Below are 57671 nucleotides of genomic sequence, written 5' to 3' on the forward strand. Positions count from 1 at the left end.
GGCAACACGCTGACGCGGCAGCAACCGCAGGTGAACATCATCCGCGCGAGCGTCGAGGCGATGGCCGCGGTGTTCGGCGGCGCGCAGTCGATCCACCTCTGTTCGTACGACGAGGCGCACGGCCTGCCGACCGAGGAGTCGTCGCGCATCGCGCTGCGCACGCAGCAGGTGATCGCGTACGAAAGCGGCATCACGAAGACGATCGATCCGCTCGGTGGCTCGTGGTACGTCGAGTCGCTGACGAACCGGATGGAAGCCGAGATCCGCGCGCGGCTCGACGACATCGACCGGCGCGGCGGCATGATCGACTGCATCCGCGAAGGCTGGCTGGAGCAGCAGATCAACGGCGTGCGCATCAAGAACCAGGCCGATCTCGACAGCGGATGTCGGACGCTGGTCGGGGTGAATCGCTTCACGATCGCGCCCGAGGACGAGACGCCGCTGCAGATCCACAAGATCAAGGCCGACGTCTGGGGCGCGCGGCGCGCCGAGTATCTGCGCGAGTACCGCGCCGGCCGCGACGCCGGCAAGTGGGCGGAGGCGATGGCCCGCATCGAGCTGGCGTGGAAGGACGGCGACAACATGGTGCCGGTCCTGATGAACGCGCTGAAGAACAAGGCGACGATGGGCGAATGCCATGAAGCGATGCGCAAAGCCCAGAACTGGGCGTTCCGCTAGGAGGGAGAGGTCATGAGCACGCAAAAGCGCATTCTGCTGGCGAAGATGGGACTCGACTGCCACGACACGGGGATCGTCACGGTCGCGCAGATCCTGCGCGATGCGGGCTACGAGGTCGTGTATCTCGGCCTGCACAACGACGCGCGCCAGGTGATCAAGGTCGCGACCGAGGAGGACGTCGACGCGATCGGCATCAGCTTCCTGTCCGGGCAGCACATGACCCAGGTGCGGCGGCTGCTCGACGAGATGCGCCGCTCGGGGCTCGCCGTCCCCGTTATTTGCGGCGGCATCATCCCCGACGAGGACGCGCGCGCGCTGCGGGAGATGGGCGTCGCCGAAGTCATTCCGGCCGGCACGCTGTCGGCCGAAGTGGCCCGTCGCGTCGCCGGCTCGCTCGCGGAGCCGGCATGAGCGCCGCCGTCGCGGAAAACACCTCCCGCCAGCTTCCTGATCTGGCGGTGACGGCGGCGGAACGCTGCGCCGCGGCGATCGAGAGCGGCGACAAGGCCGAAGCCTTGCGCCTTCTCGCCGCCGTCGGCGACGAATGGCGTCCGCTGCACGACCTCTACGTCGAGATGTCGGGGCTCTTCGCGACCTTCATCCGCGACCGCTTAGGCGAGCAGGCGGTCGAGGACGTCTGGCGCTTCATCGGCGAGCGGCTGTGGAAGCCGCTGCTGATGCAGATCCGGGAAACCGGCGACACGGCGCTGCTGGTGCAGGTCTATGCCGGCTTCCTGCGCGCGCACGGCCACCGCTTCGACGTGACCGAGGACGACGAGAAGACGACTTTCGTCCTCCATTACTGCGCGAGCGGCGGAATGCTGATGCGCGACGGCAAGAACGAAGACTCCCGCCGCCATCCGATCGACATTGCGGTGATCGAGCAGCGCGCGGACTGGACTTTCGAGCGGCCGCTGTCGGCGTACTGCGTGCACACGCCGCTGTGGATGGACATCCTGCCGCGCGAGTGGGGCTGGGACGTGTTCGAGTCGCGCTTCGGCCGGCAGTTCGACGCCGACGGGCGGCCGGTCGACGAGCCGTGCGTGACGATGATCTACAAGAAGCCGCGCATGCGGCAGGAGGCGCGGCCATGACGCTCGACCGCATCGTCCGGCGCAACGCGCTGCGCTACCCTGACAAGCCCGCGCTCGTGATCGACGACCGCAGCTGCAGCTGGCGCGAGCTCGACGGCCGCGTCGATCGCGTCGCCAACGCGCTGCGCGCGCGCGGGCTCGCTCGCGGCGACCGCGTCGCAGTGCTGCTCGGCAATTGCGCGGAATTCATCGAGCTGTATTTCGGCGTTGCGCGCGCCGGCCTGGTCGCGGTGCCGGTCAATTACCGTCTGACGCCCGGCGAGCTTGCGCAATTGCTCGGCCATGCGACGCCGGCGCTCTTCGTCGTCGGTTCCCTGTTCGCGGACAAGGCGAGCGACGTCGCCGGGCTGCTGCCGGAGCTGACGACGCGGCGCTGGATCGTCGGCGACGCGACGCTCCCCGGTGCCGAAGCCTATGCGGACGTCGTCGCCGCGGCGGCGCCCGAGCCGTTCGCGAGCGCGGGCGACGAAGACGACACCTTCGCGATCTTCTACACCAGCGGCACGACCGGGCTGCCGAAGGGCGCGATGGTTTCGCATCGCAACCTCAGCGCGAACGCGTTCAACCAGTTCGTCGCCGATAGCAGCCGCCACGACGACGTGAACCTCGTCGCGACGCCGCTGTACCACATGGGCGCGGTGTTCATGGCGGTCACCTACATGATGCTCGGCTGCACGCAGGTGATCCTGCCGTCGTTCGTGCCGGCGCGCTGGCTCGACGCGGTCGGCTGCCACCGCGCGAGCGTCGCGCTGCTGGTGCCGACGATGATCAACGCGATCCTCGAGAATCCGCGGCTCGCGGACGCCGACCTGTCGAGCCTGCGCTGCGTCTTCTATGGGGGGGGGCCGATGCCGCCGACGGTGCTGCGCCGCGCGCTCGAACACCTGCGCTGCGGCTTCACGCAGGGCTACGGGCTCACCGAAACGCTCGAAGCGACCTTCCTCGTCGCGTCAGACCACGTCGTCGACGGCGACGAGAAGCAGCGCAGGCGGCTCGCCTCCGCGGGGCGGGAGGCGGTCGACGCGGAGGTGCGCATCGTCGATGGCGACGGCCGCGACTGCGCGACCGGTGAAGTGGGCGAAGTGCTGGTGCGCAGCGCGTCGGTGATCCGCGGCTACTGGAACATGCCGCTGGAGACCGAAAAGGCGATCCGCGACGGCTGGTTCCACACCGGGGATCTCGGCTATCTCGACGAGGACCGCTATCTCTTCGTCGTCGACCGCGTCAAGGACATGGTCATCAGCGGCGGCGTCAACATCTACTCGAAGGAAGTCGAGAGCGTGCTGTACGAGCATCCCGCGGTGCTCGAAGCGGCGGTCATCGGCCTGCCCGACGAGGCCTGGGGCGAGGCGGTGAGCGCGGCGGTCGTGCTGCGCCCGGGCATGAGCGCGACGGCCGACGAACTCATCGCGCACTGCAAGGCGTCGCTCGCGGGCTACAAGAAGCCGCGGAACGTCGCCTTCCTCGACGAGCTGCCGAAGAACCCGAGCGGCAAGATCCTCAAACGCGAACTGCGCCGCATCCTCGCCGTCCCCGGCGAGATCGCGTAGATCCACTTCGATCCAGAGGAATTCCGATGAACGATTCCTACACCCCGCCGCTCGACGACCTGCGCTTCGTCCTCGACGACGTGCTCCACTACCGCCGGCTCTTCGCGCTGCCCGCGTTCGCGCACGCCGACAAGGAGCTTGCCGACGCGGTGCTCGCCGAGTCGGCGCGTTTTGCGGCCGGCGTCCTCGCGCCGGTCAACGCGTCCGGCGACGAGGAGGGCAGTCGCCTCGAGAACAGCCGCGTCGTCACGCCACGCGGCTTTCGCGATGCGTACTGGCGCTACGTAGAAGCTGGCTGGCCCGGCCTCGACATGCCGCAGGAATTCGGCGGCCAGTCCTTGCCGCTGACGCTGCAGGCCGCATGCGCCGAGATGGTCAACGGCGCGTGCGTCGCGTTCGGCATGCTCCCGCTGATGGAGCGCGCGGCGACGCGGCTGCTGCTCGCGCATGCGCCCAAGACGCTCGTCGACGCGATCGCGCCGTCGCTCGCCGCCGGCAAGTGGGGGGCGACGATCTGCATCTCCGAGGCGCAGGCGGGCTCCGACGTCGGCCGCATCGCGACGCGCGCCGAGCGGCAGGCCGATGGCAGCTACCGGCTGACCGGCACGAAGATCTTCATCACGTACGGCGATCAGGACTTCACCGAGCAGATCATCCACATGGTGCTCGCGCGCATCCCGTGTGCACCGGCCGGGACGCGCGGGCTGAGCCTCTTCGTCGTGCCGCGCTGCGAGCTGCGGGAGGACGGGACGCTCGGCGCGGACAACAACGTCGAGGTCACGCGCGTCGAGCACAAGATGGGCCTGCGCGCTTCACCGACCTGCGTCGTGAACTTCGACGGCGCGCGCGGCGAACTCGTCGGGCAGGAGAACGCCGGGTTGAAGGCGATGTTCACGATGGTGAACACGATGCGGCTCGAAGTCGCGATGCAGGGCGTCGCGGTCGCCGGCGCGGCGACGGCGAAGGCGCTCCGCTATGCGCTCGAGCGACCGCAGGGCGGGCGCGCGGACGCGCCGCCTGTCGCGCTCGTCGAGCACGCCGACGTGCGGCGGATGCTGCACGTGATGCGCGCGCGCACCGAGGCGATGCGCGCGCTCGTGCTCGAAGCCGCGCTGCAGCTCGACCTCGCGCATGCCGGGCCCGAGGCGCAGCGCGCGGATGCGCTCGCGCTCGCCGAGTGGCTGTTGCCCGTGTGCAAGGCCTGCGGGTCGGACGCCGGCTTCGAAGTCGCGAACCTCGCGGTGCAGGTGTTCGGCGGCCTCGGCTACGTCGCCGACGCCGGCGTCGAGCAGTACGTGCGCGACAGCCGCGTGATGTCGATCTACGAGGGCGCGAACGGCATCCAGGCGCTCGACCTCGTGACGCGCAAGCTGCCGCAGGACAGCGGCAAGCGTTATCGCCTTTTCGCCGCGCGCATCCGCGCCGACCTCGACCGTTTCGCGAGCCGCCCCGAACTTCGGGAAATCCGCGACGCGGTCGCGGACGGCCTGTCGCGGCTCGACGCCTGCACCGACGCCATCGCGCCGTCAGCCGCGAGCCGCGATGCGGAGGCCGGCGCGAGCGCCTATCTCGCGCTGGTCGGCCTCGTCGCCGGGGGCTGGATGTGGCTGCGGATGGCGGCGGTGGCGACGGACGATAGGCCCGCACACGAGGCGAAGCGCGGGCTTGCCCGGTTTTACGCCGACTACCTGCTGCCCGAAGCGCTCACGCTGCAGCGCCGTGCGCTCGTCGGCGCGGCCTGCCTCGACACGCTTGCCGCCGAGACGCTCGCCGGCGCCAGATGAAACGACCCGCGCCCCGCGCGAGCGGCGCGCCCCGAACCACGCGATCACAAAGACAAAGACCAGACGCGTCACCACGAGGAGGTTCACGGAGATGAGATATCCGAAGCTGTTTGCCCCGGGCCGGATCGGTAACCTCGACCTGCCCAATCGCATCATCAAGGCGCCGACGTCGACCGGCATGAGCAACATCGACGGCTCGGTGTCGGAGCGGCTGATCCGCCACTACCGCGAGGTCGCGAAAGGCGGCACCGGGCTGATCATCGCGGAATACGCGTACGTCGACGACATTGCAGCCAAGTCGGCGCACTGCCAGCTCGGCATCAGCAGCGACGAGCACATCTCGGGCCTGACGCTGCTCGCGGAGACGATCAAGGACCAGGGCGCGCGTGCCGGCATCCAGATCGAGCATTGCGGGCGGCAGAAATTCCTCGGCACGCCGCCGATCAAGTCCGCGTCCGCCGTGCCGTGGCTCGCGCTGAAGGCGCGCAGCGGCGACAAGGCGATTCCCGAGCAACTGTCGATCGACGAGATCGCGCAGATCGTCGAGGCGTTCGGCGACGCGGCGCGCCGCGCGGTCGCGGCCGGCTTCGACCTCGTCGAGATCCACGGTGCACACGGCTACCTGATCACGAACTTCCTGTCCCCGCACACGAACAAGCGCACCGACCGCTACGGCGGCTCGTTCGAGAACCGCACGCGCCTGCTCGTCGAGATCATCCGTAACGCGCGCGCGAAGATCGGCCGCGACTTCCCGCTGACATTGCGGCTGAGCGGCACCGACTACGAGCCCGATGGCTTCGGTGTCGACGAGACGATCGAGGTCGCGAAGATCGCCGAATCGCTCGGCATCGACGCGATCCACGTCTCGGGCGGCGACCACCACCAGATGATCCACCAGGTCAGCCCGATGTCGGTGCCGCGGCTGCACAACGTCTGGGCGGCCGAGGCCGTGCGCGGCGCGGTCGGCGTCCCGGTCATCGCGTCGGGCTCGATCACGCTGCCGGACTTCGCCGAGGAGATCCTCGCGACGGGCAAGGGCGACTTCATCTCGCTCGGCCGCCCGCTGTGGGCGGACCCGGAATGGTCGAACAAGGCGCGCGAAGGCCGGCAGGAGGACATCCGGCCGTGCATCCGCTGCAACGACGGCTGCCTCGACCGCACTTTTTTCCGCTTCCGTGCGGTCGGCTGTTCGGTCAATCCGGAAATCGGGCGCGAGGGCGACCTGAAAGTGACGCCGGCGCCGCAAGCGAAAAAGGTCGCCGTCGTCGGCGGCGGCGCCGCCGGGATGGAGGCGGCGCGCGTCGCCGCGCTGCGCGGCCATCGCGTGACGTTGTTCGAGCAGCGCAGCCTCGGCGGGGTGCTGTTCGAAGGCTCGGTCGCCGAGTTCAAGTCCGATCTGCGTTTCCTCAACGACTATCTCGCGACGCAGATGACGAAGCTCGGCGTCGAAGTCGTGCCGCGCCGCGCCGAGGCCGCGGACATCGCCGGGAAGTTCGACGCCGCGGTCGTCGCGACCGGCGGGCAGGCGTCGGCGCCGCCGATCCCGGGCATCGACGGGCCGTGCGTGATGGACGCGATCGACGTCTTCAACGGCGGCGCGACGCCCGGGCAGCGCGTGATCGTGCTCGGCGGCGGCGAGACGGCGGTCGAGGTCGCGCTGCATCTGCGGCAGGGCGGCCGCGACGTGACGATCCTGCACCGGCGCGACGAGCTGATGGCGCGCGACTGCACGAGCACCGACAAGATCTCGTACAGCGAGATGCTCGCCGCGGCCGGCGTCGAGATCGTCACCGGCCTCCAGGTCACCGAGATCACCGGCGGGCGCGTCACCGCCGCGGACCGCCACGGCAAGCCGCGCCATTTCAACGCCGATTCGGTCGTCACCGCGCTCGGCTACGGTCCGAATCGCGACGGTCTCGCGGAGGCGTTACGGGCCGCCGGCGGAATCGACGTGTACGAGGCCGGCGACTGCGTGCGGACCGCGAAGGTCTATGACGCGATCCACGCCGGCTACCGGGTGGGCTGCCGGATTTGAGCGGGTATCGCGCCGGAGCGTTGTCCGGACGGGCTGGCGCGCCGTCCGGACAACGCCCGCGCCGCACCCTGGTGCCGGCCTCCCCGTCGAGGGGGGCCCGGGTGCGGATGTGTTTCGAGAGAATGGCGCACGCTCCGCTTGGAAGCCATTTCGTCCTCCCCGGAGGGGAAGGAACCCGGCGAATTGCTTGCTGCATAGTGTGCTCGCGTCGCCGTGCCGCACCCCCTGGCGGCGTTGCCCGAGGAGGAGAAATGTCCAAGCTGCCCACGGTGTATCCGAGCGTCGTGCATATGCTGGTCCACGCGGCCGAGCGCGTCCCCCACCAGGACGCGATCGTCTGCGGTGACGAACGGCTGACCTACCGGGAATACCTTCGCTGCGTCGCGGGGCTCGCGCACGAACTCGTCGCGCTCGGCGCCGCGCGGCAACGCGTCGGCATCGTCCTCGGCAACTCGGCGGACATCTGCGTCGCGATGTTCGGCGCGCATGCCGCACTCGCGCAGGCGGCGCCGTTCAACCCGGCGTACACCGCACGCGAGCTGCGCGCGCTTTTCGAGGACGCCGACCTGCATGTCGTGATCTACGACCAGGACAGGCGCGACGTCGTCGAGCCGATCCTCGACGCGCTGCGCATTCCGCACCGCATCTGCATCGGACCGGGCGCTCGGCGACTGACCGCGTGGCGCGACGCCGCCGACCGCGAGCTGCCGCAGCCGCTACCGGGCGGCGACGACCTCGCGACGCTGCAGTACACCGGCGGCACGACCGGCCGCGCGAAGGGCGTGAACCTGAGCCACCGCGCGATCGCGACCAACGTCAGCCAGCGCGAGGCGCTGCTGCCGACGCGAAAGGACTGCGAGCGGCTGCTGTGCGTGATGCCGCTATTCCACATCTACGCGGTCGCGATGTGCCTGCACAACATGGCCTACGCCGGCGGCACACTCGTGATCGTGCCGCGCTACACGCCGGACGCGGTGTTCGACCTCCTCGCGCGCGAGCGGGTCACGATCATCGCCGGCAGTCCGACGCTGTTCACGAGCCTGCTCGCGCACCCGCGCTTCGGCAGTGCCGACTTCTCCGACCTGTACCTGTCGTATTCCGGCTCCGCCGCGCTGCCCGAGGAACTGCTGCGGCGCTGGGAAAGCGCGACCGGCGCCCCGGTGCTCGAAGGGTACGGCCAGTCGGAAACCGGACCGGTGCTGACGTTCAATCCGCTCGACGGCGTGCGCAAGTCGGGGTCGGTCGGGCGCCCGCTGCCATACACCGAGATCGAGATCGTCGACCTCGAACGCGGCGCGCGCCCGCTCGAAGTCGGCGAAAAAGGCGAAATCCGCGTCCGCGGTCCGCAGATCATGTCGGGCTACCGCAACCTGCCCGACGAGACCGCCGCGACGATCCGCGACGGCTGGCTCTATACCGGCGACGTCGGCGAGTTCGACGCGGACGGCTACCTCTACATCCGCGACCGCAAGAAGGAGATGGCGAAAGTCTCCGGCTTCAACGTGTTCCCGCGCGAGATCGAGGAAGTGCTGTACCTGCACCCTGCGGTGCGCGAAGCGGCGGTCGTCGCGGTGCCCGACGCGTACCGCGGCGAACTCGTCCGCGCCTTCGTCGCGCTGCGGCCGGGCGACGCGGCGAGCGCGGATGAGCTGACCGAGCACTGTCGCGCGAATCTCGCGAAATACAAGATTCCGGCGCAGATTTCGATCGTCGAGGAGCTGCCGAAGACCGCGGTCGGGAAGATCGACAAGAACCGGCTGCGCGACGGCGTCCGGCAAGGCGAGGCGGTTCGAAGCTGAGCCGGAACGTGACTGTGTCTCCGATTCCTCAGGCCGCGATCGTCCGGCGGATGAAGTGGGCCATCGCGCGGGCCGCGCGACGCCGGGTGAGCCTCGCTCGGTCGCCGTGCCGGCTCGTCCCGTATGTTCGCCCCTGCGATTTCGCGACGGGGCCGCTATACGCCGGTCCCCGTATTCCCGCCGCTTTTTTCCCGTGCTCGGCCGGGGCGACGGCGCCGGGCTCGCGGGAGCGCGAGGTAGCGGCAGATGAAACCGGCGATCGCCTCGTAATCGTCGAGACCGAAGGTGCGCAAGTGCGTGTCCTCGTCACGATCGCTCGCGACCGCGACGACCCACGGATCGGTCAGGTGCTGCGCCGGCCCGGGACGCGCGGACCGCCGCACTTCCATCTTGGGGAGCGGCGCGTGCCGGTAGCCTTCGACGAGCACCAGGTCGCACGGCGCGAGCATTCCGACGAGGCCGTCGAGGTCGGGTTCGCGCGTGTCGCGCAGCTCGCGCATCAGCGCCACGCGCTTGCGCGACGAAACGAGCACCTCGCCGCATCCGGCCCTGCCGCCGCCCCAAGAATCGTTCTCCGGTTGGGCAAGGTGGACGTCGTGTTCGGTGTGTCGAATGAGCGACACGCGCAGGCCGCCATCGACGAGGCGTGGAATGACCCGCTCGATCAGCGTCGCCTGTTCCGCGCTGCCCGACCCGGCAAATCCGAACACTTTCATTTGCTTTCCCCGTCGTACGCCGGTGGGAGCAGAGTAGAGGCCGCAGCGCGGATCGCCTATCCACGTAATGAAGCGCCTATCCGTGCGCTGCACGTTCCTGCTGGATTCCCAATGGGGCGCATGGCGAGGGCAAGTCCCGCGGGCGTGTCGAGCGGTGGGCGAGCAGTGCGTGAGGCGCTGCGAGAAAAAAAGTTTGCAAGAGGGTGACAAGCACGGTGTTTTAAGCATAATTTGTTTAGACATAAAAAACCTGCTTCGAGGCAGGATATCCCGGAGGAGCGTCGTGGAGACACAACATCGTTTCGGAGCCGGTGCGTCTGGCCCCGTACTCGCCAATTCCCTTTTATTTCGGACTTCGGATCTCGACGAGGCGCGCGATCGTGTCTCGCGCGTGTTCTGTTCGCACCGGCTGCAGGTCGTCGGCGAGCGCCGCCAGATCGGTGCCGAGATGTATTACCGCAAGATCCGCGGCATTGGCGTCGGCCGTATGCGGTACGGCGCGAGCGTCGCGATCGAGCCGGGCCGGCTGGAGAGCTTTGCGCTGATCCAGATGCCGATCTGCGGCTCGGAAGTCATCGAGCATGGGGGACAGACGGTCAACTCCACGCCCGACGTCGCGTCGGTGCTGAGCCCGACGCTGCCCCTGAGCATGCGGCACGGGGTCGACACCGAGAAACTGTTCATCCGGATCGATCGCGATACGCTTGAGCGGCACTGCCGCCAGCACCTCGGCGGTGACCTGCGCCAGCCGGTCGAATTCCGCCCGCAGATGTCGCTGACCGACCCGCGCAGCCTGTCCTGGGTGCGGCTGATGAACTGGCTCTGCGACGAAGTCGGCCACGAGCGCGCCGACGAAGACACGATCCTCGACTCGCCGCTGTTCTCCGCGCAGATCGAACAGATGGTCATCGCGACCTTGCTGCTCGCGCAGCCGCACAATTACTCGGCGCGCCTCGAGGACGAGGGCCCGTCGGTCGCGCCGCACTTCGTCAAGCGCGTCGAAAGGCTGATCGACGAGAAGGCGCACGAGCCGCTGACCATCGGCGATCTGTCGGAGCACGCCGGCGTCAGCACGCGCTCGCTGTTCTCCGGCTTCCGCAAGTACCGCAACACGACGCCGATGCAGTACCTCAAGGACGTGCGGCTGAAGCGGGTGCGCGACGAGCTGCTGAAGGCCGCGCCCGACGCCGCGACCGTGACCAACATCGCGATGCGGTGGGGGTTCAGCCATCTCGGCCATTTCACCGTCGACTACAAGCGCGCTTTCGGCGAGAGCCCTTCCACGACGCTTCACCGCTGACCATGGAGCAGATCGTCGGCGGAGCGCGACCGATGTCGGACGGCGAGGCGCACGCCGACGGGGTGCCGGAGCCTCATCGTTTCATCGACGGCTATCTCGCGTATCTGCTCGCGCAGGCGAGCAGCGGGATCTCCCGCGAGTTCCATCGCGAGGTGACCGCGGCGGGCCTATCGGTGACGGAGTGGCGCGTGCTCGCGAGTCTCGCCGGCAGCGACGGAGAAAGCATCAGTGCGCTGAGCCTGCTCGCGCTGACGAAGCAGCCGACGCTGAGCAAGGTCGTGCAGCGCATGGAAACCGACGGGCTGGTCGAACGGACGCGGGTGCGCTCGGACCGGCGCCAGACGGTCGTCCGCACGACGCCGAAGGGGCGCCGCCTCGCCTCGATGCTGTGCGAGCGTGCGCTGCGGCATCAGCAAGCGGTGCTCGGACCCTTCGGTGCCGACAACGCACGGATGCTGCTCGCGATGCTGCGCGAATTGCTCGCGCTGCACCCGCCGTCGGCACCCGGTGACCGCGAGTAGTGCCGGCGGGCCGTCGAGAGGCCCGCCGGACGCCGCTTTCAGCGGCCGTTGCCGAACAGCTCGCGCAGCTTCGCGACGTGCTGCGGGCTTGCCTGCTCGATGCCTTTCCAGCCGGCGTCGTACGCGCGGGCGCGAAACGCGTCGGCCTGGGCTGTCGGCACCGCGATGCTTTCGATTTTCGCGCCGGCCTGGCGCGCTTTCTCGGCCTCGGCCGCTTTCAGGTCCTTGACGTTCTCGGACTCGATCCACGCGATCTGCTTGTCGAGGAACGCGCGCTGCGCGTCGTCGAGCTTCTTCCAGGTGTTCTGGTTCATGTAGAAGCCGACTTCGACGTTGTAGAAACCCGGCTCGACGCGGTACTTCGTCTTCTCCTGCCAGCCGAGGTCGAAGATGCCGACCGAAGGCCAGCCGTAGCCGTCGACGACGCCGCGTTCGAGCGCGGTGAACACTTCACCGGGCGGCACTTGCAGCGGGGTCGCGCCGAGCGACTGGAAGAACGCGCGGTACACCGGCACGCTGCGCAGCTTCATGCCGGCGAAGTTGCCGCCGTCGACCTTCTTGTTCGTGTAGATGTGGTACTGCAGTCCGTCGGACACGCGCGCGAGCCACACCATGTTCGCCTTGTCGCGATGGATGCGGTCGAGCAGCGCATGACCGCCGTTTGCGCGCAGCTCGGCCATCGGCTTCTCGGCGAGCGAACCGGCGATCGCTTCGGGGACCAGGTTCGCGTGGAACACACCGGTCGTGTTCGCGAAATCGACGACGCCGGTGCGCAGCGCGTTGCCGACTTCGAGCGGCGGGATCGCTTCGGGTCCGCCGACGACCTGGATCTTCATGATCCCTTTGCCTTCGGCATTGACCTTGTCGACGAAGGTCTTGAAGCGCTGGTTGAAGAAAGTGTCGTGGCCGAACGCGCTGACGGCCTTCAGCGTGATTTCGGCCGCGTTCGCGCCGGAGCCGATCAGCGCGATCAGCGCCGCGACGGCGAGCTTGCGGGGGCGGATCTTCATCTCCTCGTTCTCCATCTCGTTATGTGCTGCGGGGGTGAAACGCGAAACTATTCCATCAGCCGCGGCAGGCCGACGGCGAGCCACGGCAGCGCGACGATCAGGCCAAGTACGGCGATCTCGATCAGCACGAACGGCGCGGCCGCGGCGTAGATCTGCCGCAGCTGGATCGGCGGCGGCGCGACCGACTGCATGACCATCAAGAGCAGTCCGAACGGCGGCGTCAGCAGGCCGAGCTCCATCGCGACGAGCATCAGCACGCCGAGCCACACGGGGTCGATGCCGGCGGCGTTCGCGAGCGGCATGAAGAACGGCAGCGTGATCATCATCATGCTGATCTGGTCGATGACGCAGCCGAGCACGAGCAGGATCGCGAGCATGCCGAGGACGAGCATCAGCGGCGACAGCTCGAGCGCGTTGATCAGGCCGAGCGCGCCGCTCGTCGCACCCGAGAAACTCAGGATCTGCGCGAAGGTCGTCGACGCGACGAGCACGAACAGGATCACGACCGAGACGCGCGCGGTCTCGACGAGCGACTTCTTCAGCGCGGCGAAAGTCAGCGCGCGATAGCACGCGGTCGCGATCACCGACGCGACGGCGCCGATCGCCGCCGATTCGGTCGGCGACGCCCAACCTGCGAGCATGCTGCCAACGACCGCGGCGAAGATCGAGAACAGCGGCACGACGTCGCGCAGGAACGGCTTCCAGCGCGTCCACGCGTCGGGCTCGTGCGGCGCGTCGTCGATCGGGGCGAGTTGCGGGTCGATGCGGCAGCGGATCATCACGTACGCGAGGAAGCAGCCCGCCATCACGAGGCCGGGCAGGATGCCGCCGATCAGCAGCTGCGCGATCGAGATGCCGGCGAGGCTGCCGAGCATCACCGCGAGCGCCGACGGCGGGATCAGCATCGCGATGCCGCCGACCGCCATGATCGGTCCCATCGCGAGCGTCGGGTGATAGCCGCGTTTGAGCATCTCCGGCAGCATCACGCCGCCCATCATCGCGGTGTTCGCGATCGTCGAGCCCGAGAGCGCCGCGAACGTCGTGCCGCCGAGCACCGACACGACCGACAGCCGCCCGGGAAGCCGCGCGATCAGCCGCTCGATCGCCTCGATCGCGCGGAACGCGAGCCCGGTGTGGAACAGCACTTCGCCCATCAGCACGAACAGCGGGATCGGCGTCAGCGAGAAGCTCGTCACCGAGCCGACCGAGTTGCGCACGAGCTGCGCGAGGCCCGCTTCGCCGCCGAGGAACACCCAGGCGCCGACGAGATTGACGCCGAGGAACGTGAACGCGACCGGGAGGCCGAGCGCCATCAGCCCGAACATCAGCCCGAGCATCAGCGCGAGTGCGGAATACCATTCCATCTCAGCACTCCTTCCGCGACGACGCGGTCGTGGCGCGGCGCGCGAATTCGACCGCGAGCAGCGCGCACGAGAACGCCATCGGCAGGTTCAGCCACCATTCGGGGAATATGAGCACTTTGAAGACGAGGCTGCCTTGCTCGGCGGCGTCCACCGCGACGGCCACCGACTGCCACGCGAGTACCGCGCAGACTGCGAAGCACGCGAGGTCGGATGCGAGTCCGACGCGCCGCCGCAGCAGCGCCGGCAGTGCGCGGACGACGACGTCGACGCGGATGTGGTCGCCGAGGTACAGCAGCCACGGCGCCGCGACGAACGTGGCGATCATCAGGATGTACTCGGTCGCTTCCACGCTCCACGCGATGGAGCCGAGGCCGAGGTTGCGCATCAGCACGTCGGCGCAAACCAGTAGCGCCATGCCCCCGAATAGTGCTGCGGCTGCTCCGCCGCACGCGCTCATCAGCCAGTGATAGCCGCGCCGGGTGGGCGACCGGAATGGAACCGCCGGATCGAGCGTCGCCTGCTGCAAAGCCATGTGAGGTCTCCAGAAGTGGTCGCTCGGAAAAATATATCAAGCCTAAAATATCTGGTCACGGATTTTCTTTCTGCCCGCACGTCGGGCAGGAAAGCAGCCGCGGTTCGATCGCCTGCGTTCCGCCGAGACTCCCGCCTCCCCCGGATGGGGGGGTTAAAGTGCCCGCCCGAGTGAGTTAATACACCCGTCACCACGAGTCGCCCTCCACCGCAGCAGCGGTGTCCCGCGGTCGACGTTTGACTTAATAGTTTAAGTGTGAAATATTCGACGCTAAAGAAGAACGCCGCTCCGGCCACGCGTCGGAGCGCTCACCCAGAGGAGACCTGAAATGCGCATCGTATGTATCGGCGGCGGCCCCGCGGGCCTGTATTTCGCGATCCTGATGAAGAAACTGAACCCGGCGCACGAGGTCCGGGTGATCGAGCGCAACCGCCCGTACGACACGTTCGGCTGGGGCGTCGTGTTCTCGGATGCGACGATGGACAACATGCGCGAATGGGACCCGGAGACCGCGGATGCGATCCAGGTCGCGTTCAACCATTGGGACGACATCGAGCTGCATTTCGACGGCAAGACGATCCGCAGCGGCGGCCACGGCTTCGTCGGCATCGGCCGCAAGATGATGCTGAACATCCTGCAGGCGCGCTGCGAGGAGCTCGGCGTCGAGTTGGTGTTCGACCGTGACGTCGAATCCGACAGCGAATTCCCCGACGCCGACCTGATCATCGCGTCCGACGGCATCAACTCGCGTATCCGCACGAAATACGCCGAAGTCTTCAAGCCCGACATCGTCACACGCCCGAACCGCTACATCTGGCTCGGCACGAACAAGCTCTTCGACGCCTTCACGTTCTTGTTCGAGAAGACCGAGCACGGCTGGTTTCAGGCCCACGTCTACAAGTTCGACGACAACACGACGACCTTCATCGTCGAGTGTCCCGAGCACGTGTGGCTCGCGCACGGGCTCGATCGCGCGGACCAGGAACAGTCGATCGAATTCTGCGAAAAGCTCTTCGGCAAGTACCTCGACGGCCATCGGCTGATGACGAACGCACGCCACCTGCGCGGCTCGGCGTGGCTGAACTTCCAGCGCGTCAAGTGCGAGCAGTGGCATCACTACAACGGCCGCAGCCACGTCGTGCTGATGGGCGACGCGGTGCACACCGCGCACTTCGCGATCGGCTCGGGCACGAAGCTCGCGCTCGAGGACGCGATCGAACTGACGCGGTTGTTCAAGGAGCAGGGTGACTCGCGCGAGCAGATCCCGGCGGTGCTCGCGCGTTACCAGGAAGTGCGCAACATCGACGTCCTGCGACTGCAGAACGCAGCGTGGAACGCGATGGAATGGTTCGAGGTCTGCGATGCGCGCTACTGCGATACGCTCGAACCGGAGCAGTTCATGTACTCGATGCTGACGCGCTCGCAGCGCATCTCGCACGAGAACCTGCGGCTGCGCGACGCGAAGTGGCTCGAAGGCTACGAGCGCTGGTTCGCCCGCAAGGCCGGCGTGCCGGTCAAGGACGACGAGGTGCCACCGCCGCCGATGTTCACGCCGTTCAAGCTGCGCGGCCTGACCGTCCCGAACCGCATCATGATGTCGCCGATGGCGATGTATTCGGCCGACGACGGTGTCGCCAACGACTTCCACCTCGTGCATTTCGGCTCGCGCGCACTGGGTGGCGCGGGGCTGCTCTACACGGAGATGACCTGCGTGTCGGCCGACGCGCGCATCACCCCGGGATGCGCCGGCATGTACAAGCCCGAGCACGTCAATGCGTGGGGCCGCATCGTCGATTTCGTCCATGCGAACTCGACGGCGAAGCTGGGCATCCAGCTCGGCCACGCCGGCCGCAAGGGCGCGACGAAGCGGGCATGGGAAGGGATCGACCAGCCGCTCGAATCCGGCGCGTGGGACCTGATCTCGGCGTCGCCGCTGCCCTACCTGCCGCACTCGCAAGTGCCGCGCGAGATCACGCGCGACGACATGGACCGCGTGCGCGACGACTTCGTCCGCGCGACGAAGATGGCGGCCGAAGCCGGCTTCGACATCCTCGAACTGCACTGCGCGCACGGTTATCTGCTGTCGAGCTTCCTGTCGCCGCTGACGAACCGGCGCAAGGACGAGTACGGCGGCGACGTCGCGAGGCGCACCCGCTATCCGCTCGAAGTGTTCCGCGCGATGCGCTCGGTGTGGCCGGCCGACCGCCCGATGTCGGTGCGCCTGTCGTGCCACGACTGGTTCCCAGGCGGCAACACCGCCGACGAAGCGGTCGAGATCGCGCGCCTCTTCAAGGACGCCGGCGCCGACATCATCGACTGCTCGTCGGGCCAGGTGTGGAAGGGCGAGCAGCCGGTGTACGGCCGGATGTTCCAGACGCCGTTCGCGGACCGTATCCGCAACGAGGTCGGCATTCCGACGGTGGCCGTCGGCGCGATCTTCGAGGCCGACCACGCGAACAGCATCGTGGCCGCGGGCCGCTCCGACCTGTGCGCGGTCGCGCGCCCGCATCTCGCGGACCCGGCCTGGACGCTGCACGAGGCGGCGAAGATCGGATTCGGCGACCTCGCGTGGCCGAAGCAGTACGTGTCGGGCCGCAGCCAGTACGAAACGAACCTCAAGCGCAGCTACACGGCGCCGGGCAAGTGAGCCGGCGTCCCTAGTCGAAAAAACGAACGAAGCGGAAATGAGCGCATGAACGCCACCTCCGACAACAACAGAGAGAGCACCGCCGCGCCGCTCGCCGGCCGCCACGCTGTGGTGACCGGCGCCGGCAGCGGCATCGGCGCAGCGATCGCGGTCGAGCTGGCGCGGCTCGGGGCGACGCTGACGCTCGTGGGCCGGCGCGCCGCGCCGCTCGAAGCGACGCGCGAGCGGCTCGCGGGCCGCGGCCACGGCATCGCGGTCGCCGACGTGACCGACCACGCTGCGGTCCACGCGGCGTTCGAGCTCGCGACCGCCGAGCGCGGGCCGGTCGCGATCCTCGTCAACAACGCGGGCGCCGCGAAGAGCGCGCCGTTCGGCAAGACCGATCCGGCGATGTGGAACGAGATGCTGACGGTGAACCTCACCGGCCCGTATAACTGCACGCACGCGGTCCTCGCCGGAATGCAGGCGGCCCGCTGGGGACGCATCGTCAACGTCGCCAGCACCGCGGGCCTCGCCGGCTACGCGTACGTCGCGGCTTACTGCGCCGCCAAGCACGGCCTCGTCGGCTTCACCCGCGCGCTCGCGCTCGAAGTCGCGAAGCAGGGGATCACCGTCAACGCGGTGTGTCCGGGCTACACGGACACGCCGCTGATCGAAGGCGCCGTCGACAACATCGTCGCAAAGACCGGGCGCAGCAGCGACGACGCGAAGGCGACGCTCGCGACGGCCAACCCGCAAGGCCGTCTCGTGCAGCCCGACGACGTCGCCCGCGCCGTCGGCTGGCTGTGCCTGCCGGGCAGCGACGCGATCCACGGCCAGTCGATCCCGGTCGCCGGCGGCGAAGTGATGTGCGGCTGAGAACAAGCGTTGAATTCGCCGCGCAGCGGTGCCACCGCTGAGCGGACAACAACAAACAGGAGACTCGAGATGGCAGAACTGTCGATGCAGGACCACAAGCGCCCGTTCAAGGACTACGCCGCGCGCCACTTCCGCTGGGAATGCACGGACGACGGGCGGGTCGCGACGATCACCCTGAACCGGGCGGAAAAGAAGAACCCGCTGACTTTCGATTCCTACGCCGAGCTGCGCGACCTGTTCCGCGACCTCGCGTACGCGAGCGACGTGCGCGCGGTCGTGATCCAGGGCGCGGGCGGCAACTTCTGCTCGGGCGGCGACGTGTTCGAGATCATCGAACCGCTGACCAAGATGACGATGCCCGAGCTCGTCGCCTTCACGCGGATGACCGGCGACCTCGTCAAGGCGATGCGCCGCGCGCCGCAACCGATCATCGCCGCGATCGACGGCATCTGCGCCGGCGCCGGCGCGATGGTCGCGCTCGCGTCGGACTTCCGCCTCGGCACGCCGGAAGCGAAGACCGCCTACCTCTTCACGCGCGTCGGCCTCGCCGGCGCCGACATGGGCGCGTGCGGCCTGCTGCCGCGTCTCGTCGGCCAGGGCCGTGCGACCGACCTGCTGATGACGGGCCGCGCGATGGGCGCCGACGAAGGACTCGCGTGCGGCTTCTTCAGCGCGCTGCACGCGCCGGCCGAAGTGCTCGGCAAGGCCCAGGCGCTCGCCCGCACGCTCGCCGACGGCCCGTGGTTCGCGCACACGATGACGAAGACGATGCTGAACCAGGAATGGGCGATGGGCATCGAGGAGATGATCGAGTCTGAAGCCCAGGCCCAGGCGATCTGCATGATGACCGGCGACTTCCGGCGCGCGTTCGAGGCGTTCGCGTCGAAGCAGAAGCCGAAGTTCGAAGGCAACTGAGGCTGCGATCATGGACCGCTCCTGCCTCGACCTGCCGTTCTACGGTCCCGAACATCGCCAGCTGTCGGACGCGATCTTCGACTGGGCCGCGACCGCGCTGCCGGCGGTCGATCACCACGACACCGACGCCGCGTGCCGCACGCTCGTCGCGGCGCTCGGGCGCGCCGGCTTCCTGCGCTACTGCGTCCCCGCCGAGTACGGCGGCGCGCTGCCCGCGCTCGATTCGCGCTCGCTGTGCATCGCGCGCGAGACGCTCGCATACCACGACGGCCTCGCGGACTTCGCGTTCGCGATGCAGGGGCTCGGCTCCGGCGCGATCACGCTCGCGGGCTCCGACGAAATCCGCCGGCGCGTGCTGCCCAAAGTCGCGTCCGGCGAATGGATCGCGGCGTTTGCGCTGACCGAGCCCGACGCGGGTTCCGACGTGGCGGCGCTCGCCTGCGACGCGCGGCTCGACGGCGACCATTACGTGTTGAACGGCGAGAAGACGTGGATCTCGAACGGCGGCATCGCCGACGTGTATTGCGTCTTCGCGCGCACCGGTGAAGCGCCGGGGACGCGCGGCCTGTCGGCCTTCGTCGTGACGCCCGACATGCCGGGCTTCGAGGTCGCCGAGCGGCTCGAAGTGATCGCGCCGCATCCTCTCGCGCGGCTGCGCTTCACCGACCTGAGAGTGCCGGTCGCGAACCGGCTCGGCGCCGGAGGCGAGGGCTTCAGGATCGCGATGCGCACGCTCGACATCTTCCGCGCGTCGGTCGCCGCGGCCGCGACCGGTTTCGCGCGCCGCGCGCTCGACGAAGGGCTCGCGCACGCGCGGGGCCGCGCGATGTTCGGCCACACGCTCGCCGACTTCCAGATCACGCAGGCGAAGCTCGGCGAGATGGCGACCGACATCGACGCCGCGGCGCTGCTGATCGCGCGTGCCGCGTGGAAGCGCGACGTGCAGAAGCAGCCGACGACGCGCGAGGCGGCAATGGCGAAGATGACCGCGACCGAGAACGCGCAGCGCGTCATCGACGCCGCGCTGCAGATGCACGGCGGGCAGGGCGTGCGCGTCGGCGTCAAGGTCGAGTCGCTGTACCGCGAGATCCGCGCGCTGCGCATCTACGAAGGCGCGACCGAGGTGCAGAAGCTCATCGTCGCGCGCGAGCTGCTGAAGCAGGCCGGGCAGCGGGGACGCGAGGCCGGCGCCGCATGATGCACGCAGAGAATTTGAAGCCGCCGGAGAGCGGTCCGACGTCAATTCCTCACGGAGACAGAAAAATGATGAACAAGGTTCTGCAGCCCGAGGGCTGGGCAACCCCGCGCGGTTACTCGAACGGGATCGAGGCGCGCGGCCGCCAGATTTACGTCGGCGGGCAGATCGGCTGGGACGCCGACTGCCACTTCCAGAGCGACGATCTCGTGCAGCAGGTCTACCAGGCGCTCCGGAATGCGGTCGACGTCGTGAAGGCGGCCGGCGGCGGCCCGGAGCACGTCACCCGCATGACCTGGTACCTCGTCGACAAGAAGGAGTACGTCGCGCGGCTGAAGGAGATCGGCATCGCCTACCGCGAAATCATGGGGCGCAGCTTCCCCGCGATGACCGCGGTCCAGGTCGCCGCGCTCGTCGAGGACGAGGCCAAAGTCGAGATCGAGATCACGGCCGTGATTCCGGATTGAAAAACCGGCTACGACGGACCCGGCCGACGGCGACCCCGAGCCTTAGGTCGGACTGAGCAAAGCGATGTCCGACATCCGCGGCTTCCCGAGGCCCCGCGTCGGCCTTCGCCTGTCGAACCCCCACCTGGCAGATCTCATTGAGACCGAATATATTCAGAATTAAAGTAAAATTGCCCGAAGCGGGCTAAAATAAGGCGTCACGGGCCGCTTGCGGCATTTTCGGGTATTCGGAATCTCATGGAAAACGCGCATAACTCCAGCGAAAGCAACGTCGTCGAGACGCTCGATCACGAGTCGCGGGCGACGGGTCGCGATCACGAGGCGCTTCGCGTCTGGCTGCGCATGCTGACCTGCACGAACATCGTGGAATCGCAGCTGCGCACGCGGCTGCGGCAAAGCTTCGATTCGACGCTGCCGCGCTTCGACCTGATGGCGCAACTGGACCGCCACCCGGACGGGCTGAAGATGAGCGAGCTGTCCCGCCGGCTGATGGTCACGGGCGGCAACGTGACCGGCCTCACCGACAAGCTCGTCGAGGAAGGGCTGGTCGTGCGGCAAGACGATCCGCGCGACCGCCGCTCCTTCACGGTGCGGCTTACACCGGAAGGCAAGGCGCAATTCAGCCGCATGGCGGGTCCGCACGAGCAATGGGTCGTCGAGCTGTTCGCCGGCCTCGATCACGACGAGAAAGTCCAGCTCCTGAAGCTGCTCGACCGGCTCAAAGGCCATCTGGCGACGTTGTTCGCCTGAGGTCCTCGCGGCGCCCGGCGGCGAGCGCGGAATCCGCGCTGTTAGCCGAGTCCGGGCCGCCGCTCGCGCCGCCTCCTGAAGTTGTCGCTCAGCTACCCCGGCGTTGCCGACTTCGTCCCACGGCCTGCCGATTTTCGCGAAGGCCCGCGCGTACTCGGGATTCGCGGAATCGTTCGAACCCGTCTCACGACCCGCCGGTTTCGCACCACCGCGCACCCCGGCGCGACCGGATTGCATGCCCGATTCACCGCCCGGCTGAACACCCCTTGCCGGCCGGAGTCGAATCCCTTGTTATCCCGGACAGGCCGCCGCCATGCTTCGCGCTTCGTTTGTGCACGCTCACGCCGCCGCTCCCGACTGGCAGGAAGCCCTGACGGATTGCGTGGGGCAATTGCGGACCCGGATCGCGGCGCAGCACGCCGCCCCCGGCGCCTTCACGCTCGGCTGGTGCTACTTCAGCGATTACTTCGCGCCGGCCGCCGAAGCGATTCTCGAAGCGCTGCAGCAGAACCTTCCCGGCGTCGCATGGGTCGGCACCGCCGGCCTCGGCGTGCTCGCGAGCGGCGTCGAATATATCGACGAACCGGCGCTGGTGCTGATGGCGGCGCCGCTGCCCGCGGAATCCTTCCGACTCTTCTCGGGCCGCCAGCCGCTCGCGACCGTCTCGTCCGATTTCGTCGCGCACACGGCGCTCGTGCATGGCGAGGGCAGCACCCCCGACATCCAGGATCTGCTGCACGAACTGAGCGAGCGAACGACGACCGGCTACCTCTTCGGCGGGCTGTCATCGGCGCGCAACCGCACGCTGCACCTCGCCGACGGGGTGCTCACTGGCGGGCTCTCCGGCGTACTGTTCGATTCCAGCGTGCACCTGATTTCGCGCGTCACGCAGGGTTGTCAGCCGATCGGTCCGCAGCGCGCGGTGACCGGTTCGGAAGGCAATTACGTGATCACGCTCGACGGCCGGCCGGCGCTCGACTGCGTGATGCAGGACCTCGGCATCGACGACGACCTGCTTGCCGAAGAGCTGTCGGACGCGCTGTCGGCGACGCTCGTCGGCATCAGCAGCGGCAACGAGGACGTTCCGCTCCACGCGGGCAAGTTCGGCGCCGATACGCTCGTGCGCCATCTGGTCGGCGTCGACCTCCAGAACCGCGTCCTCGCGGTCGGCGACCAGGTCGATGCCGGCTCACAACTCGCGTTCTGCAAGCGCCACCCGGAAGCGGCACGTCGCGACCTGTTGCGGATCGCGACCGAGATCCGCGACGAACTCGAGAGTGGTGCGTCCGGCGAGCTGGCCGGCGCGCTGTACGTCAGTTGCTCCGGGCGCGGCGGGCCGCACTTCGGCGCGCGGCACGCCGAGCTGCGGGTGGTGCGGGACGTGCTCGGCGACGTGCCGCTGGTCGGTTTTTTTGCCGGCGGGGAAGTCGCTCGCGATCACCTGTATGGCTACACCGGCGTGCTGACGGTGTTCACGACCGGGACGTGAGCCGGAGGCACGGCCGCAGCGATCAGGCGAGCAGCGCGCGCAGGGTGTTCGGCAGCGCGAACTGCGCGCAATGCACCGCGCCGTTGTAGTGCTGGAGCGCGCCGATGCGCCGCTCGGCAATCCGCCGATCGACCTCGTCGGCCGCGAGGGCGGACGGGTCCAGCGTGTCGGACGCGGTCGCGAGTCCCCACAGCGTGCCGTACAGCGGGATGTACAGGAAATACGGCCGCACGACGGCGAAAACCTGCCGCAGCCGGTCGACGAGCGCCCGCACGCGCTCGGGCTGGAAGACGGGCGCGCCGATGTGCAGGCTGAGCGCGCCGCGCGGCGCGAGCAGGGCGCGGCAGCCGCGGAAGAACGCCTCGGAATACAGCGCCTCGGCCGGACCTTCGGGGTCGGTCAGGTCGAGCACGATCACATCAAAGCGCTCCGCCGGCGCGTCCACCACGTAGCGGAAGCCGTCGCCGATGCGGATCTCGACGCGGGGGTCGTCGAGCGCGCCGCGATGCACCGCGTGCAGGTGCTGTCGCGCGATCTCGATCACTTTCGGGTCGAGTTCGGCGATCACGACCTGCTCGATTGTCGGCTGCTTCAGCAACTCTTCGGCCGACCCGCCATCGCCCCCGCCGACGATCAGCGCCCGCCGCGGCCCCGAGTGCGCGATGCACGGCACCTGGATCATGTTTTCGTGGTAGTAGAACTCGTCCCGCTCCGATGTCATGAAGCAGCCGTCGAGCCGGAAGAGGCGCCCGAACTGCGGCGTGTCCCACACCTCGTAGTCCTGGTGTTGCGACCGGCCTTTCTCGATCAGCTTGCCGCGGTAGAAATAGCCTGCGTCGTCGTTGATCTGCTCGAAGATCACGCCGTCGACGGCCGGCAATCGCATCGGACGCATCGTTCAGTTCTCCCCGGACAGGCTCCCGCGGACGACCTCGTACTCGACGGCGTCCTCCGGCTGCAGCGCGTCGAGCACGCGGCGATAGACGTGGCGCGCGCGGTCGCTGTTGTCGCGCGAGAAATTGCAGACATAGACGTCGAGGGTCACGTTTCCGGACTCCGGCCAGGTGTGGATCGCGAGGTGGGATTCGGCCAGCACGACCGTGCCGGTCACGCCCGCGGCGTCGCCGTCTGCGTCGAGGAACTGGTAGAAACTGGCACCGAGCGGCGTGAGCCCGGCATCCCGGCATTCGTCGACGCACAGACGTTCGAGCGCGTCCCGCTGCGTCAACGCCACCGCGGTCCCCCCGCAGCGATAGAGGTCTGCAATCAGATGAATACCGTTCATGCCTCTTCGATACCTCCGGTCAAGCGGATTAAGGAATAGCAAACTGTAGCATTTTCGAAGTCATTAATATTGCTGCAAAAGTAATCCGGCGCCCCGAGCGGGGGCGTTCCTTCATCGTGTCGCCGGCGCTGCGCGGGCCTTTCCGGCGGGACATGTCGCGCCGCTCCGCTTCCCCGCTCCGCCTCCCGTGTGCGGGTTCGATATGTCGTTAAGGTCTTCTTAAGCGGCGCTGCCTACGCTGATCTCCCTCGCCGGAAAACTCGGCCGCACCTGGAGTGATCAGATGAAGAAGCCCGCCTACCGTGTCGTCGTGAACTGGGAATGGACCAGCAAGTGCAACGCGCGCTGCGCGATGTGTCCGCGGCACATGATCGACAATCCGACGATCTCGTCCGGCGACAGCTTCGAGCAGACGCTCGCGCGCCTCGATCCGCAGGATGTGTTCCGCTGCGTGATCGCCGGGTACGGCGAGCCGACGACGCACCCGCAGTTCGACCGCTACATTGAGCGGCTGCGCGGCCATCCGGTCACGTTCGACATGGCGACCAACGGCAGCCGGCTCTGGGAGGAACGGCTGCGGGCGCTCGACGGCGTGTTGCGCACGCTGATGATCTCGTTCTCGAGCATCGACCCGCAGGTCTACCAGTCGGTGCACACGAACCTCGACCAGTGCGCCGTCATGGACAACATCCTCGCCGCCGCCCGGCTACTGGAGCGCACCCAGCTCGTGATCAACCTGTCGCCGACGCGCGAATGCCTCGACACGCTCGACGACACCGTCGCGTGGCTGCGCGGGAACGGCGTGAACGGCCTCCACATGTCGCCGACCTACTACGACCGCGCCGGCGCGCAAAAGACGTCGGGGCAACCGGACCACGTGCGCCTGCGCAACGAGATCCGCCGGCACGGACTCGGCAGCCAGGAAACCGCGTTCATCCCCGGCGCCGTCGATATCTATCGCCAATGGCGCGCCAACCGCTTCAAGTGCGTGCCGCGCAACACGAACATGCTGATCTCGGCCGGCGGCCACTACACCTACTGCTTCAACGACATCCGCGAAAGCCACCAACTCGGCCACGTCGCCGACCTGAGCCTGCGCGACGCGCTGGAGCGCCGCGAAGCGCTCGCAGAGCAGGGCGCGATCTGCGCGCAATGCAACCTGCGCGATCGCTACCGGCCGCGCGAGCTTGTGCGGGTGGCGATGTCGTATGCGCGGGCGCGGGTGGCGGCTGCGGCCTAGTGGCCGTTCTCGCGCACGCCGGCCACCAACTGACGCGGCAAGGCAGACGAGGCTACGCCAACACGACCGCCACCTTGGCCCAGCCGCCAACTGGAGACACCGCCCGCTCGGCGGGTCGCTGCGGGTCGAGGGCAATCGACGACGTCGCGGCGAGGAGTTCTTGTGTCGCGATGCGCATTTCCAGCGTCGCCAGCAAGCGCCCGGGGCACGCGTGTTTTCCGATGCCGTACACCAGGTTCCGGTCGGCGTTGCGCTCCGGCTCCATGACGTCAGGGTCGCCGAAGACCGCCTCGTCCCGGTTCGCGGATGTCCAGTTCAGCTTCACGCGTGCCCCTTGCGGCAGTTCCACGCCGCCGATCGTGACAGGGCACGTCGTCACGCGGCGATTGGACACGAACGGGTCGTCGATCCGAAGGATCTCGTCGACGATGGCATCGATCTCGGCGTCAGGGACGCCGGAGCGCAGGCGATCCTGCACAGCGCGGTGCGTCGCCAAGTAATGAACCAGCACGCCGATACACTGCGCGATGGAGCCCAGGTCCCCGCCCGTCCAGTTCCGCAGAACCGACACGATCTCCGCGTCGGTCAGCGGTCGGCCGTTCACTTCGGTCCGCATGAGCCGGGCGGTGACATCGTCAGCGTCGTCCTCGCGCGTGGCGCCGCGGCGCGGCTCGAGCACGGACCGGATCAGGTCGTCGAACGACTCCGCCACCTGCCGCGTCCAGGACCTGTCGCCCGAGCGCGTCGCGGCATGGTTCTCGGCAACCCAGTCCGCGAGTCGATCTTCGAGATCGGCCGGCCAGCCCAGCCACGCGCTTTGCGCCCGGACGGCAAACCGGACGCCGACTTGGGACACCGCGTCGACGGCAACGCTCCTGGGCAGCGACGCGACCAAGTCGGCCGCCACCCGACGGAATTCTTCATGGAAGGGGGCGAGCGCCTCCGGCGTGAGAAAGCGGTCCAGGGCGTCCCGGTATGCCGTGTGCTCGGCCGAGTCGATGCCGTTCGGGACATGGAGGTGGCTCGACACCGCGCTGGAAAACCGCTCATGGGCCAGCGCGGCCTGCACGACCAGGTCGTGCCTCAGCAGCACCCACTCGCCCTGGACGTTGCGCACCACGCCGTGCAGGGGACGCCACTCGTCGGTGTAGGCCCTCAGGTCCCTGCCGGTGGCGGACAGATCGTCAGGCATGTGATCGGTCATTCTTATCCTCTCTTTGCGCTCCAGGCAGACGGCGGTCGATACCCAGGTCATTAGAACAAAACAGTCGTCGGGGGCACCGCGGGGGCACGGCCAAAAGGCGATTCATATGAAACTTATGCCGAGCCCGTGAATGCGCTGATCGGCAATTTAGGCGTGCCTCTCCGCGACTCCCTGGCAAAGTACGCCGTCGCCTTTTTTAAGATCTCGTTGTCCACTTTCAGCCGCGCGTTCTCCGCCCGCAACCGCGAAAGCTCCGCCTGCGCTTCCTCAACCTGCACGGCCGCGCCTTGCTTGACCAGCGGTTCCCCGCGGCGCACCTGACGCACCCAGTTGCCCAGCGTCTTCTCCGATATTTCCAGACTGCGCGCGACTTCGATCACGCTGCTCCCCGCATCGATCACCTGACGCATTGCCGCGTCTCGAAACTGCTCGGTGTAGACCCTTTTCGGCATCTTCGCTTCCATTACCCAATCCTCGATGAAACCTTAGAGCCTCACTTCATGGCGTCCGTTTTTCAGGGGCAATCTCAGTCGGCGGTGTCACCGTGGAAAAGTCTCTTCACGACTCGCACGCCGAAATTCTGACACTTCCCCCAAAATGCGCCGCACCAAATTCTTCCATCGCCCAGTTGCTCCTCATTGCTGTTCCTTCCGCGAAAGAACAGCGCCCGGCAATGGGGATACCCGTCCAGTTGTGCCGGCGAACGAAAAACACGGAATTGGCTACTCGTCACACTCGTCTATGAAAAACGCGTTGCGTGGAATCCTACGCCAGTAGTCCTTTGTCGAGCCGCTTTACACTCGCTTCAAGCGGCGTCAACTAAGATATTGAAAACAAAGCAGAAGAGTGTGTGGCACGGCCTGTGCATAGAGAGCTCCGTAGCGCGGAATCATCGATGTTACTGCGGGTGGCGGCCTTGCTCGGCAGCCAAGACTTTAAGGTTCGGCTCACAAGAAGGAGATCTATCATGACCAAGAGCAAACTCCACAACGCCTTGCTCGCCGCCACGCTGGCGGGCGGGTTGTTTGCGGGTGCGGGGTCGGCGTATGCGACCCCAGGAACGGTGTTCGTCGGGAATGACTTTCTTGAGTTTGATCCCGCCACTGCCGATCCCGGCGTCGGGCCCGGCGGCTTCGTGGCCATCTCGTCCACTGAGCTTGAATGGGTGGATACGGGCGATGTGAACGACCCGCACAGCTTTTTGCGGATCATCGAGCCGCCGACCAATACCGACGTCAACATCGTCTCGGATAGCGGAGTGTGGGTAGATGTCGCCCAAATCCAGCACGAGAATAACGTCATTCCTGTTTCCAATTTCTCCTTCTCCATAGAGATGCTCGACGCCTTCCAACTGGACGGCGCAACCTTCGACGCTACAGGTACTGACACCCTGGGGGACCCCTTCTCGTTTCTATTGACATTCCTTGAATCGAGCAACTCCGAGCCCTGCGATGAAACCTCGAATCCCCTCGGCAGCGTGTGCGACGACACGTTTACTGCCGACGGACTTCAGGACGTGCTGGGTACGTTCCTCTTCTCCGCCCTGGGAGAACGGTGGGCACTTTCGTTTAGAGTCTTGGCTGAGGAGGCGGAAGGCACGTTCTTCGATGGTAACGAGACCATCTTTACGGCCGAAGATTTCACTAGCAACCTCTTCATCCAAGCTCAAATTAACCAGCTAGAGGTGCCAGAGCCTGCCACCCTCGCATTGCTGGGTCTCGGTTTGTTGGGATTGCCGCTGGCCCGCGCGCGCCGGGCGGCGAAGCAGGCTGACGCCTCGGAGGCCTGAGGGAGTGCGTCGAGCGCGACGTACCTAGCTTGGCGCGCTCCGCATTGTTTCCAGAAGTCGCACTGCCACCGTCCGAACCTGTACCGAGCGGGTTCGGACGGTGGCGCGTTGTCCGACTGGCTTCTTGGTTCCTCGAAACCCCGGGCGATTCAAAAAAGCGAACTACGCGACTTCAGGCGCTCGTGGCTCCGACGCAGCCGGCGGTAGCGAGGCCGATTCAGTGGTTGACCGGCCGCGAAAGATCCTTTTCCCCTTCAGAGTTGCCGTACGAACGATCACAACGACTCTTGAACCAGTTCGGCGAATCTCTCGGTGGCTACATAACCTCGAAGCCAGCATGCCGCTCTTTCTGCCGACTGCCGGAACGATGGTGTCGACAGCAGACGCTCTACCGAGTCCCCCACCGATTCCCCGCTGCACTCATCGGCCCGTAGCGTCAAACCCGCACCCGATGCAGTCACAAACTGCATGTTCAAGAGTTGGTCGAGGTTCGAAGGAATGCCAAGTACCGGGGTCCCTTCCAAGAGCGCTTGGTGTGTGCTCGGGCTGCCACCATTACAGATAGCGATGTCGGCCAAGCGGCTGACCGCATCACCAGGAAGATAGCCCGCGGCGATCACTCCCGCAGCAAACCGGGACTTGTTTTCCTCCGATCCCACCGCGACGACAACGTGGCACTTCATGCGCACCAAGGCGCCCACGATGTGATCGAGCACGCGAGAATCGCCAGAACTCCCCAACGCAACATAGACAAGCGGGCGCCTATCTCGATACGCACCTAACTCGGGCGGTAATGGCCCTCCGGGGGACCAAGTGATGGGCCCGATGTAGATGTAGCGCCCTGCTGGCTCGACGTTACTGGTAGGAACCAATTCTGGAACATCCGCAAAGAGAGTTCGGTCGGCCTCAGAGAACGTGCTGCGTAAATCAAGCCCCAGCGACCGCATGCCATATCGCCTCCGCAAACGTTCCATTGGCAGACTGTGATAAGCGAATATGAGTGGCCGGAAGAGACGGAAGCCGAGCCGGGCAGCCCGTACGCCGACGAGGCCAGTAAGCGGGTGCGCTGGCATGTCAAAGCTCACCGGTGTGAATGGGCTCCAGTACGCATTGGAGATGGTCCAGTACGGCACGCTGGAAAGGCGAGCGCTGACAGCAAGCGAAAGACGGAAATCGCCGACAATCAGATCCGGCCGAAATTGCTCGATATGACGAAGATCGTCGCGAACATACTCTTCAAGGACTGAAAACGAATATACCGGCCGACCCGAAGCAACCGAATCCAGGTAGGCCCTTGTGCCGATGGCATGGAGGTCACGTAGCGTCAGCCCAGCTTTGGAAACGAGTTGCCTAAAATCCGGTCCCGTGGCAACGACTACTTCGTAACGTCGAGAATCAAGCGAATTTGCGAGCACGACAGGCCGCGCGACGTGCGCGAGCGTCGCCGGCTCGGCAAAGAAGAGAACCTTCTTTCGTGTCATCGTGGCGGGTCCTCGGTACAAGTCTGGCTCGCTTCAAGGCGCGGCCATGCGTCGTCAACTGCACGCACGCCGATTTTCGTCGTCGGCACGCCACCCCAGATCCCCAACGGATCAACCCGCGAACCTTTTGTCACCCCGGCTCCAGCCGACACCATAACGCCCCTCACTTCTCGAACGCCCGAATAATTATTGCTTCAGGTCCAATCGTGACATTACCGCCCATCGCGATCGGGTAGAACGCAAGCCAAGACGATTTGATTACGTGAGCATAGAGAACAGCATCATGACCATGAGCGGATCCTTCGCTATCGTAGTAAGGGGAGGATCCGCGATCAAACCGCCGCTATAACTGCCACTTCCCATTTTTCAAAAGAACCCTTTTTCGGGGCCGGCGGGGCGCGCGCCGCCATTTCCGTGGGCCGCCCGTTGATGCCGCCCGAGCGCCTCGTCAAGGAGCAGTTCTTGCATCCCTGCTAACCTCGCGGATACTTCTCGTCTAGAAAGCGCTCCAACACCCGCGGGAGGTAGTCCTTCCAGTGCGGCAGACCTGCCCCCCTTGCCGACAGCCAGGCAAGATACTCCCGGTTGTCGAAGCCCTGCTGGTCGCCGAGGTAGTCGAGATAGATCGGCAAGGTCGAGAGGGCACGGCGACGGTCAATTGGTGCGAGGCGGGTGGCGGCCCGCTGCAGGACGGTGAACACGCTTCGGGGCAGCAGCATGCCCGCGGGAACGTCGATTCCGTGCTTTTTGAACGCGTCCCGGACGATGGGCCTCAAAGTCTTGAGTCGGATCGAATGTTCGGGGCCCGAGCACAGGTGGAAGATCCGCCCCCTGGCGGCGGTGTCGAGGCTGGCGTGGGCGATCGCTCCGGCCACCGTGTCCACCGGAATGATATCGAGTTTGACCTCGCCAAGGTCGGGCAACACGCCGAAGGTCCGCCGCCCGGACAGGAAGTCGCAGATGAAGTAGAAGATCTGGAAGTGGATGATGCGACCGTCGCGGGAGTCGCCGATCACCATGCTGGGGCGGTGCACCGTGATGGGCAGGTGCTCCTCTTCGATCGCCGCCCGCACGAGGACCTCCGCCTCCGCTTTGGACTGCTCGTAGGTGTTGTGAAAGGCCCGCGGCTCGTCGATCCAGCGCTCGGGCAGCACACCGGGTCGCTTGCCGGCGATCCCCACGGTGCTGACGAATTCCACTTTCCGCAGCGTTCCGCCCGCGGCAAGCCGCCGGGCCAGGGCGAGGATCTCCTGGGCGGAGCCAAGGGCGGAGTGACGGGCGTCCTCCAGCGTTTCGTTCATGCGCACGCTCGCGGCGCAGTGGACGAGGTGAGTGGTGTCGGCGCTCAGGGCGGCATATTCCTCCGCACTCAGTCCGAAGCCCGGATGGGCCGCGTCGCCCCGCAAGGGGGTGAGGCGGGTGCGGGGTTCGGCGTCCGGGGCGAGCTTCCAGAAGCGGCACAACTCCTCCATGCGCTCCTTCAGGTGTTCCTCGGATCTCGCGCGCAGCAGGAGCCGCACCCGGGTGCCGGGGTTCGCGTATAGCAGGGGGACGAGGGCGCTGCCCACGGCGCCCGAGGCGCCGGTGACGAAGTAGGTATTCATTGGGTGTGGATGATCCGGGGACGGAAGGGACCGGCGGGTTTGCGGGGAGCGGGGTGCGCGTAGGCCGCCTCGATTTGCGCGCGGAACCGACTTTCGATCGGCGTGCGGCGAATCTTAAGGTTGGCCGTTAGCTCGCCGGCGGCGATCGTGAAGGGTTGCGGGCTGAGGATGACGACGCCGGGGCGTTGGTAGTCGCTGAAGGTCTCGCAGGCGGCGGCGACGTCCGCGGCGATCGTCGCCGCCGCTTCGCTACGAGTCGCCCCGGTGACGGGGTGCACGGGGTCGAGAACAAGGATGGCGACAGGATAGGGACGATCCCGCCCGATGATCACCGCGTCGTCCACGTAGTCGATCTGCTTGAGGGCCGCCTCGATCGGCGCGGGCGCGACGCGGCGGCCCGTGGAGGTCTTGAATACCTCGCTCTTGCGCCCTTCGAGCCACACGTAGCCATCGCCGTCGATCCGCGCAAAGTCGCCCGTGTGCAGGAATCCGTCGGGACCGAGAGGCCCCGCCGGGGTGCCCTCGCCGTAGTAGCCGGAAAAGACGCCTGGGCCGCGGACCAGCAGCTCCCCGTCCTCGGCGATCCGCAGCTCGTTGTCGGGGAGCGCGCGGCCGACACTGCCGAAGCGGTAGTGCTCGGGGGTGTTCGCCGCCACCGGAATGACGTTCTCGCTGATGCCGTAGGCTTCCAGCACCAGCCAGCCGAGCCCGTGGAGCCGCTCAAGCAGCCACGTTGGCATCGGCGCGGATCCGCTCACCATGAACTGCAGCTCCTCGCCAACGATCGCGCGAAGGCGATGCAGGACGGGCGCCGCGAGCGGCTGAAGGGCGCGCCACGCGAGCGCGGGCGGCCTGCCCGCACGGCGCGCCGCGGCGATCCGACAGCCGACCGCCCAGGCGCTCAGGACGAGGGCGCGCACTGCGGCGGGGCGTTTGGCGATCTCGGTCAGGATGCCGGCGTGCAGCTTCTCGAAGAAGCGGGGTACGCCGATGAACAGGGTCGGCTGAACTTGCGGCAGCAGACCGACGATCTGGGCGGGGTCATCCACAAAATACGATGTTGTGCCACGGGTTAAGGCGCAGAAGTTGATCATCCGCTGGAAGAGGTTGGACAGGGGCAGCCAGCAGGCCAGCCGCGCATCCGGCCGCAGCGAGGGAAACCGCTCCAGAATTGCGTCGCAGGCGTATGTCACCTGGCGGTGGGAATAGGCGATGCCCTTCGGCTGCCCGGTGCTGCCCGAGGTGAAGACGATCGTGGCGGCATCTTCGGGCGCGGGCGGAGGCAGAGCCTCGGAGGAAGCGTCCGGTGCTGTCAATAGATCGCGCAGCGCATGGGACCCGCCGGGCCCGTTGGGGGCGCAGGTGATCGCAATCTCGGGTGGGTGCCACAGCGCCCCGAGCATCCGCAGCTTCTCGTCGTCGGCGGTGACGAGCAGTCGCGGCTGGGTGAGGCTGAGGATGTGCTTCAGATTGCGCGGAGCGTCGTGGGCGTCGATGCCCACGACCACGCCGCCGAGCGTCAGAACGGCGAACTGGCAGTACTCCCACTCGGGCGAGGGGGCCAGCATGATGGCCACCCGGTCGCCCGCCCGTAGGCCGAGCCGGGCGAGCTGGCGGGCCAGGGCGTCGACTCTGAGGGCCACCTCGCGCCAAGTAACGGACCGCCAGTCGTCGCTGCCGGCCCGGTACCGATAGGCGATCCCGTCCGGCGAGGCGGCCGCCCGTGCGCGCAGGCGCTCTGGCAGGGAGGGGATCGTGTCGGTCATCATGGCCATCGCAGGGCGTCGCTTTGATGTGCCGGCCGCTACGGTGCGGAGCGGCGAGTCCGGCGGATACTGCGCCGGGCCGGCGCCCGCGCCCCCGCACCGGCCCGCCCTGAGGAGCCGTTCCGGCCGGAGATCGTCATCGTCGGGCAGGTCGGGAGCGTCATGTCAGGCGCTGCGCAGCATCGGCGGATCGTAGGCGCCCTTCGGCAGCGTGATGCGCAAGTCGTCCTCCCTCAGCCCCAGCCACTCCATGCTGCGGCGTACCTCGCGCCCGTAGCCGAGCTTTCTCCGGATCATGAAATTAACGACGGGCAGCATGACGCGCCAATAGTTCAGGCTGGCCTTCCCCGCGCGGATCAGCGCCGAGAACTCGGGCAGGTAGGGGTTGTACCCGAAGTGCTTCAGGTCGGAGAACATCATCAGCCAGTTGATGGGGTAGTTGCTTACGATGGGGCTGGCATGGGAGCTCTTCTGCACCAGTCCGAGCTCGGTTACCTTGCGGATGACTTCGTCCTGGTCGTAGTCCCAGGCGTGGTAGGGGGCGAGATAGCGCGGAAAGCTGGGTGTCCCGGGCAGCTTGAGCGGGTTGTAGAAGGCGGAGAGCTCGGCGTCGGAGAAGTGCCCGCACTCGACGAGGTGGGGCGGTGTCCAGTCCTCGCTGCTGATTAGCGCCGGGCTGAATTCGTAGAGCATGCGCTCGGGCTCCGGCTGTCCCGGCGAGTAGCCGGCGATGACGAGCGGGATGTTGCGTTGCATCGCGAGGCGGATCGCCGCGCCCTCGAAGAGGGGCGCGTACACATATGAGACGGTGTAGACGGCGCCGCGCGCCTCCTGATTGCACAGCAGGTAGCGAAAGAGCTTGGTGAGGAAGCCGTACGCCGGTCGGAAGATCACGTGGTCGATATCCAGCTTACGCAGCGCGAGGCGTATGTTGTGCCACGCGACGCTAGGGAGATCGATGTCGCAGGTGAAGGCGAGCACGCGCAGGCCGTAATCGACCTTCAAGCGGTGGAGCAGGAACAAGCTGTCCTTGCCGCCGCTGAGCGGAACCACGCAGTCGTAGTCCGAGCCGGGATGGTTGCGCGCACGCCGCAAGGTCTCCTCGAGATCCTCGCGGAATCGGAACGCGGCCGTCGCCGTGCTGGTGTTCGGCACGGGATTACGGCAGAAGGTGCATAAGCCGCTGTCGTCAATGTCAGCACCCGGCGCGACCTCAGGCAGGAGACATTTGCTGCAGCTCTTCATGTTCATCCTCCCGGCCCGGCCACGTCCGGCGGGCTTTCAACGCACGGTCATGTGAGAGCGAGTGCCGACCGTCGGCTTGTTAAATATAGCCGAAGGCCCGCGCCGCCCATACGTGCGGACTGTTTCAAGGTCTGCAGCCAACCCTCCCCGCCGCGCCCTCGCCCGAACCCCGTCTGGGTAATCCCGGCTGCCCGACACGAGTGTTTTCTCCTAGTCTTTACGCAAGTCCGATGCACCGGCCCTCCCGATCCGGTCGCCCAAGTCGTGCCCGCCCGCGTGGGTGCCATGCGCGCTTGCGGGGTGCCGATACTTGAGGCTTAATATATTCACAGATAAAAATAGATCTATCACCTGGAGGAGACGCCATATCATGACAAGCCACGTCGATACGTTCGCACGCGACCAATTGCCGCCGCCGCAGGCGCAGCCGGAGTTCATCTTCGAGTTGCCGTCGCTGCAATTTCCGCCACAGTTGAATTGCGCGACCGAGCTGCTCGACCGGCGTGTGGCGGAAGGCGACGGGGAGCGCGTGTGTCTGCGGGCACCGGGGCTCGCGTGGACGTACGCGGAGCTGCAGCGGCGCGCGAACCGGATTGCGAACGTGCTCGTGCGTGAGCTCGGGGTCGTGCCCGGCAACCGCGTGCTGCTGCGCGGTCCGAACAATCCGATGATGGTCGCGTGCTGGTTCGCGGTCATGAAGGCGGGAGCGATCGCGGTGACGACGATGCCGCTGCTGCGCGCGAAGGAGCTCGGGCAGATCATCGACAAGGCGCGGATCACGCATGCGCTGTGCGAGCACGCGCTGCGCGCGGAGCTCGAGGCCGCGGCGGCCGAGCATCCGTTGCTCGCGCACGTGCGCTTCTTCAACGATCCCTCCGGGCAGGGGCTCGACGCGGACGCGGCGCGCCAGCCGGATGTTTTCGACAACGTCACGACCGCGGCCGACGACACCTGCATCCTCGCGTTCACGTCCGGGACGACCGGCAAGCCGAAGGCGACGATGCATTTCCATCGCGACCTGCTCGCCGCGTGCGCGTGCTGGCCGGCGCACGTGCTGCGTCCGACGGCCGACGACGTGTTCATCGGCAGCCCGCCGCTCGCGTTCACGTTCGCGCTCGGCGGCCTCGTCGTGTTCCCAATGAGCGTCGGCGCCTCGACGGTGCTGCTCGAGCAGGCGTCGCCGCCGCAGCTGCTCGACGCGATCCCGGAGTTCGGCGCGACGATCCTCTTCACCGCGCCGACGTCGTACCGCGCGATGGCCGAGGCGGCGCGCACCCGTCCGCTCGCCGAGGCGCGCGGCGGGACGTTGCGCAAGTGCGTGTCCGCGGGCGAGGTGCTGCCGGCGTCGACCCGCACGCTGTGGAAGGACGCCACCGGCATCGAGATCATCGACGGCATCGGCGCGACCGAGATGTTCCACATCTTCATCTCCGCTGACGAGGCGGCGGCGCGGCCCGGTGCGACGGGGAAGGTCGTCCCCGGCTACCGCGCGCGGATCGTCGACGACGAAGGGCGCGAGGTGCCGCCGGGCACCGCGGGCCGCCTCGCGGTCAAGGGGCCGACCGGCTGCCGCTACCTCGACGACCCGCGCCAGGCCGATTACGTTCGCGACGGCTGGAATTACACCGGCGACGCGTACGTGATGGACGCCGACGGCTATTTCCACTACCAGTCGCGCGTCGACGACATGATCATCTCGTCCGGCTACAACATCGGCTCGCCCGAGGTCGAGGAGGCGTTGCTGCAGCACCCGGCGGTCGCCGAATGCGCCGTCATCGGCGTGCCCGACGACGAGCGCGGGCAGATCGTCAAGGCCTTCGTCGTGCCGCGCGCGGGTGTTGAAAGCGGGCCGGCGCTCGTGCGCGAGCTGCAGGACTTCGCGAAACAGACGATCGCGCCCTACAAGTACCCGCGCGCGGTCGAGTTCCTGGCCGAGCTGCCGCGTACCGAGACCGGCAAGCTGCAGCGGTTCCGGCTGAGGGATCGCGCGAACCGGTAAAGTGCGGCCGCGCGGCGCGAGCGGCAGCGGCGTGCGGTGTGCGCTTTGTCTCGAATGCCGCAAAAAAATGCGGATGAAACGTCCCGGCTGTCGTCATGATGCGGCGACGAGCGAGGATGCGTTCGTCGGCACGGCTCACGGGGGACAACTGTGACCGCGTCGGGAAAAAGGCGCCGTGCGGCCGCCGTCGTTGCCGCCATTCGACGAAAAAAACAGGAGGAGAAAAGATGGGCAAGGCTCAGGGACGCAACACGTTTCGCACCATCGTCGCGCTGACGGCCGCCGCGGTGATTCCGCTCGGCACCGCGCACGCGGCCGAGAAGGTCAAGGTCGGGCTGATGCTGCCTTACACCGGCACCTACGCGGCGCTCGGCAACGCGATCACGAACGGCTTCAAGCAGTACGTCGCCGAGCAGGGCGGCACGCTCGGCGGGCGCGAGGTGCAGTACTTCGTCGTCGACGACGAGTCCGACCCGTCGAAAGCGACCGAGAACGCATCGAAGCTCGTCAAGCGCGACGACGTCGATGTCCTGGTCGGCACCGTGCATTCGGGCGTGGCACTGGCGATGGCGAAGGTTGCGCGCGACACGAAGACGCTGATGATCATCCCGAACGCGGGCGCCGACGAGCTGACCGGCCCGCTGTGCGCGCCGAACGTGTTCCGCAGCTCGTTCACGAACTGGCAGCCCGCGTACGGCATGGGCAAGGTCGCGGCCGAGCGCGGCCACAAGAACATCGTCACGCTGACGTGGAAGTACGCGGCCGGCGAGCAGGCGGTCAACGGCTTCAAGGAAGCGTTCGAGAAGGCCGGCGGCAAGGTCGCGAAGGAGCTGTACCTGCCGTTCCCGAACGTCGAGTTCCAGCCGTATCTCACCGAGATCGCGAACCTGAAGCACGACGCGGTGTTCGTGTTCTTCGCCGGCGGCGGCGCGGCGAAGTTCGTCAAGGACTACGACGCGGCGGGCCTGAAGAAGTCGATTCCGCTGTACGGCTCGGGCTTCCTCACCGACGGCACGCTCGAAGCAATGGGCGGCGCGGGCGAAGGGCTCTTGACGACGCTGCACTACGCGGACGGGCTGACGAACGCGAAGGACAAGGCTTTCCGCAGTGCGTACGAGGCGCAATACAAGATGCCGCCGGACGTCTACGCGGTGCAGGGCTACGACGCCGCGCAGATGCTGCGCGCCGGGCTCGACGCCGCGAAGGGGCCCGAACTCGACCAGGCGGCGATGATCAAGGCGATGGAAGCCGCGAAGATCGACAGCCCGCGCGGCGCCTTCACGCTGTCGAAGGCGCACAACCCGGTGCAGGACATTTACTTGCGCGAGGCTGCGGGCAACCAGAACAAGTTCGTCTCGGTCGCGGAGAGGGCGCTCGAAGATCCGGCGCGCGGCTGCCGGATGAAGTAAGTCCCGTTCTTGTAAGCCCTTTGCGCCCCGTCGCCGGCAGTATGGCGACGGGTGCGCCTCCCGCCGCCGGGGCCCGTCGCCCCGCGCGCTCCCCCCTTCCCGTTCCGCCACGGCGCGCGTCCTGCGCGCCGTGGCGGCTCTCCCGTCCGGTTTCCGGTTCCGCTTTCCGCGCCCGGCGGGCGGTCGAACGATTCCCCGAAGTTTCAGGATAGGCAACGGACGCGCCGGATAGCGGCGACGTGCCGCCGCCGGTATCACTGTCGTCGTTCGCGCGCGGTCCCTTCCGGTGCGAATGCGCGGGGCAATTCGCACCGGTCGCCGGCGTGTTTCCCCGCGCGTACGAGATGCCGCCGAAGCGTCGGCGCGTGCTGCGCGCCGGCCCTCTTTCCGTCACCGCTACGCCGTGTAGGAGCGATTCCATGAGCAGTCGAATATTGCCGGACTTCGAACTATTGATGCCGCAAAGCATTGCCGAGGCGGTGGACCTGCTGTCCTCGTACGGCCGGCGGGTCACCGTGATGGCGGGTGGCACCGACGTGCTGGTCGCGATGAAGTCGACGCAGTCGCCGGAATACGTGATGAGCCTCGCGAACATTCCCGGCCTCGCGCACGTGCTGTTCGAGCCGGCGAAAGGTCTGCGGCTCGGCGCGAAGGCGACGGTCGCCGACCTGCTCGCGCACCCGGACGTGATGCGCCACTACCCGTCGCTGTGGCATGCCGCGGAGATCTTCGCGACCGGGCAGGTGCGCAACACGGCGACCGTGCTCGGCAACCTGCTGCGCGCGTCGCCCGCCGGGGATTGCAGCTGCGCGATCTACGCGATCGGCGGGACGGTCGTCTTTCAGAGCGTGTCGGGTCGGCGCGAGGTCGATATCGACGATTTCTGGCTCTCGTACGGCGTCACCGCGCGGCGGGCCGACGAACTCGCGGTCGAACTGGTGCTGCCGCCGCCGTCGGACGGCGCGCGCGCCGCGTTCAGGCGCCTCACGCGGACGAACGACGATCTCGCGAAACTGAATGTCGCGGTGCAGCTCGACATGCTCGGCGGCACCTGCATCGACGCGCGCCTCGCGATGGGTTGCGTCGCGCCGACCCCGCTGCGCCTGCGGCACACCGAGGCGTTGCTGAAGGGCAGGGAAATCACCGCCGAGCTGTTGCAGCGCGTTGCCGAGTCCGTGCCGGCGGAAATCTCGCCGATCGACGACAAGCGATCGACCGCCGAATACCGCCGCCAGGTTGCCGGCGTGGTGCTGAAGCGGGCGATCGAGGACGCGTGTCGCGCGGACTGAAGCGGCCAACCTGAATCGGCCCGAGCCGATCTTCTCGAGGAGACAGGAATGAAGGATGTACAGATCACGCTCCAGATCAACGGAGAGGAATACCGGCTGAACGTCGCCGTCAATCGCACGCTGCTCGAGGTGCTGCGCGACCAGCTCGGCATGACCGAGACGAAATACGGCTGCGGCACCGGGGAGTGCGGCGCCTGTACGGTGCTCGTCGACGGCGACAGGGCGATCAATTCGTGCCTGACCCTCGCTGCGACGATGGACGGAAAACGCATCACGACCGCGGCCGGCTTCGCGAAATTTGGCGAGCTCAATCACATCCAGCAAGCCTTCACCGACGAGGCGGCGATCCAGTGCGGCTACTGCACGCCGGGGATGATCGTGAAGACCGCGAGCCTGCTCGCGAAAAACCCGGACCCGTCGGAGCAGGAGATCCGCCACGCGCTCGAAGGCAACATCTGCCGCTGCACGGGCTACGAAAAGATCGTCAAGGCGGTGAAGAAAGCGGCGAGTACCGCGCCGCGGGCCGCAGTCGTCGTGCCGGCGGTTCGCGTGGAGGTGGCGCAATGAAGCCCGAATCGATCGTCGGTACGAGTGCGCAACGCGTCGACGTCAAGGACAAGGTGACGGGGCAGGCGCTTTACGCGGCCGATATCCAACTTCCGGGAATGCTGTACGGCAAGGTCGTGCGCTGCTGGGAGCACGCGCACGCGCGCGTCGTGCGGCTCGACCTCAGCGCGGCGGCGAAGTCGCCCGGCGTCGTGAAGGTGCTCGGCCCGGCCGACGTCACCGCGAACACGTACAACTCGTCGGTCCTGGACCTGATGGTTTCCGAGCCGATGCACGACCTGCTCGGCGACATCGACGACCAATCGATCTTCACGACGCACGTCAAATACCAGGGCGACGCAATCTGCGGAATCATCGCGAAGTCCGAGGAGGCGGCCGAGCGGGCAGCGGCGAAAGTCATCGTCGAGTACGAACCGCTGCCGGTCTACCTGACCGCGGAAGCGTCGCGGCAGCCTGGCGCGGTGCAATTCGTGCCCGAAAAGCCCGGCAACCGCGCGTTCGAGCTGCCCGAGGCGATGTTCCCGGGGCACGCGCTCGGCGGCGGTGACGTCGACGCGGCGATGCGGGACGCGGACGTCGTCGTCGAGGACGTGTTCTACGTGCCGAAGCAGAAGCAGTGCCAGATGGAACCGCACGCATATATCGCGAAGTTCGACAATGCCGGGCGCCTCACGTGCTGGACGTCGTCGCAGATGCCGAAGCTCGTGCAGGCGAAGCTCGCGCGGCTGTTCGACCTGCCGATGGCGCGCGTGAAGATCAACGCGACGGTGATCGGCGGCGGTTTCGGCGCACGGCTCGGCTTGATCTCGGAGCCGCAGGCGTGCGCGATGGCGCTCGCGGTGCCGGGCCATCCGGTGAAGCTGCAGACGCTGCGCGAGGAGGACTGGGCGATCTCGCCGAGCCGCCACCCGGGCCGCTACTGGATGAAGCTTGGATTCAAGAAGGACGGCACGCCGGTCGCGTGCGACGCGCGCTTCGAGAACTACAAGGGCGGCTACTACCTCGACGCGTCGGGCACGGCCTTCACTGCCGGCGCGTGGCTCAGCGGCATGTACAAGTTTCCGGCGCTGCGCTACCGCGGCGAGTCGTACTTCACGAACCAGGGCTTGACCGGCGCGTTCCGCGGTTATGGCAATCCGCAGACGAACTTCGCGCTCGAGCAGCTTATCGAGAGAGCGTGCGCGCGGCTCGGCATGGACCCGGTCGAGTGGCGCAAAAAGTGGCACAAGGGCGTCGGCGACGACGGCTGGTGCGCCGGCGTCACCTACCCGTCCTGCGCGCTCGACGAGTGCCTCGACCGCGGCGCGGCGGCGATCGACTGGGCTGAGAAGCGACGCCGGTACGCGAACCAGACCGGCACGCTACGACGCGGCGTCGGCGTCGCGGTGATGAACCACACCAGCGGCGCGATGCCGATGTTGCTCGAACACACCGCGTGCACCGTCAAGCTCAACGAGGACGCGACCGCCGAGGTGATCTTCGCGTGCTCCGACATGGGGCAGGGCTCGCACACCGCGCTGAAGCAGATCGCTGCCGAGACGCTCGGCTTCCCGTTCGACGACGTGCAGCTCGCGAACCCGGGGTCGGACGCGGGCTTCGACATCGGCGCGCACGCGAGCCGGACGATTTACGTCGGCGGTGCGGCGGTCAAGGCGGCGTGCGAGGACGTGAAGCGGCAGTTGTTCGCGCGCGCGGCCGAGCGGCTGCAGGTGCCGGCGGATCAGCTCGACATCCGGGACAAGAAGATCTTCGCGAAGGCCGACCCGCAACGCTCGGTCGACGTCGAGGCGATCACCCGCGGCGGCGTGTTCCATTTCGTCGATCCGATGACCGGGCAGACGACCGGCGCGCCGGGGCAGATCCAGGGCTACGTGAGCTTCTTCCCGCCGCACAACTCGCCGCCGTTCGGCGCGTCGTTCGCCGAGGTCGAGGTCGACACCGAGACCGGCGAGGTTCGCGTGCTCGATCTCGTCAACGCGCACGACATTGGCCGCGCGATCAACCCGGCAGCGGTCGAAGGCCAGCTCGAAGGCGGCATCCAGCAGGGGCTCGGCTTCGTGCTGACCGAAGAGACCCAGTACGACGAGCGCGGCCGCATGCTCAACAACAGCTTCACCGACTACAAGATGTTCGGGCCGAGCGACATGCCGAAGATCACGACGATTCTCGTCGAGGACGCCGACCCGGTCGGGCCGTTCGGCGCGAAGAGCGTCGGCGAGTCGGGTCTCGTCAGCCCGGTCGGCGCGGTCGCCAACGCGATCTACCACGCCCTCGGCATCCAGTTCACCGAGGCGCCGATCACGCCGGAGAAGGTGCTGAAAGGCCTGCGCGAGAAGGGGATTGCGCAAGCGGCGCATTAGCCGGCGGCAACAGTTCCAGTGGTATTTCGGCCGCCTTCGGGCGGCCGTTTTTTGTCTGCATGGGCGAGGTGCCGATCGAGACCGGCAGTCCCGGGATAGGTCCGGCAGCCGCGGGATAGCCGATGCCGTCGGCGTGACCTAAGTTCGGCTGTATCGGGCGGTCGCGAAGGCGGCCCGCCGCCGCCGACCCGGACGCCCGAAAGCACACCAGCCGCCGTGCGACCTGTCTCGCGTCGACGGCCGGCATCGAACCGCCACATGAGGAGATCCGAAATGCCATCGAAAGTGACCGTCCTGACGCAGCTCGCCGAGGCGCTCGAAGACGGCGGCGTGCAGGTCGTCGACCTGACGCAGCCGCTCGGTCCGGACACCCCGGTGCTCGGCCTGCCGCCGCCGTTCGCGAACTCGCCGCCGGTGAGTTTCGAGACGATCTCGCGCTACGACGACGCCGGGCCGGCGTGGTACTGGCGCACGATCCGCATGGGCGAGCACACCGGCACGCATTTCGACGCGCCGGTGCACTGGATCAGCGGCCGGAACCGCGCCGACGGCACGCTCGACTCGATTACGGCGCGCCGCCTTGTCGGCCCCGCGTGCGTCATCGACATCAGCCGCGAAGCCGCGGCGAATCCCGACCACCTGCTGACGCGCGACGCGGTGCTCGACTGGGAGGCGCGCCACGGACGCATTCCGCCGAACGCGTGGGTGCTGCTGCGCAGCGACTGGTCGAAGCGCGTCGGTGCCGAGGAGTTCCTGAACTGCCGTGAGGACGGGCCGCACTCGCCCGGCTTCGACCGTGGTGCGACCGAGCTTCTCGCGCTTGAACGCGACGTGCTCGGTGTCGGCGTCGAGACCGTCGGCACCGACGCGGGGCAGGCGCACGCGTTCGATCCGCCGTTCTGGACGCATCACATCATGCAGGGCAACGGCAAGTTCGGCCTCGCGAGCCTGTGCAACCTCGACCGGCTGCCGCCGACCGGCGCCGTGCTCGTCGCCTCCCCGCTGAAGCTCGTTGGCGGGTCCGGCAGTCCGTTGCGCGTGCTCGCGCTCGTGCCGGCGTGAGGCTTCCGGAAGAGCTCGCGTCGGCCTTCGCTGCGCTCACGCCGACTACGCCGAATCTTCCGGTCGGTGCGATCGGAGCCTTGCGCTGGGCGCACGTGTACTGTATACACGACTAGTTGGAGATCAAATCGTTTGCGCGAAACCCGCGTCGCTGACCGGTCCGCGCATTCCGGGGTCTTTCCGACAATGATCGCGGCGAGCCGTCGACGCCGTGTTTCCGCATGCAGTTCGATATCCCATGCCCGGCAAAGAACCGGGCAGGGAATGCAGGCCGGAGGAGACACCAAGGATGACCCGGGCGCTGATGACGACGCTGGGAGAGCGCGACCTGCTTTCCGGCCATTCGCTGTTCGAGACGCGGGATTCGGATGAGGCGCGCGACCGCGTCGCGGCCGTTTTCTGTCCGCACGAGCTGAAAATCGTCGGATGCGGCAGGCAGGTCGAAGCGAGCATGCGCCACGCGCCGCTGCGTCGCGTTTCGCTGAATCGGCTCGGCTACGGCCAGACGGTCGAGATCGATGCCGGCCGGCTCGACAGTTTCGTGCTCGTGATGATGCCGCTCGCCGGCCATGCGGACATCCGCTGCGGCGCGCAGCGCATCCGCTCCACGCCGGATCTCGCGTCCGTTGTGACGCCGACGCAGAACCTCACGCAGACCGTGTTCATTGGCTGCGATCAGGTCATGATCCGGATCGACCGCACGCTGCTCGAGACGACTTGCGCCCAGCACATCGGCCACCCGTTGCGGGAGCCGGTCGAATTCGCGCTCGGCATGGAGATGTCGTCGCCGGCGGGAATGAGCTGGCAGTCGCTCGTCGCCTATCTCGTCGCCGAAGTCGAGCGGCGCTCGCCGACCATCGGCTCGGCGCTCTCGATGGCGCAGATCGAGCATCTGCTGGTCACGACGCTGCTGACGGTGCAGCCGAACAATTACCGCGACGCGCTGCTCAATCCGTCCCAGCCGATCGCGCCCCGCCACGTCAGGCGGGTCGAGGAGTTCATCCAGGCGCACGCGGACCGGGAGCTGACGATCGGCGATCTCGCCGCGCACGCGAAGGTCAGCACGAGCGCGCTGTTCGCGGGCTTTCGCGAATTCCGCAACACGACGCCGATGGCGTACCTGAAATCGGTGCGGATGCAACGCGTCCGCGACGAGCTGCGAAGCGTGTCGTCGGCCGATGCGACGGTGACGAGCATCGCGATGCGCTGGGGCTTTCATCACCTGGGCCATTTCGCCGCCGACTACAAGAACCGCTTCGGTGAGTGCCCTTCGCGTACGCGCGAAAGGGCGCTCGCGTGACGTGCGCATTTCCCGACCCCTCCCGCATGGGGGGGCCAATGAGGCCGGCTCCTCTCTATATTCACTCCATGCCCAACCGCTTCCGCGATCGGGCGGACCGCGCAAGGAGGAAGACGATGACGGCACTTGGCAACGTGATGGCGCTCGTTCGGGAACTCGACCACGAAGGCGCCGAGGCGGTGGAAATCCCCGCTCCCGTGGTCCGCGACGCGCGGCGTTTCGATCTTCCGCCGACCGTCGAGGACGCGTCCTCGCTCGGCGAAATCCTCCAGCTGATCCGCGAGATGCAGGGCGACAGCCTCAGGGTGCTCGTCGATTCCCTGCCGCCGGTCCAGCGGCGAGCGCACGCCGTCGTGGCGGCCTGAGGCGGCCGCGGCGTGCGACCCGGGGCGAGCCCGCCGGTTTTTGCGACACGTACCACCACAATCACTAACGACCACCGAGATCCAGAGGAGACCCGCATGACCCGTCCCGGCGAGCTCAAGCTTCCGCACCTGTTCAAACCCGGCCAGATCGGCAAGTACAAGACCAAGAACATGGTCAAGTACGGCGCCTGCTGCGTGTCCAACTACAACACGCGCGACGGCTACATCACGCCGCGCGAACTCGCGCGCACGCGGGTCATCGCCGGCACCGGCGCGGGCATCATCACGAACCAGGGCGCGTATCCCGATCCGCTCGGTGAAGGCAAGGCCTACTTCCGGCAGGTCGCGCTGTTCGACGACAAGTTCCTGCCGCAGTTCGAGACGATCGCGCAGTACATCCACGACAACGGCGGCGTCGCGATCCAGCAGATCCTGCACGCCGGCCGCTACGGCGGCATCGACCTCGGCTACTGCATCCAGCCGTCGGTCGTGCCGCAGACGCTGCCGCACTTCCGTCCGCCGCGCGAAGTGACGAAGGACGAGATCCGCGCGATCGTCAAGCAGCACGCCGAAGCCGCGAAACGCGCGATCCGGGCGGGCTTCGACGGCACCGAAGTGACGAGCTTCATGGGCTATCTCCTCGCGAACTTCAACTCGCGCTTCACGAACCAGCGCACCGACGAATACGGCGGTTCCATCGAGAACCGTGGCCGCTTCATGCGCGAGCTGATCGACGAGATCAAGCAGGCGACGCCGGAGCACCCGCTCGTCGTGCGGCTGAACGGCGCCGAGCTGATGGACCGCTGGGGCGGCAACACCGAGGACGACTGCTTCGAGCTGATGCAGCAGGCGGTGGATTCGGGCGTCGACATGATCTCGGTGACCGTCGGCTGGCAGGAAGCGCCCGAGTCGTCGATCGGCCGCGACGTCCAGCCGGGCCACTGGAACTACCTGTCGGCGAAGGCCAAGAAACTGTTCCCGAACACGCTGATCACGTTCGGCAACCGCCTGCCGGACCCGGTGATGGCGAACCAGTGCATCGCCGACGGCGTGTTCGACTACTGGGAAGTGTGCCGGCCGATGCTCGCCGACCCGGAACTGCTGCACAAGGCGGCCGAGGACCGGCTCGACGAGGTGCGCCGCTGCATCGGCTCGCTGAACTGCCTGTCCCGACTCTTCCGCGACCTGCCTTACACCTGCGCGATGAACCCGACGCTCGGCCACGAAGTCGAGCCGGAATACCACGTCACGCCGGCGGCGGTGAAGAAGAAGATCATGATCATCGGCGCGGGCCCGGCCGGTATGGAAGCCGCGATCACCGCGAAGCGCCGCGGGCACGACGTCACGGTGTTCGAGAAGGGCGACCGCATCGGCGGCGCGCTCGTCGGCTACTCGTCGAACGACCTCGCGCGGCCCGACGACCTGATCTCGGTGATCAAGTACTACGAGACGATGGCGCGCAAGATGGAAATCGACGTGCGCTTCAACACCGAGGCGAACGCGAAGTTCATGCGCAGCATCCTGCATCAGTTCGACGTCTGCATCGTCGCCGCCGGCTCGCGCACCGACATGAACGCGTACCGCCACCTGCCGGGCCACGAGAAGCTCGTCGATGCGCTCGACGTCGCCAACGGCAAGACGAAGCCGGGCAAGCGCGTCGTGATGGTCGGCGCCGGCAAGATCGGCCTGACGCTCGCCGAGTCGCTGTGCAAGCAGGGCCACGAGGTCGTCATCGTTGAGGAAGACAAGCGCATCGCCGGCGACGTCATGCCGTCGTTCAAGTGGCGCCACTCGGCGTGGATCGAGGAGCTCGAGATCCGCACGCTGACGTCGTCGATGCTCGTCGGCGTCACGAGCGAAGGCGCGATGGTCCGCAACGCGAAGGGCGAAGAAACTTTCCTCGAAGCCGACACCGTCCTCGTGTCCGGCCCGCGCAAGCCGAACCACGACCTGTTCCACGAGTTCCAGTGGATGGTCGATGAGCTGCACGGCGCCGGCGACGCAGTGATCCCACGCGGGCTCGACGCGTCGATCCACGAGGGTTACCGGCTCGGCGTGCGGATCTGAGCTGTTTCTACCAAAAAGCGGCCGCCGACGACGGCGGCCGCACCAACCACAACGAGGAGACCATTCATGCAAATGTTGCAACCCCCGGGCTGGGTCCGGCCGAAGGGCTATTCGAACGGCGTCGTCGCGAGCGGCCGCATGCTGTTCGTCGCCGGCCAAGTCGGCTGGGACGAGAACGAGAAGTTCCAGACCGACGACCTCGTCGGCCAGGTCCGCCAGGCGCTGACGAACATCGTCGCGATCCTCGCCGAAGCCGACGCGCGGCCGTCGAACATCGTGCGGATGAACTGGTACCTCGGCAACGGCGCGGAATACAACGCGCGGCTCGCGGAGATCGGCGCCGCGTATCGCGAGCTGATCGGCAAGCACTTCCCCGCGATGACCGCGCTGCAGGTCGCGGGCTTCGTCGAGCACGGCGCGAAGGTCGAAATCGAAGTGACGGCGATGCTGCCGGCGTGACGAAGCGGCCACGGGGGCGGCGGCCGACGCGGAAAAAGGCCGCGTCCCCGTTGCGCCGGACGGATTCGGACGGGCTGTCGCCGCCGTCCGGCGTCGACAGAAGGAGGCAAGGCAATGAGCGACGGATTTCTCGACTGTGACGCCTGGAAGGCGATGCTCGACCGCGAAGGGCTGCGCGCGGCGGGCGCGTCGATCGGCGTCCTGACGAAGGACGATTACGCCGCGCGCCGCGGCCGCGTGCTCGTCTGGCGCGGCACCGATGAAGGCGCGAGCGTCGGCTTGCGCGGTTACTGCGGGGAGTTCGATGCGGACCTCGCGATGCTGCTCGTCGCCGACCCCGACGCGCTGCGGGCGGTCCTCGCCGACGGCCTCGCTCAGGTGCCGCAGCAGGTCCGCCGCGGCACGTTGCACCCCTACATGCTGATGACGCTCGACGACCTCGAAGACGCGGGGCTCTCCGACTTCGTCGAGGACTTCGGCCTCGTGTTTCCGCGGCACTGAGCGCCAGTCCGACCTGCGCATCTGATGACGCTCGATCACCTCGAGAGCGCGGGCCGGCAGGCCGTGACAGGATGCGGGGGACTGCTTGCGCCACCGACTTGAAAGGCGCAAGATGATTTGACGTCAAACAGATGATGAATAAATGATGATCCGAGCGGAAGACATCGACCTCGCTGACGGCTCCGGCGCTCCACGCTCCGCGCTCGCGCGTGCGCTGACGCTGGTCGAGAACGCCCGCGCAGGCGCGGCGGAGTTGCTCGCGGCACTCGCGCCGCGCCGAGGCCGCGCCCAGGTCGTCGGCGTCACCGGAGCCCCCGGCGCCGGCAAATCGACGCTGATCAACGCGCTGCTCGGCGAATGGTTGCGGCGCGGCCGCCGCATCGCGGTCGTCGCGATCGACCCGTCCAGCCCGATCACCGGCGGCGCGCTGCTCGGCGACCGGCTGCGGATGGGCGAGCACGGCGGCGACGAGCGCGTGTTCATCCGTTCGTTGTCGTCGCGCGGCCATCTCGGCGGCCTCTCGCGGACGACCGGCGAGGTCGTCGATGTGTTCGATGCGGCCGGTTTCGATGTCGTCGTCGTCGAGACCGTCGGGGTCGGACAGTCGGAAGTCGACGTCCGCGCACTCGCCGACACGAACCTCGTCGTCTGCGCGCCCGGACTCGGCGACGACGTGCAGGCGGTCAAGGCCGGCATTCTCGAAACCGCCGACATCTTCGTCGTCAATAAGGGCGACTCGCCGCTCGCGAGCCGTGCGGTGCTCGACCTGCAACAGAACGCCGGCTTGCGGCATGACGAGCGCGGGCCGGTGCCGGTGCTGCTCACCGTCGCGACGAGTGGCGAGGGCGTCGCGGAACTGGCGGACCATATCGATGCACACGCGCGATTGTCCGGCGTCGGGCGCCGGATTCGCGCTGCGGCAAGCGGCGCGGCGGTCGCGACCGACGCCGAACTCTTCCAGCAGGTGCGGCGCTGGCGGGCCGAAGGTAAGGGCGTCGCGCTCGCGACGGTCGTGCGCACCTGGGGGTCGTCGCCGCGGCCCGAGGGCAGCCATCTCGCGATCGACGAGCACGGCGCGTTCGTCGGCTCGGTGTCCGGCGGCTGCATCGAGGGCGCGGTGATCGGCGAGGCGCAATCGGTGATCGCCGACGGACAGCCGCGCGTGCTCGAATTCGGCGTCAGCGACGAGCAGGCGTGGGAAGTCGGGCTTGCGTGCGGCGGGCGCGTGCAGGTTTTCCTGGAGCGCATCGGATGAAGGCGGAACTTTTCGACCAGCTCGTCGCGGACCGCGGCGCAAAGCGCGCGGTCGCGGTCGTCACGCGGCTCGATGACGGGACTCAGGCGCTGGTGCGCGACGACGGCGTCGAGGGCGATCTCGCGCTGACGGCCGATCAGCTCAGCGAGGCGCGGCAGCGGCTGCGCGCGGATCGCAGCGGCGCGCTGGCGTCGGCGGACGGAGCTCTCTTCGTGCGCTGCCATGTCGGCGCGCCGCGGCTCGTCGTGATCGGCGCCGTGCATGTCACCCAAGCGCTCGCGCCGATGGCGGCGATCGCCGGCTTCGAAGTCGTCGTCGTCGACCCGCGCCGCGCGTTCGCGACGCCGGAGCGCCTGCCCGGCGTGTCGATGACGACCGAGTGGCCGGACGAGGCGCTCGAGCGGATCGGTATCGACGCGCAGACGGCGATCGTCACGCTGACGCACGACCCGAAGCTCGACGACCCGGCGCTGGTCGTCGCGCTGCGCAGCCACGCGTTCTACATCGGCTCGCTCGGCAGCACCCGCACGCATGCGAAGCGCGTCGAGCGCCTGACCGAAGCGGGGCTGGGTGACGCGGTCGAGCGGATTCGTGCGCCGGTCGGGCTTGATCTGGGCGGGCGGTCGCCGGCCGAGATCGCGGTCGCGATCCTCGCGCAGGTGATCCAGACGAGGCATCGCGGGCGGTGAATGTCGCGCGCGAATTGGCACGACCGGGAGACGCGGATGATCTTCGATGAATTCCCCTGCGAAACGGCCGAGGGCGTGGTCCTCGCGCATACGCTGAAGATCGGCGGCCGGACGCTGAAAAAGGGCAGCGTCCTGTCGTCGGCGGATCTCGCCGCGCTGCGCGCCGACGGCGTCGAAACCGTCCCCGGCGCGCGACTCGCGCCCGACGACATGGCCGAGAATCCGGCCGCGGCCGCGATCGCGGCACTCCTCGTCGGACCGGGCGCAAACGCGGCGACCCGCGCGCCCTACAACGGCCGCTGCAATCTGCACGCGGCGGTGCGCGGCATCGTCGAAGTCGACGCCGGGCGCATCGACCGGCTCAACCTGCTCGGTGAATCGGTCGCGATCGGCACGCTGCCGCAGCACGCCGTCGCGCGCGCCGGGCAGGTGATCGCGACGGTCAAGATCGTCCCGTTCGCGGTGCCAGGGCGTGTCGTCGAGGCGTGCCGCGACATCGCGTCGGCCGGCCCGCTCGTGCGCGTCGCCGAACTGAAGCCGCACCGCGTCGCGCTGATCATGAGCGAGCTGCCGGGAATGAAGGAGAGCATCTTTGCCGCTACCGTCGCGGCGACGCGCCATCGCCTCGACGGCCTCGGCAGCCGCCTCGCGCTGGTGCTGCGCTGCGCGCACGAGCGTGTCGCGATCGAAGCGATGCTGCGCCAGGCGCTCGCGGCGGGCTGCGACCTCGTGCTGGTGTGCGGCGCGACGGTCGCGAAGGACCGCCGCGACATCGCGCCCGCGGCCGTGACCGCGGCCGGCGGCGAGATCGTTCATTTCGGCATGCCGGCCGAGCCGGGCAACATGCTGGTGCTCGCGCGGGTCGGTGCGGTGCCGGTCGTGATCCTTCCCGGCTGCGGTCGCTCGCGGCGCATGAACGGCCTCGACTGGATCTTGCAGCGGCTGCTCGCCGGCCTGGCCCCGACGCCGCAGGACATCATGCGGATGGGCGTCGGCGGCCTGATCCGCACGACGCTCGAAGCGGAAGACGACGAGGACGAGGACGAAAGCGCCGCGGAGCAGACGCCGGCGACTGGTCCGCGCGTCGCCGTGCTCGTGCTCGCGGCCGGCCGGTCGTCGCGGATGGGCGCCGACAACAAGCTGCTGATAGCGGTCGGCGGCGTGCCGATGGTGCTGCGCGCGGTCAACAGCGCGCGCGCGTCGCTCGCCGCGTCGGTGACGGTCGTCGTCGGCCACGAGGGCGACGCGGTCGCGAAGGCGGTCGCCGGAAGCGGCGCGACGGTCGTGCATAACCCCGACTTCGCGCAGGGGATGTCCGCGTCGCTGCGCCACGGGATCGCGGCGCTGCCCGAGGACGTCGACGCGGTGCTCGTGCTGCTCGGCGACATGCCGCGCATCACCGCCGAACATCTCGATCGCGTCATCGCGGCGTTCGACCCGGCGCAGCCGTCGATCGTGGTCCCCGAAAAGGACGGCCGGCGCGGCAACCCGATCCTGTGGCCGCGCGAGTTCTTCGCCGCGATGACGCAGCTTTCCGGCGATCAGGGCGCCCGCGGGTTGATCGCGCAGCACGCCGATCGCGTGAAGCGGGTCGCGATCGACGACGACGCGATCTTCGTCGACGTCGACCGCCCGTGCGATCTCGCAGCGGCCGAAACACCCGCCCGCGCCGAGTCCCCGGTGTCCCGAGTCGTGGCGCGTGTGACGTGATTGAGACGCTCTACAGCCAGCGCATCAAGGAACTGGCAGCCGACGCATGCGGCGCGGGCCGGCTCGACGCCCCGTGCGCGTCGGCGATGCGCGACAGTCCCGTGTGCGGCGACCGCGTTCGGGTCGACGTCCGGGTCGCCAATGGCCGCATCGCCGCGCTCGCGCACGACGTGAAGGGTTGCCTGCTGTGCCGGGCGGCCGCGTCGGTGATCGGGCAGCACGGGGTCGGAATGTCGGCGGCGGAGACGGAGGCGCTGCGCGAGCGGGTCGCCGCGATGCTCGCCGGCGGCGATCCGCCGGAGGGCTGGGCGGATCTCGCGGTGTTCGAGCCGGTGCGCGCGCACCGCAGCCGCCACGGCTGCGTGCTGATCCCCTTCGAAGCGCTCGCGAAAGCCGCGCAGGCGGCCGGCGGCTGAAAGCGGATTCGGCGCAGGTCGTCGTGAGCCGCAGGCGAAGGCCGACGTGGAACCTTCCGGAAGCCGCGGAATGTCGGACATCGCTTCGCTCGGTCCGACCTACGCGTGCGGGGTCGATGTCTCGTCGGTCGGCGTGAGCTGCAGGCGAAGGGCGACGCGGAAGGCGTCAGCGCCGCTCGCGCTCGGTCCGGTGCCGTCCTTCGCGGCCGCCCTTCGGCGGGGTTCGGCCGCGTCCGCGTCCATAAGGGCTCGTGCGCCGTTTCGACTCGCCGCGCCGTCCGTGCTGGCGGGCGAGCATCTCGTCGACCGTCTCCGACATGCTGCGCGCGAGCGCGACGGCCGCCTCGGCGTCGGGGTAGTAGTCCGGCAGCCGATAGCCGAGCCACGCGTACGCGGAGTACTTCTTGCACACGTCCTCGGCGGCCTGCAGTGCGTAGCGCCCGTCGCCGACCGGCTCGATAGCGAGGTGCGAGCTCTTCTCCTTCGCGAGCGCGCGCGCCCAGCCCTGCCACGCCTGGCTCAGCGACTCGACGCGCGTCGACACGGGCACGAGGGACAGCGTGAAGCGGTGTTCGAGCGACAGCGGCAGCGTGTCGAGCCACTGCGCGCGCTCGATCTGTTCGGTGAGATCGCCGGGGAGGAAGAAGTCGTCGGTGAGGTCGATGTTGCGCGAAAAGAGTTCGAGCAGCCGCGCGAGCTTCTGCTCGCCCGTCGCCGCTGCGATGCTCTTGAGGTGATGCAGCGACGGCGTCACGTAGAAGCCGCGGTTCGACAGCGCTTCGGCCGGCGTGCGCATCAGGCGGTAGATGATGCGGTGGGTGTGGTCGTCGAAGCCGGCGACGAGGCCTGCGTCGTGGATGCCGAAGCGCCCGGCCCGGCCCGCGATCTGATGCGTGAGCCACGGCGGCAGGATGTCCTCGGAGATGCCGTCGAACTTCTTTGCGGTGGTGAACACGACCCGCGCGACCGGCAGGTTCAGCCCCATGCCGATCGCGTCGGTCGCGACGACGATATCGGCGTCTCCGTCGCGAAAGCGCTGGGCCTGGGCGCGGCGGACTTCCGGCGACAGATTGCCGTAGATCGTCGCGACGCGGAATCCGGCTTCGACGATGTTCGTCGCCCAGTTCAGCACGTCGCGGCGCGAGAATGCGATCACGGCGTCGCCGCGGCGCAACTGACTAATGCTGCCGACCGGGCGGCGATCCATTTCGAGCGGCGACTTGCGCTCGAGCGTTTTCACTTCGAGCTCGCAGCCGAGCCGCTCGGCGAGCGCCTCGACCGCCGGACGGGCGGACAGCGCGCCGAGGAGAAACACGGTCTTCGCGGCCGCGCCGCATACGGCCGCTGTCCATGCCGAGCCGCGCTCGAGATCCTCGAGCATCTGGATTTCGTCGATGACCGCGACCTCGACCGCGCGCGACGTGTCGAGCATCTCGATCGTGCTCGCGACGTGGGTCGCGCCGGGCGTGATGCGGCGCTCCTCGCCGGTCACGAGGCTCACGGCGACGCCGCGGTCGGCGAGGCGCTCGTAGTTTTCGAGCGCGAGCAGGCGCAGTGGGGCGAGGTAGACGCCGGTCTGGGCCTTCGCGAGCGCCTCCATCGCCTGGTGGGTCTTGCCGGAGTTCGTCGGCCCGAGGATCGCGATGAAGCGGCGGCGCATCATGAACGCGGTCTCGAACGACTCGGGATAGCGCGTGAGCTTGACGGTGCCGCGCGCGACTTCGGCCTGGGTCTCCACGCGACGCCGGGCTGCGGCCTCGGCAAGGCGGTCCTCGACGATGCGGAAGCGCCGGCTCGCGAGCTCCTTGCCGGTTTCGAGCGCGCGGAGGAAGCGGCGCGCGTCGAGCCCTTCGGCCTGCGCCCGCTCCAGCACCGTCGCGACGAAGCGGCGTACCTCGCCTTCGAACTCGGCGACCGACGTCTCGTTCAGACGCTCGCGCACCAACGCGAGATGACGCTCGGGGCCGAGCTTGCGCCACTTCTGCACGCGCGCGAGCACGCAGCGCTCGGGGACCAGCCGGTACGGGAAACGACGGTCGTCGGCCTCGATCTCGCCGGCGACCTCGACGGACACGGCGCCGTCGTTATGCACGAGCCGCGCGTTGAATCCGTGCAGGTACAGGTGCAGCTCGCGGGCGACGTCGAGCAGCGCGTCGTCGCCCTCCGGGTCCTCGCCCGCCGGAACGACCGCTTCGGGATCGATGAAGAAGTTGTCTTCCAATTCGCGTATCTCGGGGAACAAAGCGCGCACTGTCTCACATGCGAGCGGCGCGCGTGCGGTGATCGGCCACGGCATCGGCGTCTCGTTCGCGAGCGGCCGGGTTTTGTCGGATGCCTCGCCCTGCGGTGACGGAGCAAGCGCCGCGCCCGGCCAAGGTGCTGCATCGAAGGGAAGCTCGACCGCGCCTTCCTCGTCTCCGCGTGTGACGGAGTGGAACGGCAGCGATTTGCACCGGTCCTTGCTCGACGTCTCGCACGAGCGCAGGCGCGGATGGGGGCGCATCCGAGGAGCGAAAGTGAAAAGCGAAAAGGAAAAGATGCTGAGCGGCGAACTCTACGATCCGCTCGACCCGCAGCTCTCGGACGAGCGCCGGCAGGCGCGGCTGCTCATCGAAGAGCTCAACGTCACGAAGGACGACCAGACGGACGAACGCAATCGCCTGCTCGGGCAGTTGCTGCCCCACGCGGGAACCGGCCTGTGGATCCAGCCACCGTTCTTCTGCGACTACGGCAGCAACATCACCCTCGGCGACAGCGTGTTCTTCAATTTCAGTTGCATCGTGCTCGACGTGGCACCGGTGCGCATCGGTTCGCGCGTGCTGTTCGGCCCGGCGGTACAAATTTACGCGGCGACGCACCCGCTCCGCGCGGCCGATCGCAGGACCGGCCTGGAAGCCGGCAAGGCGGTGGAGATCGGCGACGATGTCTGGGTCGGCGGGGGCGCGGTGATCTGCCCGGGTGTGCGGATCGGGTCGCGCACTGTCATCGGCGCGGGAAGCGTCGTCACGAAGGATGTGCCCGACGACGTTTTCGCGGCGGGCAATCCTTGCCGAGTGGTGAAAAAAATCGACTTGTAGGCGCACCACGGCGGGGCGTCGGAAAGCGCGACCGCGCGCCCCGCATGCAACGCCGGGATTGGGCGGGTGCCGGGCTGTTCGGGGCGTAGTCCCGGTGTTGTCCAATCGAATCCATCGGGCGTCGCCGTGAGCAAGCCGACCTCGGGACCATCCCTTGCTACTTGCTCGACAGGCGACGCTTTTGTCGCCCCTAATAGTTGGAGGAAGTCATGGAACAGAAGAGCCAAAAGGGTCAAAGCCAGAGCCAGCAACAGCCCCAACAACAGCAGGGCGGTCAGCAACAGCCGGGGCAGGGGCAAAGCGGCCAGGGCCAGAAACAGCAGGAGCAAAGCCAGGGTACGCAACGGCAGCCCGGCCAAGGACAGGGCAGCCAGCAACAACAGCCTCAGCAACAGCAGGGCACGCAAAAGCAGCCCGGCCAGGGGCAGAACCTCGGCGAACAGGGCTCCCAAAGCCAAACCGGCCAGAGCAGCCGTGGCAGCCAGGGGCGCAATGAGTAGTAGTTGTTAATCAGCCCCTTCGCGGTGCCCGTCGCCCGACCGGTTCGCCCGGCTCGGCGACGGGCCGCGTCTGCGGCTTCTGCGGCGCGAAGTCCGACCCGGAAGGCGTAGGGTCCGATTGAGCGCGTACGTTCTTACAGCGTTGCGAGCCGCGCGAAGCGATCGCCGAGCCATGCGGTGAAGACCAGCGCGACCGGCACGCACAGGATGAAGACCCGTACCACCGTCGCGATGAAAGGATGCGCGACGTGGGACTCGATGAAGTAACGCGCGACGATCCACCCCTTAAACCACACGAGGGCCGCAACCAGCAGCTGGAACCACACGCCGCGCACGCCCCCTTCGGACAGCCCGAGGCCGAGGAAGGTCAGGCAGACGAGTGCGAACCAGGACAGGAAGAGCGGGGTCAGCGGGGCCGGGCGGGCGGTGTCGTTCGCTTTCATGCTTCAGGCCAGGACGTAGAAGAGCGGAAAGATGATCAGCCAGATGATGTCGGTCGCGTGCCAGTAGCTCGCGAGCGCTTCGAGACCGGTGTGATTCTCGGCCGTGTAGCCATTGTTCAGGTGGCGCACGAGCACCCACAGTATTCCGAGGATTCCCCAGAATCCGTGCACCAGGTGCGTGAAGGTCAGGTAGTAATAGACGGTGAAGAAGATTCCGGAGGCGCCGTCGATCCCGTGCGCGACGTTCCACTGGATCTCCAGGTATTTCGCCAGCGGATAGCCGAGCGCGACGACGAGGCCGGCCAGCAACCACAAAATCGAGGCGCGTCGCCGTCCGGCCCGCAGCGTTGCCACGGAGCAGGCGATGAAGAAGCTGCTCGTCACCATCAGCAGCGTGATCACGGTTCCGGCGACGATCGACAGGCGCGCCGCATCGTTCTCGAACGCGTCCGGAAAATGGGCGCGCGCGACGAAATACACCGTGAAGAGCACGAGGAACTCCACGAACTCGCACGTGATGCCGACCCAGATGCCGTGGTTGCCCGGAATGCGGCCCCGGGCTGACGGTTTGTCGCCGATATCGAATGCCGGAATCGCCGCTGCGGTCATTTCCCGTCCTGATGGTTCAGTGAGCACAGCGTTCATTTTTTCAGAGTGGTGCCGGAAAATGTAGCGACAGGCGGACGTTTTTCCGACCGGCACAGTCGGCGCTGCTCGTGTGTCTTTCACGGCTGACGCCGCTTCATGCACTGGACGCATTCGTTCGCCGGGGGCCCGCCACGGTTCCTGGAAATGAAACGGGCCCGGCCGCCCCTCGAAAGAGCGTCGGGCCCGCAGGCGACTTCGACCGGAGTGACTCCCACCGGATCGTCCGGATCCGGCGGACAGGTTCGTCGGGGGCCGTCAGGCCTCGACGATCATGCGCGAACGCATCTCCATATGCATCGCGTGGCAGAAATGGGTGCAGTAGCACCAGAACACCCCGGCTTTGTCGGCCTTGAACGTGACCGATTTCGTCTCCTGCGGATTCACGATGAAATTGATGTTGTATCGCTGAATCGCGAAACCGTGGGTCAGGTCCTCGATCTTGTCGAGGTTCGTCAGGACGATCGTCACTTCGTCGCCTTTCTTCACCCGGAACTCCGGCAGGCTGAAGGCGGGCGCCTGGCTGATGAGCTTCACCGTGACCTTGTTGCCGTCGCGGAAGACACCGCTGTCCTTGTGCTCCTTCACCGCGTTCGGGAAATCGTCGAGGTTGTAGATCTTGACCGGCCGGATGATCTCGCGGCGGATGATGATCGAGTCGTGCGGCTCCGACGACACGGGGTTGTCGTGCACGATCACCATCTTGTCGCCGCTGATGTCGATCAGCTGCGAGGTTTCCGGGTGCAGCGGGCCGACGGGGAGGAAGCGGTCCTTCGAGAACTTGTTGTCGGAGACCAGGAATTTCCCGTCGCACTCCCGCGTTTCGCCCATCGACGTGAAGCCGTGGCCCGGCTGGTAATGCACGTCGAGGCGGTCGAGGACGACGGTCGCGTTCTTGTCGCCCTGGTATGCCTTGATCGCGCCGTCGATGCTCCACTTCACGATCTGGCTGTCGAGGAAGAGCGTCGTGTAGGCATTGCCGCGCCCGTCGAACGCGGTATGCAGCGGCCCGAGGCCGAGGTCGGGTTCGGCGACGACGGTTTCGCGCGGCTCCTTCAATTCCCCCTCGAACCACTTCAGCACCTTCTCGTGCTCGATCAGGCTCCCCGACGGCGAGAGCTTTCCGGCGCACGCGTAATACTTGCCATCCGGACTGATGTTGACCCCGTGCGGGTTCTTGGGAATCGGGACGTAGCAGGTGAACGCGGTTTTCGGGTCCGTATTGGCGGCCTTGGTGCCG

Annotated in this window: 51 protein-coding genes (2 of these 51 cut by a window edge); 35 read left to right on the forward strand and 16 right to left on the reverse strand. The window is 67.5% G+C overall.

Translation table 11 applies throughout. The features are described from left to right. From V6M37_RS02395 to V6M37_RS02425, 7 genes are all read left to right on the forward strand, one after another. Positions 1-678, forward strand: partial view of an acyl-CoA mutase large subunit family protein gene (locus V6M37_RS02395; RefSeq protein WP_332670777.1) — the final stretch only. It extends 963 nt beyond the left edge of the window; only the last 678 of its 1641 coding nucleotides appear in the window; the start codon falls outside the window, past its left edge; its stop codon occupies positions 676-678. 12 nt (positions 679-690) lie between these two features. Further along, positions 691-1089: a cobalamin B12-binding domain-containing protein gene (locus tag V6M37_RS02400; RefSeq protein WP_332670779.1), complete on the forward strand. Its 399-nt coding sequence runs from the start codon at positions 691-693 to the stop codon at positions 1087-1089. After that, the gene (locus tag V6M37_RS02405; protein ID WP_332670781.1) at positions 1086-1772 is read left to right on the forward strand and encodes a hypothetical protein; all 687 of its coding nucleotides are present in this window, start codon (positions 1086-1088) and stop codon (positions 1770-1772) included. Before V6M37_RS02400 ends, V6M37_RS02405 begins: the two co-directional genes overlap by 4 nt. Next, on the forward strand, positions 1769-3322 hold the full coding sequence (locus tag V6M37_RS02410) for a long-chain-fatty-acid--CoA ligase (RefSeq protein WP_332670783.1): 1554 nt from the start codon (positions 1769-1771) through the stop codon (positions 3320-3322). The genes V6M37_RS02405 and V6M37_RS02410 overlap by 4 nt, the downstream gene beginning before the upstream one ends. 26 nt (positions 3323-3348) lie before the next feature. Next, on the forward strand, positions 3349-5106 hold the full coding sequence (locus V6M37_RS02415) for an acyl-CoA dehydrogenase (RefSeq protein ID WP_332670786.1): 1758 nt from the start codon (positions 3349-3351) through the stop codon (positions 5104-5106). A 91-nt stretch (positions 5107-5197) separates the two neighbouring features. After that, positions 5198-7141: an oxidoreductase gene (locus V6M37_RS02420; protein ID WP_332670789.1), complete on the forward strand. Its 1944-nt coding sequence runs from the start codon at positions 5198-5200 to the stop codon at positions 7139-7141. A 251-nt stretch (positions 7142-7392) separates the two neighbouring features. Beyond that, positions 7393-8940, forward strand: coding sequence for an AMP-binding protein (locus tag V6M37_RS02425; protein ID WP_332670791.1), 1548 nt, complete (start codon positions 7393-7395; stop codon positions 8938-8940). Between the two features lie 155 nt (positions 8941-9095). Here the strand turns inward: V6M37_RS02425 and mobB are convergent, their stop codons facing one another. After that, on the reverse strand, positions 9096-9656 hold the full coding sequence (mobB, locus tag V6M37_RS02430) for a molybdopterin-guanine dinucleotide biosynthesis protein B (protein WP_332670793.1): 561 nt from the start codon (positions 9654-9656) through the stop codon (positions 9096-9098). 283 nt (positions 9657-9939) lie between these two features. On the opposite strand from mobB, the gene V6M37_RS02435 reads away from it, so the two are divergent. Both V6M37_RS02435 and V6M37_RS02440 read left to right on the forward strand, forming a co-directional pair. Further along, complete coding sequence (locus tag V6M37_RS02435; RefSeq protein WP_332670796.1) at positions 9940-10956, forward strand: AraC family transcriptional regulator; 1017 nt, start codon at positions 9940-9942, stop codon at positions 10954-10956. A gap of 32 nt (positions 10957-10988) precedes the next feature. Beyond that, positions 10989-11477, forward strand: a complete 489-nt coding sequence (locus V6M37_RS02440; protein ID WP_332670797.1) for a MarR family winged helix-turn-helix transcriptional regulator — start codon at positions 10989-10991, stop codon at positions 11475-11477. A gap of 38 nt (positions 11478-11515) precedes the next feature. Here V6M37_RS02440 and dctP read toward each other — a convergent pair whose 3' ends face one another. The 3 genes from dctP to V6M37_RS02455 are packed head-to-tail and all read right to left on the reverse strand — an operon-like array spanning position 11516 to position 14383. Then, a complete protein-coding gene (dctP, locus tag V6M37_RS02445) occupies positions 11516-12487 on the reverse strand; it encodes a TRAP transporter substrate-binding protein DctP (RefSeq protein ID WP_332670798.1) in 972 nt (323 codons plus the stop codon). A gap of 47 nt (positions 12488-12534) precedes the next feature. Next, positions 12535-13851, reverse strand: coding sequence for a TRAP transporter large permease (locus V6M37_RS02450; RefSeq protein ID WP_332670800.1), 1317 nt, complete (start codon positions 13849-13851; stop codon positions 12535-12537). A gap of 1 nt (position 13852) precedes the next feature. Then, positions 13853-14383, reverse strand: coding sequence for a TRAP transporter small permease (locus V6M37_RS02455; RefSeq protein WP_332670801.1), 531 nt, complete (start codon positions 14381-14383; stop codon positions 13853-13855). Between the two features lie 328 nt (positions 14384-14711). Between V6M37_RS02455 and V6M37_RS02460 the strand changes: the two genes are divergently transcribed. The 7 genes from V6M37_RS02460 (at position 14712) to V6M37_RS02490 (ending at position 22704) form a co-directional block, all read left to right on the forward strand. After that, positions 14712-17030 carry a bifunctional salicylyl-CoA 5-hydroxylase/oxidoreductase gene (locus V6M37_RS02460; RefSeq protein WP_332670803.1) on the forward strand — a complete coding sequence of 773 codons (2319 nt, stop codon included), beginning with the start codon at positions 14712-14714 and terminating at the stop codon, positions 17028-17030. A 45-nt stretch (positions 17031-17075) separates the two neighbouring features. Continuing rightward, complete coding sequence (locus tag V6M37_RS02465) at positions 17076-17888, forward strand: SDR family NAD(P)-dependent oxidoreductase (protein WP_332670805.1); 813 nt, start codon at positions 17076-17078, stop codon at positions 17886-17888. A 69-nt stretch (positions 17889-17957) separates the two neighbouring features. Beyond that, positions 17958-18803 carry an enoyl-CoA hydratase family protein gene (locus tag V6M37_RS02470; protein ID WP_332670806.1) on the forward strand — a complete coding sequence of 282 codons (846 nt, stop codon included), beginning with the start codon at positions 17958-17960 and terminating at the stop codon, positions 18801-18803. 10 nt (positions 18804-18813) lie between these two features. After that, positions 18814-20001, forward strand: a complete 1188-nt coding sequence (locus V6M37_RS02475; protein WP_332670807.1) for an acyl-CoA dehydrogenase family protein — start codon at positions 18814-18816, stop codon at positions 19999-20001. Between the two features lie 65 nt (positions 20002-20066). Beyond that, a complete protein-coding gene (locus V6M37_RS02480) occupies positions 20067-20465 on the forward strand; it encodes a RidA family protein (protein ID WP_332670808.1) in 399 nt (132 codons plus the stop codon). A 237-nt stretch (positions 20466-20702) separates the two neighbouring features. After that, positions 20703-21215 carry a MarR family winged helix-turn-helix transcriptional regulator gene (locus V6M37_RS02485; protein ID WP_332670810.1) on the forward strand — a complete coding sequence of 171 codons (513 nt, stop codon included), beginning with the start codon at positions 20703-20705 and terminating at the stop codon, positions 21213-21215. A gap of 313 nt (positions 21216-21528) precedes the next feature. After that, entirely contained in the window at positions 21529-22704 is a 1176-nt protein-coding gene (locus V6M37_RS02490; RefSeq protein ID WP_332670812.1) for an FIST signal transduction protein, read from the forward strand. Positions 22705-22726: 22 nt separating this feature from the next. Here the strand turns inward: V6M37_RS02490 and speE are convergent, their stop codons facing one another. Both speE and V6M37_RS02500 read right to left on the reverse strand, forming a co-directional pair. Then, entirely contained in the window at positions 22727-23599 is an 873-nt protein-coding gene (gene speE / locus V6M37_RS02495) for a polyamine aminopropyltransferase (RefSeq protein ID WP_332670813.1), read from the reverse strand. Between the two features lie 3 nt (positions 23600-23602). Beyond that, positions 23603-23989, reverse strand: a complete 387-nt coding sequence (locus V6M37_RS02500; RefSeq protein WP_332670814.1) for an S-adenosylmethionine decarboxylase family protein — start codon at positions 23987-23989, stop codon at positions 23603-23605. A gap of 283 nt (positions 23990-24272) precedes the next feature. Between V6M37_RS02500 and V6M37_RS02505 the strand changes: the two genes are divergently transcribed. Further along, positions 24273-25229: a radical SAM protein gene (locus V6M37_RS02505; protein ID WP_332670815.1), complete on the forward strand. Its 957-nt coding sequence runs from the start codon at positions 24273-24275 to the stop codon at positions 25227-25229. A gap of 52 nt (positions 25230-25281) precedes the next feature. Here V6M37_RS02505 and V6M37_RS02510 read toward each other — a convergent pair whose 3' ends face one another. Then, a complete protein-coding gene (locus V6M37_RS02510) occupies positions 25282-26433 on the reverse strand; it encodes a cytochrome P450 (RefSeq protein WP_332670817.1) in 1152 nt (383 codons plus the stop codon). Between the two features lie 113 nt (positions 26434-26546). Further along, a complete protein-coding gene (locus tag V6M37_RS02515) occupies positions 26547-26897 on the reverse strand; it encodes a transposase (protein ID WP_332670819.1) in 351 nt (116 codons plus the stop codon). A 503-nt stretch (positions 26898-27400) separates the two neighbouring features. Here V6M37_RS02515 and V6M37_RS02520 point away from each other — a divergent pair. Beyond that, positions 27401-28222 carry a THxN family PEP-CTERM protein gene (locus V6M37_RS02520; protein WP_332670820.1) on the forward strand — a complete coding sequence of 274 codons (822 nt, stop codon included), beginning with the start codon at positions 27401-27403 and terminating at the stop codon, positions 28220-28222. Between the two features lie 275 nt (positions 28223-28497). On the opposite strand, the gene V6M37_RS02525 is transcribed toward V6M37_RS02520, so the two are convergent. From V6M37_RS02525 to V6M37_RS02540, 4 genes are all read right to left on the reverse strand, one after another. Then, complete coding sequence (locus tag V6M37_RS02525; protein WP_332670821.1) at positions 28498-29703, reverse strand: glycosyltransferase; 1206 nt, start codon at positions 29701-29703, stop codon at positions 28498-28500. 473 nt (positions 29704-30176) lie between these two features. Beyond that, positions 30177-31307 carry an SDR family oxidoreductase gene (locus V6M37_RS02530; protein ID WP_332670822.1) on the reverse strand — a complete coding sequence of 377 codons (1131 nt, stop codon included), beginning with the start codon at positions 31305-31307 and terminating at the stop codon, positions 30177-30179. Then, complete coding sequence (locus tag V6M37_RS02535) at positions 31304-33082, reverse strand: AMP-dependent synthetase/ligase (RefSeq protein ID WP_332670824.1); 1779 nt, start codon at positions 33080-33082, stop codon at positions 31304-31306. Before V6M37_RS02535 ends, V6M37_RS02530 begins: the two co-directional genes overlap by 4 nt. A gap of 156 nt (positions 33083-33238) precedes the next feature. After that, positions 33239-34228 carry a hypothetical protein gene (locus V6M37_RS02540; RefSeq protein WP_332670826.1) on the reverse strand — a complete coding sequence of 330 codons (990 nt, stop codon included), beginning with the start codon at positions 34226-34228 and terminating at the stop codon, positions 33239-33241. Positions 34229-34688: 460 nt separating this feature from the next. Here V6M37_RS02540 and V6M37_RS02545 point away from each other — a divergent pair, with 460 nt between their 5' ends. The 15 genes from V6M37_RS02545 to V6M37_RS02615 all read left to right on the forward strand — a co-directional run bounded on the left by V6M37_RS02545 (position 34689) and on the right by V6M37_RS02615 (position 51766). Beyond that, the gene (locus V6M37_RS02545; protein ID WP_332670827.1) at positions 34689-36317 is read left to right on the forward strand and encodes an AMP-binding protein; all 1629 of its coding nucleotides are present in this window, start codon (positions 34689-34691) and stop codon (positions 36315-36317) included. Positions 36318-36544: 227 nt separating this feature from the next. After that, the gene (locus V6M37_RS02550; RefSeq protein ID WP_332670828.1) at positions 36545-37726 is read left to right on the forward strand and encodes an ABC transporter substrate-binding protein; all 1182 of its coding nucleotides are present in this window, start codon (positions 36545-36547) and stop codon (positions 37724-37726) included. A 419-nt stretch (positions 37727-38145) separates the two neighbouring features. Then, positions 38146-39015 (forward strand): FAD binding domain-containing protein, encoded by an 870-nt coding sequence (locus tag V6M37_RS02555; protein ID WP_332670830.1) that lies wholly within the window; start codon positions 38146-38148, stop codon positions 39013-39015. Between the two features lie 48 nt (positions 39016-39063). Further along, a complete protein-coding gene (locus V6M37_RS02560; RefSeq protein WP_332670831.1) occupies positions 39064-39582 on the forward strand; it encodes a (2Fe-2S)-binding protein in 519 nt (172 codons plus the stop codon). Next, positions 39579-41942 (forward strand): xanthine dehydrogenase family protein molybdopterin-binding subunit, encoded by a 2364-nt coding sequence (locus V6M37_RS02565; RefSeq protein ID WP_332670833.1) that lies wholly within the window; start codon positions 39579-39581, stop codon positions 41940-41942. Before V6M37_RS02560 ends, V6M37_RS02565 begins: the two co-directional genes overlap by 4 nt. Before the next feature lie 273 nt (positions 41943-42215). Next, positions 42216-43004 (forward strand): cyclase family protein, encoded by a 789-nt coding sequence (locus V6M37_RS02570; protein WP_332670834.1) that lies wholly within the window; start codon positions 42216-42218, stop codon positions 43002-43004. Between the two features lie 289 nt (positions 43005-43293). Continuing rightward, positions 43294-44304, forward strand: coding sequence for an AraC family transcriptional regulator (locus tag V6M37_RS02575; RefSeq protein ID WP_332670835.1), 1011 nt, complete (start codon positions 43294-43296; stop codon positions 44302-44304). Positions 44305-44420: 116 nt separating this feature from the next. Further along, entirely contained in the window at positions 44421-44669 is a 249-nt protein-coding gene (locus V6M37_RS02580; protein ID WP_332670836.1) for a hypothetical protein, read from the forward strand. Positions 44670-44765: 96 nt separating this feature from the next. Continuing rightward, a complete protein-coding gene (locus V6M37_RS02585) occupies positions 44766-46736 on the forward strand; it encodes an NAD(P)/FAD-dependent oxidoreductase (protein ID WP_332670837.1) in 1971 nt (656 codons plus the stop codon). Positions 46737-46802: 66 nt separating this feature from the next. Next, entirely contained in the window at positions 46803-47195 is a 393-nt protein-coding gene (locus V6M37_RS02590) for a RidA family protein (RefSeq protein WP_332670838.1), read from the forward strand. A gap of 114 nt (positions 47196-47309) precedes the next feature. After that, a complete protein-coding gene (locus V6M37_RS02595) occupies positions 47310-47696 on the forward strand; it encodes a hypothetical protein (RefSeq protein ID WP_332670840.1) in 387 nt (128 codons plus the stop codon). Positions 47697-47838: 142 nt separating this feature from the next. Then, a complete protein-coding gene (gene meaB / locus V6M37_RS02600) occupies positions 47839-48951 on the forward strand; it encodes a methylmalonyl Co-A mutase-associated GTPase MeaB (RefSeq protein ID WP_332670841.1) in 1113 nt (370 codons plus the stop codon). Continuing rightward, complete coding sequence (locus V6M37_RS02605) at positions 48948-49640, forward strand: XdhC family protein (RefSeq protein ID WP_332670843.1); 693 nt, start codon at positions 48948-48950, stop codon at positions 49638-49640. The genes meaB and V6M37_RS02605 overlap by 4 nt, the downstream gene beginning before the upstream one ends. Positions 49641-49676: 36 nt before the next feature. Beyond that, a complete protein-coding gene (locus V6M37_RS02610; RefSeq protein WP_332670844.1) occupies positions 49677-51350 on the forward strand; it encodes a molybdopterin-binding/glycosyltransferase family 2 protein in 1674 nt (557 codons plus the stop codon). Then, positions 51347-51766 (forward strand): iron-sulfur cluster assembly scaffold protein, encoded by a 420-nt coding sequence (locus V6M37_RS02615; protein ID WP_332670846.1) that lies wholly within the window; start codon positions 51347-51349, stop codon positions 51764-51766. The genes V6M37_RS02610 and V6M37_RS02615 overlap by 4 nt, the downstream gene beginning before the upstream one ends. A 166-nt stretch (positions 51767-51932) precedes the next feature. On the opposite strand, the gene V6M37_RS02620 is transcribed toward V6M37_RS02615, so the two are convergent. Beyond that, the gene (locus tag V6M37_RS02620; protein ID WP_332670847.1) at positions 51933-53987 is read right to left on the reverse strand and encodes a helicase-related protein; all 2055 of its coding nucleotides are present in this window, start codon (positions 53985-53987) and stop codon (positions 51933-51935) included. Here V6M37_RS02620 and V6M37_RS02625 point away from each other — a divergent pair. Further along, complete coding sequence (locus tag V6M37_RS02625; protein WP_332670848.1) at positions 53968-54843, forward strand: sugar O-acetyltransferase; 876 nt, start codon at positions 53968-53970, stop codon at positions 54841-54843. The two genes, V6M37_RS02620 and V6M37_RS02625, sit on opposite strands and share 20 nt — an antisense overlap. Before the next feature lie 209 nt (positions 54844-55052). Next, positions 55053-55343 carry a hypothetical protein gene (locus tag V6M37_RS02630; RefSeq protein WP_332670849.1) on the forward strand — a complete coding sequence of 97 codons (291 nt, stop codon included), beginning with the start codon at positions 55053-55055 and terminating at the stop codon, positions 55341-55343. Positions 55344-55477: 134 nt separating this feature from the next. Here V6M37_RS02630 and V6M37_RS02635 read toward each other — a convergent pair whose 3' ends face one another. The 3 genes from V6M37_RS02635 to nosZ form a co-directional block, all read right to left on the reverse strand. After that, positions 55478-55786, reverse strand: coding sequence for a hypothetical protein (locus V6M37_RS02635; protein ID WP_332670851.1), 309 nt, complete (start codon positions 55784-55786; stop codon positions 55478-55480). A gap of 3 nt (positions 55787-55789) precedes the next feature. After that, entirely contained in the window at positions 55790-56395 is a 606-nt protein-coding gene (locus V6M37_RS02640; RefSeq protein WP_332670852.1) for a cytochrome c oxidase subunit 3 family protein, read from the reverse strand. 294 nt (positions 56396-56689) lie between these two features. Next, positions 56690-57671: the 3' portion of a TAT-dependent nitrous-oxide reductase gene (gene nosZ, locus V6M37_RS02645; protein ID WP_332670853.1), read on the reverse strand. 962 nt of this gene lie beyond the right edge of the window; the window shows 982 of its 1944 coding nt (coding positions 963-1944); its start codon lies off the right edge, out of view — the gene reads right to left on this strand; the stop codon is at positions 56690-56692.

Origin of the sequence: Aromatoleum sp., assembly GCF_036675785.1 — a bacterium.
Classification (GTDB): Bacteria; Pseudomonadota; Gammaproteobacteria; order Burkholderiales; family Rhodocyclaceae; genus Aromatoleum.

Excerpts from the sequence above, each read along its gene's own strand:
- V6M37_RS02545 (WP_332670827.1), top strand. The coding sequence starts at position 34,689 with ATGACAAGCCACGTCGATACGTTCGCACGCGACCAATTGCCGCCGCCG.
- V6M37_RS02595 (WP_332670840.1), top strand. The coding sequence starts at position 47,310 with ATGAGCGACGGATTTCTCGACTGTGACGCCTGGAAGGCGATGCTCGAC.
- V6M37_RS02475 (WP_332670807.1), top strand. The coding sequence starts at position 18,814 with ATGGACCGCTCCTGCCTCGACCTGCCGTTCTACGGTCCCGAACATCGC.
- dctP (WP_332670798.1), bottom strand. The coding sequence starts at position 12,487 with ATGAAGATCCGCCCCCGCAAGCTCGCCGTCGCGGCGCTGATCGCGCTG.
- V6M37_RS02575 (WP_332670835.1), top strand. The coding sequence starts at position 43,294 with ATGACCCGGGCGCTGATGACGACGCTGGGAGAGCGCGACCTGCTTTCC.
- V6M37_RS02490 (WP_332670812.1), top strand. The coding sequence starts at position 21,529 with ATGCTTCGCGCTTCGTTTGTGCACGCTCACGCCGCCGCTCCCGACTGG.
- V6M37_RS02465 (WP_332670805.1), top strand. The coding sequence starts at position 17,076 with ATGAACGCCACCTCCGACAACAACAGAGAGAGCACCGCCGCGCCGCTC.
- V6M37_RS02520 (WP_332670820.1), top strand. The coding sequence starts at position 27,401 with ATGACCAAGAGCAAACTCCACAACGCCTTGCTCGCCGCCACGCTGGCG.
- V6M37_RS02570 (WP_332670834.1), top strand. The coding sequence starts at position 42,216 with ATGCCATCGAAAGTGACCGTCCTGACGCAGCTCGCCGAGGCGCTCGAA.
- V6M37_RS02640 (WP_332670852.1), bottom strand. The coding sequence starts at position 56,395 with ATGACCGCAGCGGCGATTCCGGCATTCGATATCGGCGACAAACCGTCA.
- V6M37_RS02455 (WP_332670801.1), bottom strand. The coding sequence starts at position 14,383 with ATGGCTTTGCAGCAGGCGACGCTCGATCCGGCGGTTCCATTCCGGTCG.
- V6M37_RS02590 (WP_332670838.1), top strand. The coding sequence starts at position 46,803 with ATGCAAATGTTGCAACCCCCGGGCTGGGTCCGGCCGAAGGGCTATTCG.
- V6M37_RS02485 (WP_332670810.1), top strand. The coding sequence starts at position 20,703 with ATGGAAAACGCGCATAACTCCAGCGAAAGCAACGTCGTCGAGACGCTC.
- V6M37_RS02425 (WP_332670791.1), top strand. The coding sequence starts at position 7,393 with ATGTCCAAGCTGCCCACGGTGTATCCGAGCGTCGTGCATATGCTGGTC.
- V6M37_RS02525 (WP_332670821.1), bottom strand. The coding sequence starts at position 29,703 with ATGACACGAAAGAAGGTTCTCTTCTTTGCCGAGCCGGCGACGCTCGCG.
- V6M37_RS02630 (WP_332670849.1), top strand. The coding sequence starts at position 55,053 with ATGGAACAGAAGAGCCAAAAGGGTCAAAGCCAGAGCCAGCAACAGCCC.
- V6M37_RS02410 (WP_332670783.1), top strand. The coding sequence starts at position 1,769 with ATGACGCTCGACCGCATCGTCCGGCGCAACGCGCTGCGCTACCCTGAC.
- V6M37_RS02460 (WP_332670803.1), top strand. The coding sequence starts at position 14,712 with ATGCGCATCGTATGTATCGGCGGCGGCCCCGCGGGCCTGTATTTCGCG.
- V6M37_RS02555 (WP_332670830.1), top strand. The coding sequence starts at position 38,146 with ATGAGCAGTCGAATATTGCCGGACTTCGAACTATTGATGCCGCAAAGC.
- V6M37_RS02510 (WP_332670817.1), bottom strand. The coding sequence starts at position 26,433 with ATGACCGATCACATGCCTGACGATCTGTCCGCCACCGGCAGGGACCTG.
- V6M37_RS02440 (WP_332670797.1), top strand. The coding sequence starts at position 10,989 with ATGTCGGACGGCGAGGCGCACGCCGACGGGGTGCCGGAGCCTCATCGT.
- V6M37_RS02405 (WP_332670781.1), top strand. The coding sequence starts at position 1,086 with ATGAGCGCCGCCGTCGCGGAAAACACCTCCCGCCAGCTTCCTGATCTG.
- V6M37_RS02415 (WP_332670786.1), top strand. The coding sequence starts at position 3,349 with ATGAACGATTCCTACACCCCGCCGCTCGACGACCTGCGCTTCGTCCTC.
- V6M37_RS02565 (WP_332670833.1), top strand. The coding sequence starts at position 39,579 with ATGAAGCCCGAATCGATCGTCGGTACGAGTGCGCAACGCGTCGACGTC.
- V6M37_RS02635 (WP_332670851.1), bottom strand. The coding sequence starts at position 55,786 with ATGAAAGCGAACGACACCGCCCGCCCGGCCCCGCTGACCCCGCTCTTC.
- V6M37_RS02500 (WP_332670814.1), bottom strand. The coding sequence starts at position 23,989 with ATGAACGGTATTCATCTGATTGCAGACCTCTATCGCTGCGGGGGGACC.
- speE (WP_332670813.1), bottom strand. The coding sequence starts at position 23,599 with ATGCGTCCGATGCGATTGCCGGCCGTCGACGGCGTGATCTTCGAGCAG.
- meaB (WP_332670841.1), top strand. The coding sequence starts at position 47,839 with ATGATGATCCGAGCGGAAGACATCGACCTCGCTGACGGCTCCGGCGCT.
- V6M37_RS02610 (WP_332670844.1), top strand. The coding sequence starts at position 49,677 with ATGATCTTCGATGAATTCCCCTGCGAAACGGCCGAGGGCGTGGTCCTC.
- V6M37_RS02560 (WP_332670831.1), top strand. The coding sequence starts at position 39,064 with ATGAAGGATGTACAGATCACGCTCCAGATCAACGGAGAGGAATACCGG.
- V6M37_RS02505 (WP_332670815.1), top strand. The coding sequence starts at position 24,273 with ATGAAGAAGCCCGCCTACCGTGTCGTCGTGAACTGGGAATGGACCAGC.
- mobB (WP_332670793.1), bottom strand. The coding sequence starts at position 9,656 with ATGAAAGTGTTCGGATTTGCCGGGTCGGGCAGCGCGGAACAGGCGACG.
- V6M37_RS02450 (WP_332670800.1), bottom strand. The coding sequence starts at position 13,851 with ATGGAATGGTATTCCGCACTCGCGCTGATGCTCGGGCTGATGTTCGGG.
- V6M37_RS02530 (WP_332670822.1), bottom strand. The coding sequence starts at position 31,307 with ATGAATACCTACTTCGTCACCGGCGCCTCGGGCGCCGTGGGCAGCGCC.
- V6M37_RS02400 (WP_332670779.1), top strand. The coding sequence starts at position 691 with ATGAGCACGCAAAAGCGCATTCTGCTGGCGAAGATGGGACTCGACTGC.
- V6M37_RS02535 (WP_332670824.1), bottom strand. The coding sequence starts at position 33,082 with ATGGCCATGATGACCGACACGATCCCCTCCCTGCCAGAGCGCCTGCGC.
- V6M37_RS02480 (WP_332670808.1), top strand. The coding sequence starts at position 20,067 with ATGATGAACAAGGTTCTGCAGCCCGAGGGCTGGGCAACCCCGCGCGGT.
- V6M37_RS02550 (WP_332670828.1), top strand. The coding sequence starts at position 36,545 with ATGGGCAAGGCTCAGGGACGCAACACGTTTCGCACCATCGTCGCGCTG.
- V6M37_RS02625 (WP_332670848.1), top strand. The coding sequence starts at position 53,968 with ATGAAGAAGTTGTCTTCCAATTCGCGTATCTCGGGGAACAAAGCGCGC.
- V6M37_RS02420 (WP_332670789.1), top strand. The coding sequence starts at position 5,198 with ATGAGATATCCGAAGCTGTTTGCCCCGGGCCGGATCGGTAACCTCGAC.
- V6M37_RS02470 (WP_332670806.1), top strand. The coding sequence starts at position 17,958 with ATGGCAGAACTGTCGATGCAGGACCACAAGCGCCCGTTCAAGGACTAC.
- V6M37_RS02605 (WP_332670843.1), top strand. The coding sequence starts at position 48,948 with ATGAAGGCGGAACTTTTCGACCAGCTCGTCGCGGACCGCGGCGCAAAG.
- V6M37_RS02515 (WP_332670819.1), bottom strand. The coding sequence starts at position 26,897 with ATGGAAGCGAAGATGCCGAAAAGGGTCTACACCGAGCAGTTTCGAGAC.
- V6M37_RS02580 (WP_332670836.1), top strand. The coding sequence starts at position 44,421 with ATGACGGCACTTGGCAACGTGATGGCGCTCGTTCGGGAACTCGACCAC.
- V6M37_RS02585 (WP_332670837.1), top strand. The coding sequence starts at position 44,766 with ATGACCCGTCCCGGCGAGCTCAAGCTTCCGCACCTGTTCAAACCCGGC.